At 70.8% G+C, this 55,982-nt stretch carries 54 protein-coding genes (2 of these 54 running past the window's edge); 32 read left to right on the top strand and 22 right to left on the bottom strand.

What is annotated here, in order from left to right:
* The 7 genes from cmr4 to D451_RS0116930 all read left to right on the top strand — a co-directional run.
* Window positions 1-112: the final stretch of a type III-B CRISPR module RAMP protein Cmr4 gene (gene cmr4 / locus D451_RS0116960; RefSeq protein ID WP_017535326.1), read on the top strand. It extends 806 nt beyond the left edge of the window; the window shows 112 of its 918 coding nt (coding positions 807-918); its start codon lies beyond the left edge, outside the window; it ends in the stop codon at window positions 110-112.
* Entirely contained in the window at window positions 105-563 is a 459-nt protein-coding gene (gene cmr5 / locus D451_RS0116955; RefSeq protein ID WP_017535325.1) for a type III-B CRISPR module-associated protein Cmr5, read from the top strand. Before cmr4 ends, cmr5 begins: the two co-directional genes overlap by 8 nt.
* Complete coding sequence (cmr6, locus tag D451_RS0116950; RefSeq protein WP_241463347.1) at window positions 547-1,653, top strand: type III-B CRISPR module RAMP protein Cmr6; 1,107 nt, start codon at window positions 547-549, stop codon at window positions 1,651-1,653. Before cmr5 ends, cmr6 begins: the two co-directional genes overlap by 17 nt.
* Window positions 1,650-2,639 carry a hypothetical protein gene (locus tag D451_RS0116945; RefSeq protein ID WP_017535323.1) on the top strand — a complete coding sequence of 330 codons (990 nt, stop codon included), beginning with the start codon at window positions 1,650-1,652 and terminating at the stop codon, window positions 2,637-2,639. Before cmr6 ends, D451_RS0116945 begins: the two co-directional genes overlap by 4 nt.
* Window positions 2,640-3,103: 464 nt before the next feature.
* Complete coding sequence (locus D451_RS0116940; protein WP_152472904.1) at window positions 3,104-4,324, top strand: hypothetical protein; 1,221 nt, start codon at window positions 3,104-3,106, stop codon at window positions 4,322-4,324.
* Window positions 4,325-4,329: 5 nt separating this feature from the next.
* A complete protein-coding gene (gene cmr1 / locus D451_RS0116935; RefSeq protein WP_017535321.1) occupies window positions 4,330-5,598 on the top strand; it encodes a type III-B CRISPR module RAMP protein Cmr1 in 1,269 nt (422 codons plus the stop codon).
* A gap of 124 nt (window positions 5,599-5,722) precedes the next feature.
* The gene (locus D451_RS0116930) at window positions 5,723-6,175 is read left to right on the top strand and encodes a GNAT family N-acetyltransferase (RefSeq protein ID WP_017535320.1); all 453 of its coding nucleotides are present in this window, start codon (window positions 5,723-5,725) and stop codon (window positions 6,173-6,175) included.
* A gap of 177 nt (window positions 6,176-6,352) precedes the next feature.
* Here D451_RS0116930 and D451_RS0116925 read toward each other — a convergent pair whose 3' ends face one another.
* The 3 genes from D451_RS0116925 to D451_RS0116915 all read right to left on the bottom strand — a co-directional run bounded on the left by D451_RS0116925 (window position 6,353) and on the right by D451_RS0116915 (window position 9,922).
* On the bottom strand, window positions 6,353-6,772 hold the full coding sequence (locus tag D451_RS0116925; RefSeq protein ID WP_017535319.1) for a CBS domain-containing protein: 420 nt from the start codon (window positions 6,770-6,772) through the stop codon (window positions 6,353-6,355).
* Window positions 6,773-6,923: 151 nt separating this feature from the next.
* Entirely contained in the window at window positions 6,924-8,633 is a 1,710-nt protein-coding gene (locus tag D451_RS0116920) for a M23 family metallopeptidase (protein ID WP_017535318.1), read from the bottom strand.
* A gap of 479 nt (window positions 8,634-9,112) precedes the next feature.
* Complete coding sequence (locus tag D451_RS0116915; protein ID WP_017535317.1) at window positions 9,113-9,922, bottom strand: alpha/beta fold hydrolase; 810 nt, start codon at window positions 9,920-9,922, stop codon at window positions 9,113-9,115.
* A 194-nt stretch (window positions 9,923-10,116) separates the two neighbouring features.
* Between D451_RS0116915 and D451_RS0116910 the strand changes: the two genes are divergently transcribed.
* Window positions 10,117-12,012: an alkyl/aryl-sulfatase gene (locus D451_RS0116910; RefSeq protein ID WP_017535316.1), complete on the top strand. Its 1,896-nt coding sequence runs from the start codon at window positions 10,117-10,119 to the stop codon at window positions 12,010-12,012.
* 51 nt (window positions 12,013-12,063) lie between these two features.
* Here the strand turns inward: D451_RS0116910 and D451_RS0116905 are convergent, their stop codons facing one another.
* Together D451_RS0116905 and D451_RS0116900 are read right to left on the bottom strand one after the other, a co-directional pair.
* Window positions 12,064-12,984: an NADP-dependent oxidoreductase gene (locus tag D451_RS0116905; protein ID WP_026125133.1), complete on the bottom strand. Its 921-nt coding sequence runs from the start codon at window positions 12,982-12,984 to the stop codon at window positions 12,064-12,066.
* Between the two features lie 118 nt (window positions 12,985-13,102).
* The gene (locus D451_RS0116900; protein WP_017535314.1) at window positions 13,103-13,744 is read right to left on the bottom strand and encodes an HAD family hydrolase; all 642 of its coding nucleotides are present in this window, start codon (window positions 13,742-13,744) and stop codon (window positions 13,103-13,105) included.
* A 186-nt stretch (window positions 13,745-13,930) separates the two neighbouring features.
* Here D451_RS0116900 and D451_RS0116895 point away from each other — a divergent pair, with 186 nt between their 5' ends.
* Window positions 13,931-15,079: an epoxide hydrolase family protein gene (locus tag D451_RS0116895; protein WP_017535313.1), complete on the top strand. Its 1,149-nt coding sequence runs from the start codon at window positions 13,931-13,933 to the stop codon at window positions 15,077-15,079.
* A gap of 59 nt (window positions 15,080-15,138) precedes the next feature.
* Window positions 15,139-15,666 (top strand): GNAT family N-acetyltransferase, encoded by a 528-nt coding sequence (locus tag D451_RS0116890; RefSeq protein WP_036568282.1) that lies wholly within the window; start codon window positions 15,139-15,141, stop codon window positions 15,664-15,666.
* An 18-nt stretch (window positions 15,667-15,684) separates the two neighbouring features.
* Here D451_RS0116890 and D451_RS0116885 read toward each other — a convergent pair whose 3' ends face one another.
* Window positions 15,685-16,434, bottom strand: a complete 750-nt coding sequence (locus D451_RS0116885; RefSeq protein WP_017535311.1) for a phosphotransferase family protein — start codon at window positions 16,432-16,434, stop codon at window positions 15,685-15,687.
* Window positions 16,435-16,606: 172 nt separating this feature from the next.
* On the opposite strand from D451_RS0116885, the gene D451_RS0116880 reads away from it, so the two are divergent.
* Window positions 16,607-17,179, top strand: coding sequence for a DUF4291 domain-containing protein (locus D451_RS0116880; RefSeq protein WP_017535310.1), 573 nt, complete (start codon window positions 16,607-16,609; stop codon window positions 17,177-17,179).
* A gap of 55 nt (window positions 17,180-17,234) precedes the next feature.
* On the opposite strand, the gene D451_RS0116875 is transcribed toward D451_RS0116880, so the two are convergent.
* From D451_RS0116875 to D451_RS0116850, 6 genes are all read right to left on the bottom strand, one after another.
* A complete protein-coding gene (locus D451_RS0116875; RefSeq protein WP_017535309.1) occupies window positions 17,235-18,056 on the bottom strand; it encodes a MerR family transcriptional regulator in 822 nt (273 codons plus the stop codon).
* 116 nt (window positions 18,057-18,172) lie between these two features.
* The gene (gene fahA, locus D451_RS0116870) at window positions 18,173-19,387 is read right to left on the bottom strand and encodes a fumarylacetoacetase (protein WP_017535308.1); all 1,215 of its coding nucleotides are present in this window, start codon (window positions 19,385-19,387) and stop codon (window positions 18,173-18,175) included.
* Between the two features lie 19 nt (window positions 19,388-19,406).
* Entirely contained in the window at window positions 19,407-20,243 is an 837-nt protein-coding gene (locus tag D451_RS0116865; RefSeq protein WP_017535307.1) for a hypothetical protein, read from the bottom strand.
* Window positions 20,240-21,445, bottom strand: a complete 1,206-nt coding sequence (locus D451_RS0116860; protein WP_017535306.1) for a homogentisate 1,2-dioxygenase — start codon at window positions 21,443-21,445, stop codon at window positions 20,240-20,242. The genes D451_RS0116865 and D451_RS0116860 overlap by 4 nt, the downstream gene beginning before the upstream one ends.
* A 135-nt stretch (window positions 21,446-21,580) precedes the next feature.
* Entirely contained in the window at window positions 21,581-23,248 is a 1,668-nt protein-coding gene (locus tag D451_RS0116855; RefSeq protein ID WP_017535305.1) for an FAD-dependent monooxygenase, read from the bottom strand.
* A gap of 105 nt (window positions 23,249-23,353) precedes the next feature.
* Window positions 23,354-24,316, bottom strand: a complete 963-nt coding sequence (locus D451_RS0116850; protein ID WP_014911234.1) for an MBL fold metallo-hydrolase — start codon at window positions 24,314-24,316, stop codon at window positions 23,354-23,356.
* A 290-nt stretch (window positions 24,317-24,606) separates the two neighbouring features.
* On the opposite strand from D451_RS0116850, the gene D451_RS0116845 reads away from it, so the two are divergent.
* The 3 genes from D451_RS0116845 to D451_RS0116835 are packed head-to-tail and all read left to right on the top strand — an operon-like array spanning window position 24,607 to window position 27,152.
* Entirely contained in the window at window positions 24,607-25,146 is a 540-nt protein-coding gene (locus D451_RS0116845; RefSeq protein ID WP_014908722.1) for a MarR family winged helix-turn-helix transcriptional regulator, read from the top strand.
* A gap of 49 nt (window positions 25,147-25,195) precedes the next feature.
* Window positions 25,196-26,044 carry a phosphotransferase gene (locus D451_RS0116840; RefSeq protein WP_017535302.1) on the top strand — a complete coding sequence of 283 codons (849 nt, stop codon included), beginning with the start codon at window positions 25,196-25,198 and terminating at the stop codon, window positions 26,042-26,044.
* A gap of 46 nt (window positions 26,045-26,090) precedes the next feature.
* Window positions 26,091-27,152 carry an aminotransferase class V-fold PLP-dependent enzyme gene (locus D451_RS0116835; protein WP_017535301.1) on the top strand — a complete coding sequence of 354 codons (1,062 nt, stop codon included), beginning with the start codon at window positions 26,091-26,093 and terminating at the stop codon, window positions 27,150-27,152.
* Between the two features lie 65 nt (window positions 27,153-27,217).
* On the opposite strand, the gene D451_RS0116830 is transcribed toward D451_RS0116835, so the two are convergent.
* The gene (locus tag D451_RS0116830; protein WP_017535300.1) at window positions 27,218-27,676 is read right to left on the bottom strand and encodes a nitroreductase family deazaflavin-dependent oxidoreductase; all 459 of its coding nucleotides are present in this window, start codon (window positions 27,674-27,676) and stop codon (window positions 27,218-27,220) included.
* 107 nt (window positions 27,677-27,783) lie between these two features.
* Window positions 27,784-29,079 (bottom strand): GNAT family N-acetyltransferase, encoded by a 1,296-nt coding sequence (locus tag D451_RS0116825; protein WP_017535299.1) that lies wholly within the window; start codon window positions 29,077-29,079, stop codon window positions 27,784-27,786.
* Between the two features lie 215 nt (window positions 29,080-29,294).
* On the opposite strand from D451_RS0116825, the gene D451_RS0116820 reads away from it, so the two are divergent.
* Entirely contained in the window at window positions 29,295-30,293 is a 999-nt protein-coding gene (locus tag D451_RS0116820) for an N-acetylglucosamine kinase (RefSeq protein WP_036568280.1), read from the top strand.
* A gap of 83 nt (window positions 30,294-30,376) precedes the next feature.
* The gene (locus D451_RS0116815) at window positions 30,377-31,237 is read left to right on the top strand and encodes a siderophore-interacting protein (RefSeq protein ID WP_017535297.1); all 861 of its coding nucleotides are present in this window, start codon (window positions 30,377-30,379) and stop codon (window positions 31,235-31,237) included.
* Here the strand turns inward: D451_RS0116815 and D451_RS0116810 are convergent.
* Window positions 31,234-32,592 carry a dihydrolipoyl dehydrogenase family protein gene (locus D451_RS0116810; protein ID WP_017535296.1) on the bottom strand — a complete coding sequence of 453 codons (1,359 nt, stop codon included), beginning with the start codon at window positions 32,590-32,592 and terminating at the stop codon, window positions 31,234-31,236. The two genes, D451_RS0116815 and D451_RS0116810, sit on opposite strands and share 4 nt — an antisense overlap.
* A 243-nt stretch (window positions 32,593-32,835) precedes the next feature.
* Here D451_RS0116810 and D451_RS0116805 point away from each other — a divergent pair, with 243 nt between their 5' ends.
* From D451_RS0116805 to D451_RS0116790, 4 genes are all read left to right on the top strand, one after another.
* Window positions 32,836-33,468, top strand: coding sequence for a trimeric intracellular cation channel family protein (locus D451_RS0116805; protein ID WP_014909283.1), 633 nt, complete (start codon window positions 32,836-32,838; stop codon window positions 33,466-33,468).
* 309 nt (window positions 33,469-33,777) lie between these two features.
* A complete protein-coding gene (locus tag D451_RS0116800; RefSeq protein ID WP_014911878.1) occupies window positions 33,778-34,500 on the top strand; it encodes a response regulator in 723 nt (240 codons plus the stop codon).
* Between the two features lie 52 nt (window positions 34,501-34,552).
* Window positions 34,553-35,836 (top strand): MFS transporter, encoded by a 1,284-nt coding sequence (locus tag D451_RS0116795; protein WP_017535295.1) that lies wholly within the window; start codon window positions 34,553-34,555, stop codon window positions 35,834-35,836.
* 56 nt (window positions 35,837-35,892) lie between these two features.
* Complete coding sequence (locus tag D451_RS0116790) at window positions 35,893-36,270, top strand: VOC family protein (RefSeq protein WP_036568278.1); 378 nt, start codon at window positions 35,893-35,895, stop codon at window positions 36,268-36,270.
* Here D451_RS0116790 and D451_RS0116785 read toward each other — a convergent pair.
* Window positions 36,267-37,172, bottom strand: coding sequence for a LysR family transcriptional regulator (locus D451_RS0116785; protein ID WP_014912988.1), 906 nt, complete (start codon window positions 37,170-37,172; stop codon window positions 36,267-36,269). The genes D451_RS0116790 and D451_RS0116785 overlap by 4 nt on opposite strands.
* A 114-nt stretch (window positions 37,173-37,286) precedes the next feature.
* On the opposite strand from D451_RS0116785, the gene D451_RS0116780 reads away from it, so the two are divergent.
* Both D451_RS0116780 and D451_RS0116775 read left to right on the top strand, forming a co-directional pair.
* Complete coding sequence (locus D451_RS0116780) at window positions 37,287-38,210, top strand: threonine/serine dehydratase (RefSeq protein WP_017535293.1); 924 nt, start codon at window positions 37,287-37,289, stop codon at window positions 38,208-38,210.
* Window positions 38,211-38,372: 162 nt separating this feature from the next.
* A complete protein-coding gene (locus D451_RS0116775) occupies window positions 38,373-39,044 on the top strand; it encodes a lysophospholipid acyltransferase family protein (RefSeq protein ID WP_026125131.1) in 672 nt (223 codons plus the stop codon).
* On the opposite strand, the gene D451_RS0116770 is transcribed toward D451_RS0116775, so the two are convergent.
* Window positions 39,017-41,230, bottom strand: coding sequence for an alpha-N-acetylglucosaminidase (locus tag D451_RS0116770; RefSeq protein WP_017535291.1), 2,214 nt, complete (start codon window positions 41,228-41,230; stop codon window positions 39,017-39,019). The two genes, D451_RS0116775 and D451_RS0116770, sit on opposite strands and share 28 nt — an antisense overlap.
* A 148-nt stretch (window positions 41,231-41,378) precedes the next feature.
* Here D451_RS0116770 and D451_RS0116765 point away from each other — a divergent pair, with 148 nt between their 5' ends.
* The 3 genes from D451_RS0116765 to D451_RS0116755 are packed head-to-tail and all read left to right on the top strand — an operon-like array spanning window position 41,379 to window position 44,474.
* A complete protein-coding gene (locus tag D451_RS0116765) occupies window positions 41,379-42,731 on the top strand; it encodes an ABC transporter substrate-binding protein (RefSeq protein WP_017535290.1) in 1,353 nt (450 codons plus the stop codon).
* The gene (locus D451_RS0116760; protein WP_017535289.1) at window positions 42,721-43,653 is read left to right on the top strand and encodes a carbohydrate ABC transporter permease; all 933 of its coding nucleotides are present in this window, start codon (window positions 42,721-42,723) and stop codon (window positions 43,651-43,653) included. The genes D451_RS0116765 and D451_RS0116760 overlap by 11 nt, the downstream gene beginning before the upstream one ends.
* Window positions 43,650-44,474 carry a carbohydrate ABC transporter permease gene (locus D451_RS0116755; protein ID WP_017535288.1) on the top strand — a complete coding sequence of 275 codons (825 nt, stop codon included), beginning with the start codon at window positions 43,650-43,652 and terminating at the stop codon, window positions 44,472-44,474. The genes D451_RS0116760 and D451_RS0116755 overlap by 4 nt, the downstream gene beginning before the upstream one ends.
* Window positions 44,475-44,522: 48 nt before the next feature.
* On the opposite strand, the gene D451_RS0116750 is transcribed toward D451_RS0116755, so the two are convergent.
* Window positions 44,523-45,419: an alpha/beta fold hydrolase gene (locus D451_RS0116750; RefSeq protein WP_017535287.1), complete on the bottom strand. Its 897-nt coding sequence runs from the start codon at window positions 45,417-45,419 to the stop codon at window positions 44,523-44,525.
* Between the two features lie 46 nt (window positions 45,420-45,465).
* Window positions 45,466-46,554 carry a tartrate dehydrogenase gene (locus D451_RS0116745; protein ID WP_017535286.1) on the bottom strand — a complete coding sequence of 363 codons (1,089 nt, stop codon included), beginning with the start codon at window positions 46,552-46,554 and terminating at the stop codon, window positions 45,466-45,468.
* A 131-nt stretch (window positions 46,555-46,685) separates the two neighbouring features.
* On the opposite strand from D451_RS0116745, the gene D451_RS0116740 reads away from it, so the two are divergent.
* The 6 genes from D451_RS0116740 to D451_RS0116715 all read left to right on the top strand — a co-directional run bounded on the left by D451_RS0116740 (window position 46,686) and on the right by D451_RS0116715 (window position 52,075).
* The gene (locus D451_RS0116740; protein ID WP_014911919.1) at window positions 46,686-47,609 is read left to right on the top strand and encodes a LysR family transcriptional regulator; all 924 of its coding nucleotides are present in this window, start codon (window positions 46,686-46,688) and stop codon (window positions 47,607-47,609) included.
* 138 nt (window positions 47,610-47,747) lie between these two features.
* Complete coding sequence (locus D451_RS0116735) at window positions 47,748-48,587, top strand: urea carboxylase-associated family protein (protein WP_017535285.1); 840 nt, start codon at window positions 47,748-47,750, stop codon at window positions 48,585-48,587.
* 192 nt (window positions 48,588-48,779) lie between these two features.
* Window positions 48,780-49,274 carry a DUF3995 domain-containing protein gene (locus tag D451_RS0116730; RefSeq protein ID WP_241463346.1) on the top strand — a complete coding sequence of 165 codons (495 nt, stop codon included), beginning with the start codon at window positions 48,780-48,782 and terminating at the stop codon, window positions 49,272-49,274.
* 364 nt (window positions 49,275-49,638) lie between these two features.
* Window positions 49,639-50,463 carry an ABC transporter substrate-binding protein gene (locus D451_RS0116725; RefSeq protein WP_017535283.1) on the top strand — a complete coding sequence of 275 codons (825 nt, stop codon included), beginning with the start codon at window positions 49,639-49,641 and terminating at the stop codon, window positions 50,461-50,463.
* Window positions 50,460-51,314, top strand: a complete 855-nt coding sequence (locus tag D451_RS0116720; RefSeq protein WP_017535282.1) for an ABC transporter permease — start codon at window positions 50,460-50,462, stop codon at window positions 51,312-51,314. The genes D451_RS0116725 and D451_RS0116720 overlap by 4 nt, the downstream gene beginning before the upstream one ends.
* Window positions 51,290-52,075, top strand: a complete 786-nt coding sequence (locus D451_RS0116715) for an ABC transporter ATP-binding protein (RefSeq protein ID WP_017535281.1) — start codon at window positions 51,290-51,292, stop codon at window positions 52,073-52,075. Before D451_RS0116720 ends, D451_RS0116715 begins: the two co-directional genes overlap by 25 nt.
* A 72-nt stretch (window positions 52,076-52,147) precedes the next feature.
* On the opposite strand, the gene D451_RS0116710 is transcribed toward D451_RS0116715, so the two are convergent.
* Window positions 52,148-53,335, bottom strand: coding sequence for an MFS transporter (locus D451_RS0116710; protein ID WP_241463345.1), 1,188 nt, complete (start codon window positions 53,333-53,335; stop codon window positions 52,148-52,150).
* 75 nt (window positions 53,336-53,410) lie between these two features.
* Here D451_RS0116710 and D451_RS0116705 point away from each other — a divergent pair, with 75 nt between their 5' ends.
* Window positions 53,411-54,382 (top strand): LysR family transcriptional regulator, encoded by a 972-nt coding sequence (locus tag D451_RS0116705; protein ID WP_020379960.1) that lies wholly within the window; start codon window positions 53,411-53,413, stop codon window positions 54,380-54,382.
* On the opposite strand, the gene D451_RS0116700 is transcribed toward D451_RS0116705, so the two are convergent.
* Together D451_RS0116700 and D451_RS0116695 are read right to left on the bottom strand one after the other, a co-directional pair.
* Entirely contained in the window at window positions 54,337-54,969 is a 633-nt protein-coding gene (locus D451_RS0116700) for a GNAT family N-acetyltransferase (RefSeq protein ID WP_234305944.1), read from the bottom strand. The genes D451_RS0116705 and D451_RS0116700 overlap by 46 nt on opposite strands.
* A gap of 115 nt (window positions 54,970-55,084) precedes the next feature.
* Window positions 55,085-55,982: the 3' portion of a TIGR03557 family F420-dependent LLM class oxidoreductase gene (locus D451_RS0116695; RefSeq protein ID WP_014908765.1), read on the bottom strand. 77 nt of this gene lie beyond the right edge of the window; 898 of the gene's 975 nt are visible here — the last part of the coding sequence; its start codon lies beyond the right edge, outside the window — the gene reads right to left on this strand; it ends in the stop codon at window positions 55,085-55,087.

Raw genomic sequence — 55,982 nt, 5'->3', positions numbered from 1 at the left:
TCGCCTGCTGAACGAGCTCTTCGACGGGGCCGTACTACAGATCGGCGGCGACGAGACCCTGGGCAAGGGGCTGGTGTGGTCCCGCCTGGTCTCGGGAGGCAACGATGAGTGAGTCCAAACACCCGGTGAGCCGGGTCGACCAGGCGGCCGCCGGGATCGCATTCCGCATTCTCGGGGAGCAGGTCAACCGAGAACTGCGCACCCGTATGCGGCAGCTCCCCATGCGGTTGCGGGGTAGCGGCCTGGCCGCCACCTACGCCTTCGTCCTTTCCAAGGCCGACCCGCGCGGCGACAGGTTGGCGCAGGCCTATCACCGCCTGGCCGCAGAAATCGCCAAGCAGATCTCCGAGCAGCAGTTGCTCTCTGGAACGAGCAAGCAGCAGATGACCCCGCACGAGTTTCTGCGGGCCTTGAGCGAAGCCGACGTCCATGACTACGCGCGGGTCTCGGTCGAGGTGGAGATCCTCGCGGTCTGGCTCAGCCGCCTCTCCGAGGCCCTCTGTGAGGAGACCGAGGAGAACGGTTCCACCAAGGAAGGGGGCAAGCGTGGCCGGAACTCCTAACCCCATGCAGGCCTTCGGTGGCCGGGGGCCGCGCGGTCCTCGTCCCGCCCCTCCGGCTGCCGGCAAGCCGGGCCCTCGGCCCGGCGGCAGTGGTTCCGGGAGAGGCGGAAAGCGACCGCAGGGAGCGGGCGGTTCCGGTGCGCGGGGTACGGCCTACCCCGCCAATGGTCCTCTCGGTCGGGTACTCCGGGTCGAACACAAAATCTCCGAGACCAAAACGACCACCCTTCTCAAGCACCAGATCGGGGAAGAGTGGCAGGACGTCAGCGCCCAGGCCAACGCGCTCATCGTCCTGCGTCGGCTGTCCTTCGAGCCTGTGGACGGCGGCACCAACCCCTGGAAGAACCATGTCCCGCTGCACGAGTGGGCCACCAGGACCGGGCTCGGTCAAGACGATGGCGACGGCCTGCTCCGGCGGACGCTGGAGCGGCGGAGGTCGTTCCTGCGACGGTGGACGAAGACCGGTGCAGAACGCCGACACGTGCGCAGACTGCGGTTGACCGTGGAATGGCGGATGGTCAGTGGACACGGGTTGCAGTTCGGAGTGCTGGACAACGGTCTGGCCCTGAACGGCACCTATGGTTGGCCGACCCTGCCCGGTTCCACCCTCAAGGGGTTGGCCGCCGCCGGGGCCCGTAGTGCGGGCGCCGAGACCGCGCAGGTGGTGCGAGCCTTGGGCGGGCCCCGTCCTCGCTTCGGTAAGGACCCTCGCCCTACACAAGAGGAGCACCGCAGTGGTTCGGTCCGGTTCCTCGACGCGCTGCCCGACGTGGACACGGTGAAGGTGCACAGCGACGTCATCACCCCGCACCAGCATCCCTACTACACCGGCACCGACCCTCAAGGCCCCGACGCGGCCCGAAGCGACACGAACGCCCCCTTCCCCGGCGAGCACCACAACCCGGTGCCGCTGCCGTTCCTGTCCATCAGCGGCGATCTGCGGGTGGATCTACTTGGTGACGACAAGGGAGATCTGGACCTGGTCGCCACATGGCTCGGTGAGGCCGGCGAGGAACTCGGCGCCGGAGGCCGGACCACCGCCGGCTACGGCTACTTCGAACACACGGATGTCGACGAGGAGGACCTGTGACCGAGCGCCCCATGACCGTGTACGTGCTCCCGGTAGGTGTCAGTCTGTTCGATGACCTTCTCTCCGGTTCGAGCAGCCGGATCGAAGACGCCGTGGGTGACCAAGATCTGGGCGAGGAGATCTTCGACAACCGTGACGCCATCAGCGGCAGCACAGGAAAACTGGGCGATCCGCAGGCGGAAGCCGATCGAATCTCGGAGCAACTGATCAAGGAGACCTCCGACCAGGGCACGGCGAGGGAAAGCCTGGAGAGCTTGATCAAGGAGATCAAGCCCGAGAAGTGGCCGGCGAGCCTCAGCGCCGAGCTCTCCTCGCTCGCTTCCGACCGAGGTCGCCGCCACAGGCTCGAGGTCGCTGGGAACGATGAGATGGTGCTTCTCATCGCCAGTGACACGGGCAAAGGCCTCCGTGCCGCCTTGTTCAACGCCCTGGCGATGACCGAGGGAGATCTGGGCCGGGTGGACTACCTGCCCGACGCGGAGACCCCTCTCCAGATCGCGCCCGGCCGGGTGGCCATCATCCGTCTGTCCGGGCTCGACGCGCAGGACCATGACCGCTTCCTGGCCGCGATGCGAGAGCTGAGCGGCTTCGGACCGCATTTCAAGAAACTGCTGGCTCACGAGAAATCCACCTGCCGTTTCCACCTGACCGGTGGTTTCCGGGTGGCCATGCCCTTCCTCATGGCGTTCGCCGAGGCACTGCGCAGTCTGTACCCCGGTCAGGTGAGCGCCCACGCGCGGTACGAGTTCTCCACCATCGAACGTTCGATCGAGCTGCCTTTGAGTTCACCCAGGTCGGACGACCTGGAGGGCAAGCTCGACGGTTTCCAAGAGGACGGTTACCTCGAGGGCGAGTTGCCCGAAGAAGGTGTCTGGGCAGGGTTCGCCTACGAGAAGGTTCCCGATACGGGCCGTGGCCGGTGGCGTCTTACCCCCTTCGGGATGGCGTTGCGTGAACTCATTCCCGGGATAAAGCAGGAGTCGTGAGCGACAGCGAACTTCGGCAAAAAGAGGTACTTCCTACCTGGCTCGATGCCCCCCAGGGAACGCTCTTGGACCGGCTGACCTCGGGGATCGGTACCACGGCTGGGACTGACAGGGCCGCATACGCGGCCGGAAACGATGAGATGGCTTGGGAGAACTCCAGGCTGCTCGCAGAGCTGCTCCGGGTGAGGGACGGACATGAGACCCCGGCGGCCCGCCCGGAGCTACCCGCAGCCCGCAAGGCCCTCGCCGAACTCTTCGCCGACCCGGGCTCCGAATACCTGGTCCGGGCGCTACTCCACCGCCCCGAACACCTCCTAGGTGTGGTGTTGCCCCGGCTTCTCGGTCCACAGGCGGCCGGGGGTGGGAAGGCCACAGTCGAAGAGCAGGAGCGTCGTGCCGGACAGGCGTCGGCTCTACACGTGTGGTCGGTGTTCACCGTCTGCGTGGAGGTGCTCTGGGAGCACGTGTCCGGCAAGGAGGGCACAGCCCATCGACATCTGGAACCCCTGGCCGCACGCACCCGCTTCCTGGCCCTCTCCGAGCCCTTCCGACACCGTGCGGGCGATGCGGAGTGGGAGGGGTGGTGGCGGAAGGAGATCCTCAAGCACCTGTTCGGCCGCAGTGACACCTGGGTACCTCTGGTCCGGAAGGTGCGTGAGGCCCGCGATATTTGGCGTGGGCATCTGAACCGCCACCAGTCCCTTCCTCTGTTCGACCACGCCTCCCCTCTCGCCATCGAGGAGGAAGTCCGATGGCTGGCCTTCCAGGACCCTGGGCCACCGAAGGGATTTTTTAAATCCCTTCCTTATCGTCCGAAATTCTCAAATGGCCCACTGACTCTCTGTGAACCAAAGGAGAAAGGAAAGGGGGCGAGACGAAAAGTGGCACCACCCGACCCGACCGCCGCCGATAAGGCGGTCCTGGTCGACGTGGTGGAGCGTCATCTGCTACCGCGCTTCGCGGTGGGGGCGACATGGTCGGCCGTGTGGGGGCTGTACCGGCCTCCCGTATATCACCGAGCTCTGGTCGCCTACGTAACAGCGGCCCTGGGGTTGGTACTGGTGATCGCCTTCTTCTCGGCGATTCTGATGCCGTTCATGGAAAGTGTGTCCATCACATTCACCCTGCTCGCTATCGGGGTCTGCTACCTCCTTATCGGCTTCGGCACCCTGATTCACGGGCGAGCTTGGGCGATGCCGTTGTTCCTGCGGATACCCGCGGCCGGAGCGGTCGGTCTGATCGTACTGGTGGCGTTCCACCCCGATTGGTGGGAGAACGTGACCTGGGGATGGGGGCTGATCTCGGCCCTCGTGGTCCTCGGCGGGGTGTCCTTCGGCTATCTGCTCATCGAGGCGCGTAACCATAACACCGGCATGATCTCCGACAGAGGGTGGACACCGTTCGTTCTGGCCGTTCGCGCTCTGTCAGTGACCATCACCGGGCTGGTGCACTCCCTGTTCGTGGCGGTGGTCGGAATGATCACTCTCACCACGGTCTTCGGCGAGAAAAACCATCAACTCCGTGAGGTGTGGGCGGGAACCTCGGACTTGAGCGTCTCCCCCTCCGCGATCCTGGCCGCGGCCACCTTCTGGTGTCTGGCGGCGGGGGTCTTCTCTCAGATCCTGTGGGACGACCAGCCCATCACCGCTCCGCTCTCCCACCGACGTTGGCGTGACGAAAGGTAGAAACGATGTCCTGGACGACTCTGCGTCTGCGTACGGTCACCCCGACCTTCAACTCCGACGGCGACCCGGAGCTGGCCGAGATCCGGGTCTCGTCCATCCGCGGGGAGATGCACACCTGGTTGCGCGCGATGGCGGGGATACTGGCGGGTGACGACCCTACGCTGTTGCGCGCGATGGAGAACCGGGTGCTCGGCTCCACGAAACGTGCCTCCCCGATCAGGCTGCGGGTGCCGAAACAGCCGGACAGCGTCCGTGCGAGGTTCCCGGACTTCCTTCAGGGCCGGGACCAGGGCAGGTGGATCGCTTATCTGCTCGGCCCCGGCCTGACCAATTGGTCGAGGGACGACAGCGCGATGGAGCTCAATCGTGCCTTCGTCCCCGCCGGGCAGGAGTTCGAACTCAAGGTGCGGCTGGACGGCACGGACCACGACGCTCATAAGTGCGCGCTCGCGGCCTTGTGGCTGAGTCTGACCTACGGCGGTATCGGGGCCCGGACCCGAAGGGGGTTCGGTGCCGTGCGCATCGTCGATGTCGAGGGCCCTCTTCCCGAGCAGGGGTGGCCGAAGTCCTCTTTGACGACGCCGACCTTGGAACACTACGAGAAGACCTCCTATCTGTGGCCCGGGAGCGGCCCGGCCGCGGACGCGATGCCCTCCCTCATGGCCATCGCCAAGGAGGCGGCCAAGGATCTGAGCAAGGACAAGGTGGGTCTGCACGCCTGGAAGGGCGCACCGCCCTATCCGGTGCTCTCCAGGGAGCACACCATCGCCGGGGTCACCGGCGGCGCCCCCTTCAGCCGTTGGGAGAGCGTGCTGACCCAGGCGGGGAAGGAGCTGCGCTACTTCCGCGCCTCCGAGGACACCCCGGGTGTTCAATACAAACCGGAGATCAAGACCCGGGAGTGGCTGGAGGTCGTGCACGACGAGGGCCGGAACGACCTCGCCCTCGGTGGCATGGGGCTTCCCATCGTGTTCAAGAAGGACATCGAGGTGCACGCCGACAGCGGCGTGGGCCAGGAAGCGGAGAAGCTCCGCCGAGCCTCGCCGTTGCGGTTCAAGCCGGTGGGCGAGGGCGATCGCTGGAAGCTGTTCTCCTACTCCTTCCTCACCGAGTTCCTCCCCCAGGACGCCTCGGTGCATCTGTGGGAGGGGAAGGGGAGCAGTAAGAAGCAGGGGCGTCGGCTCACGGTCACGACCGAGGACAGTCACACGCAGGTCCGCGATTGGGTCGAGGGCATGGCCGAAGCGGAGGATGCGGCCTTCGTCAGGGACTGATCCCGGGCCGCTCGGCGCTCCTCCGCCGACCTACGAAGAGGTGCTCCGGGCGACTCGGGGGAAGGTGAGAGGTTCGGGGCGTTCGTTCGGTATCGCTCCGATCACCCCGGGTAGGGCGAAGGGTATGACTCCCCGCTACTTCCCCAGGAACGTCCGCCCCACGGACGCCGATCGGCTCGTCCCCCTGTTCAGCGCTCTGTCCTACCCCGCGTCGACCGAACGGATACGCGCACGGCTGGAGCGCCTGGGCCAGGACCCCACCTATGAGGCCTGGGTGGTCGAGGATTCCCGCTGGGAGCTGGTGGGTTTCGCCGCCGGGCATCTGCTGTTCCCGATCGAGGACGACGTCCCGGCGGCCCAGCTCATCGCCCTGGTCACCGCCGAACACGCGAGGGGGCGGGGGGTCGGCGCGGCCCTGTGCTCCGCGTTCGAACGGTGGGCGACGGGCCGGGGCGCCGCGCGGGCGCAGCTGAACTCCGGGGAACGCCGGAGCGAGGCGCACGACTTCTACTCGGGGCGCGGTTACACGGCCTCGGGTGTCCGGTTCAGCAAGCGTCTGGCCGACGCCTCACGTTGAGGCGCCCGGCCGATCCACGCACGCGAGGGGCTCGGGGTGTCACCACCCCGAGCCCCTCGAAGTCTCTCCGGGGTACGAAGGCGCCCCGCCACGGAACCTCGGCAGGGGTGGAATCCGTACTCCCGGGCTCAGAACACAGGACGCCCCACCGCGCGAGGCCGGTGGGGCGTGCCCCCGTCACCGGTTGGGCGCGGCCCCGCTGACATCGGCGAGGGCGGAGTCCTCGTCGACGGCCAGGGCCAGGTCCCCTATGGTCACGATGCCGGTCACCTCCTCGCCGTCGACGACCGGCAGGCGGCGTACGTGCTCCACCCGCATCGCGTGCACGGCGTCTCCGACACTGCTCTGATGCGGCACCGTCACCGGTTCGGAGCTGCACACCTCGCCGACCGTCACGGTCTCCGGGTCTCCCCCTTCGGCCACGCATCGGACCACGATGTCCCGGTCGGTGAGGATGCCTCTCAGGTGATCGTCCTCCAGTACCACGACATCGCCCACGTCCTGGTCGCGCATGATCTCGGCGGCCTCGCGCAGGGTCGTGTCCGGGGTGACGGTGTGCACCACGGGGGTCATCACTTCGACGATGCTGTCCACCATGGCCGTTCTCCCTTCATCGCTACGGCCCTCATCGAAGCCCCTGACCGACCCCGCGCGCCCCGAAACGTCCCCGGCCGTCTTCTCCTCGGGGTGCGGCCCCTCGGGGAACCGGAGCCCACGGGCCCCGCCCCCGAGGGGCCGCGTCGCGGGGTCAGGCGCAGTTGTGCGCGGCGGAGGTGGCCGAACCGACGACCACGTCGATGCCGCCCGGAGCGGTCAGTCGGGCCCCGTTCACGGTGAGGGAGCCGTCCTCCTCGACGATCTGCTCGTTGACCACGAGGCGGGCCCCGGTGATCCCGAGGTCGACGTCGATCTCCAGGTCGGGGGTGTCCCCGATCTCGATCGGAACTCCGGCGACCTTCAGCGTCATGTCGACGGAGCCGACCTGTTCCTCACAGGTGCTGGTGGAGGCGACCTCCACCCCGGACAGTTCGATGAGCGAGAGACCGGCCAGGCCGATCCGCGCCTCGGAGACGTTGGCGCTCGCGGTGGCGGCGGTCGGGTCGGTGTCGCTCACCACCTGGGCGCACAGCACGTCGGCGGTGACCAGCGCCGATCCCAGCCGTTCCAGGCAGGAGGGTTCGGTCTCCTCGGCGTGCGCGGTCCGCACCTCGCCGCTCTCGGGGGCCGGTCCGATGGAGATCGGCAGGCCCAGGACGGGGATGTCGGCGGACAGGCCGAAGGCGCTGCCGGTCACGTACTCCAGGAGGATCTCGGCGGAGGCCTCCGAGGGCAGGTAGAAGCCGTCGCCGTCGAAGGTCAGGGAGACGGGGACGGTGGTCTCGTCGGTGAGGGGCTGGTCGACGGCCTCGACCGTGCACGTCACAGCTCCGTCGGCGGCGGTCGTGCCCTCACAGGCCTGTTCGGTGTCGCCGGCACCCAGGGTGAAGGCCACCGTCTGGTCGGCGACCGGGGCACCGGTCTCGTCGATCAGCGTGCCCGACAGTTCGGCGGCGGTGTCGTTGGCGATCGAGGCGGGGCCGGTGTACTCCAGCTCCGTTTCGAGGGTGATGCGCAATTCGGTCTCGTGGGAGGAGGCCTCGTACTCGTCGTCTCCGGCGAAGTCCAGCCGCAAGGGGACCATGCCGTCGTCGGTGAGGGGCTGGTCGACGGTGTCGATCACGCACGTGGCCCCGCCGTCGGAGCCGGTCGTGCCCTCACAGGCCTGTTCGGAGTCGCCGGTGCCCAGGGTGAAGGAGACCGTCCGGTCGGCGACCGGCTCGTCCCCCTCGTCGGTCAGGGTGCCGGACAGCTCGGCCGACTCTCCGTTGGAGACGATCTCGGGGCCGGTGTAGGCCAGCGAGGTCGCCTCCTTCTCCACCGGCGGCTGTTCGCCGTCGCAGCCATTGGTGCTGGTGAAGTACTTCTCGTGGTAGCTGAACGGGTAGGGCGCCAGCTCCTCGCCGTCCACGACGATCTCCTGGGCGGTGCCGTTCAGGCGCTGTTCGTAGTGCAGGTGGGGTCCGGAGCTGACACCGGTGTTGCCCATGGTGCCGACCTGCTGGCCCTGTTCGACCCGCTGCCCGTCCTCGACCGTGCGTGTGTCCAGGTGGTAGTGGCGGGTCTGCCAACCTCCCTCATGGTCGATGTTGACGACCAGACCGGCGCCGGGCCCCTCGGTCAGACGGGCGGTTCCGGGGGCGGAGGCGAGGATCGGGGTCCCGAGGTCCTGTCCACCGTCGGCGCGGATGATGTCGAGGGCGTTGTGGTCGTGGCCCTCATAGGTGGAGTAGGTCACCCGCAGTCCGCATTCGAAGGGCGCCTTGAAATCCGCGGGAAAGTCCAGGGCGGTCGCGTCGTCGGTGGCGGGTTCCGCGTGGGCGACGCCCAGGGAACCGACGAGAAGCGCGGCGGAGGCCACGAGGGCGGTCAGGAGACGACGGGGGTTCGTTTGCCGTGCGGGCCGTTTCGTGAAACGGGAAGGCGACGAAGAAATGGTTCTCTCCTCGGTCGGGCACCCGTGAAAGGCAGGGGTCACGGACGCCATGGCGATGGAAGACGGCGCTGTCCATTCTCAAGGGACATGGGGGATATCGGGCGGCACGATCACTCGGGGAGGGGAAAGGGAATCGGCTCGAAAACCCTTCGCCCGTGAAACGGAATCGTGGAACCCGGAACGGATGGCCGGCGCCGGAAAACTCGACGCGTCAACATCATTCATCAGGACCCGATGGCGCTCAAGCGATAGAGGTGTCCGTACTCGGCCAATCGGAGCACCGGGGGCGTTCTCCCTTCACGCCCGTTTTCTCCGGAACCATGCGTGGGATGGATCCCCGAAAAGGGACGGCGTCCCGAATACGTCTCCGTCTCCGACCGTTCTCCGCCCCTTGTGGAACGCCGTCAGAGAGGGGTGTCGAGGACCTCGCGCAGGAAGGTCCGCACCTGCTCGGCGTGGCCGCGCGGGTCGTCCAGATGCACCCAGTGGCCGCAACCGGCGAGTTCACGCAGACGGGTGCCGGGGCGGGCACGGACCATCTCCTCGGCGCGATCCCTGGACAAGAGCGGGCTGTTCCCACCTCGCAGGAGCAGGGTCGGGTGGGCGGAGGCCGCCCAGTCGGCCCGGAAGTCCCCGGCGTTGCCGTGTTGAACGGCCAGCATGTCCTCGTGGTCGAAGCGCAGCCGCCACCGGCCACCGCTCCCGTGGGCGCTGTCCATGAAGTAGCCGAGCGCGGGCACCCCCTGACCGACGAGGAAGTCGGCGAGGGCGTTCCGATCGGGGAAGGAGCGCGGCCATTCGGTGACGTCGAAGACCGGATGTTCGAGCTCGGAGGCGTCGGTGACCGACCCGACGTCCTCGATCACCAGGGCGCGGACGAGGTCGGGGCGGCGGGCCGCCAGCCGGTAGGCGACCACCCCGCCCATGGAGTGGCCGAGCAGGAGGGCCGGCCCCTGGTCGAGGTGTTCGAGGAGGGCGACGGCGTCGTCGACGAACGCGTCGCTCCCGAGGTCGCCACCGTGGTCGGAGAGCCCGTGGCCGCGCTGGTCGAGGGCGACGGTCCGGAACTCCGGGGCCAGGTACGAGGCCGTGGCGAAGAAGGTGGAGGCCCGACCGAACGTGCCGTGCAGGGCGATCAGTGGGACGCCGTCACCGCCGAAGTCGAGGAGGCCGAAGCGTCGGCCGCGCAGGTCGAGAAAGGAGGGGGTGGGCACGGTGATCTCCTCAAGGGCCGGTGACGAGGGGAGGCAGGAGCATCGCACACACCGTCGCGGGAGGCGAAACGGCCCGCTCATGAGGTTGTTGACCGTCGTTTGGTCGTAGCCCGAGCCACCTCCGGGTAGATGCGCTCGGACACCCTGTGCCCGTGGGCCTCGCCCGAGGCCGGGACGTACCGGAGGAGGTTCCGATGACCCGTGGCACCGGATCGACGCACACGACCGCGGGTGTCCCCCGACAGACGAGGTCGAGGGGCACCGGATCGAAGGGTCACGAACCGTCCATGGACGACACCACCGACTTCGACAGCGCCCTGCGCGGGCTCATCGCCCCCGCGCCCACCTTCGTCACCGACGATGAAGGCCGTCTGGTCTGGGATCTGCGCCGGTTCGACTTCCTCCAGGGCAAGACCGCGCCGGAGACCGTCCACCCCCATCTGTGGCGCCAGGGCCGGTTGACCGTCCTGAGCGGGCTCTTCGAGGTGACCGAGGGCGTCTACCAGGTCCGGGGCATGGATCTGTCCAACATGACCCTGATCGAGGGCGACGAGGGCGTCGTGGTCGTGGACCCGCTGGTCTCCGAGGAGGTGGCCGCCGAGGCGCTGCGGCTGTACCGCGAGTACCGGTCCGATCGTCCGGTCACCGCGGTCGTCTACACCCACCCGCACCTGGACCATTTCGGTGGTGTGCGCGGGGTCGTCGACGAGGACGACGTCGTCTCCGGTCGGGTGCCGATCGTGGCCCCGGAGCACTTCATGGAGCACGCCGCGTCGGAGAACGTGTACGCGGGCACCGCGATGATCCGGCGCGGCATGTACTTCGCCGCCTTCGACCTGGATCCCGGGCCCGAGGGGCGGGTCGGGATGGGGTTGGGCATCGGGACCTCCAACGGGAGCGTGGGGCTGATCCCGCCGACCCTGGAGATCACCCATACCGGCCAGGAGGAGGTCCTGGACGGGGTCCGGTTCGTGTTCCAGATGACCCCGGGCACCGAGGCCCCGGCGGAGATGAACTTCCACCTCCCCGAACGTCGGGCCCTGTGCACGGCGGAGAACGCCTGCCACACCCTGCACAACCTGCTCACCCTGCGGGGCGCCCAGGTCCGTGACGCGCGTATGTGGTCGCGCTACCTGAACGAGACGATCCGGCTGTTCGCCGACGACTCCGACGTCGTCTTCGCCTCCCACCACTGGCCCACCTGGGGCACCGACGCGCTGCGCGATCTCCTGGCCGAACAGCGCGATATCTACGCCTACCTGCACGACCAGACGCTCCGGCTGATGAACCAGGGCTTCACCGGGATCGAGATCGCCGAGGAGCTGACGCTGCCGCCCGCGCTGGAACGGGCGTGGAGCTCGCGCGGCTACTACGGATCGGTCTCCCATAACGTCAAGGCGATCTACCAGCGTTACATGGGCTGGTTCGACGGCAACCCGGCCCACCTGTGGCAGCATCCGCCCAAGGCTCAGGCAGAACGTTACGCCCGCGCCATGGGCGGGGTCGACGGTCTCCTCGCACAGGCCCGGGTCTTCGCCGACGAGGGTGATCTGCGGTTCGCCGCCGAGCTGGGTTCGCACGCGGTGTTCGCCGCCCCCGACCGCTCCGACGCCCGGGAGTTCCTGGCGCACGTGTTGACCCGGCTCGGACACGGGTCAGAATGCGCGACCTGGCGGAACTTCTTCCTGGTGGGGGCCTCCGAGCTCACCTCCGAGGTGCCGCCCACGGCCCTGCCCCTGGCCGACAGTCTGCTCTCGGCGCTGAACGTCACCCAGATCCTCGACTCCCTGGCGATCCGCGTCGACGGGCCCCGCGCCTGGCGGGAGGAGCTGTCCCTGGAGCTGCGGGTGACCGACGTCGGGGAGCGCCATCGGGCGCTGCTCTCCAACGGGGTCCTCGTCCACTATCCCGACCCCGAGGAGGACGAGGAGTCCGGGCTCACCCTCACCCTGACCAAGGAACGGCTGCTCCGGGTGACCGCGGGCGCCGAGCCGGAGGGTTCGGAGTACGAGGGCGATCTCGGGGTGCTGCGCCGTCTGATGGCGCTCCTGGACGCACCTCGACCCGACTTCCCCATCGTCACGCCCTGACACGAACGTGGCCCGACCGGAACCCCGGCCGGGCCACACCGTCACCGTCCCTCAGGGGACGATCACGAGCTTGCCGCGCACGTGCCCCTCCCGGCTGACCCGGAAGGCCTCCGGGACCTCGTCCAATCCGTAGGTGCCCGCCACCTCGACGGTGAGCTCCCCCCGGTCGGCGAGCGCGGCGAGCCGGGCCGTCTCGTTCCCGTCCGGACGCACCCAGATCACCCGACCACCGTGCGCGAGCACGTCGTTGTCGACGATCGACACGTGGACGCCGTCCGGGGTGAGGACGGACAGGGTCGTCTCCAGCTGGCCACCGACGAAGTCGGCGACCGCGTCGACGCCCTCGGGCGCCATCTCGGTCACCCGTTCGGCCAGCCCCTCGCCATAGCTCACCGGCTCCACGCCGAGGCCGCGCAGGAACTCGTGGTTGCGTTCGGAGGCCGTCCCGATCACCCGGGCCCCCTGGGCACGGGCGATCTGCGCGGCGAAGGAGCCCACGCCCCCGGCCGCCGCGTGGATCAGCACCGTCCGACCCGCGATCGGTCCCAGGGCGTCCACCGAACGCAGGGCGGTGCCGCCGGCCAGCGGCAGACCACCGGCCTGTTCCCAGGTGAGGGAGTCGGGCTTGCGGGTCGTGGCGGCGGCCGAGACCGCCACCCGTTCGGCGAACGTGCCCGGGCCCAGGACGTCCTTGCGGGCGTAGGCCATGACGGCGTCGCCGATCTGGAACTCGGGGGCGTCCAGACCGACGTCGACGACGACCCCGGCCACGTCCCAGCCCGGGATCACCGGGAAGGTGGCGTCGATCAGCGGATCGAGTCCACCGGTCATCGCCTTCCAGTCGACCGGGTTCACCCCGGCCGCGCGTACCTCGACCAGGACGGATCCGGGGAAGACCTTGGGTTCGGGCACGTCACGGACCTCGATGGTGTCGACGTCCGAGCTGTACTGACTGTAAGTGGCTGCGCGCACATGTCCTCCTTGATCGGAACGCACCGTATCCGTCCTGAGGAACAACGGTGGCGTGGAGCGCCGCTGTTCCCTCTCGGCGGACAGGACGGCTCGGGTCCGGGTGGCGCCCCCGCGCCGGTCAGGCCGCTTCGATCAGCCCTCTGGCCAGCGAATACGCCTCCGACAGACTCGACCCCGTGTAGTGGAGGGAGGCCATCCGCGCGATGTGCTCGTCGCCGTTGACCGACACGGTGTGGGTGAGGTGCTCGAAGAGCGGACCGTCCGACAGGGAGTCGCCGTAGGCCACGCAGGCGTCGACCTCCACTCCCCTGCGCGCACGCTCGCTCTCCACGATCCGCACCTTGTCCACGGGGGTGAGGATGTTCTCCGGTTCGATCGGGGCGTCGAAGGGCAGCGGCGGGAAACGTGAGGCGACCACCTCGTCGAACCCGAAGCGGAGCAGCAGCCGCGCGTAGAAGTCCGGGGACATGCTCACCACCATCGAGTACTCGCCCCGCGCGCGGATGTCCTCGCACACCTCGCGGACGTCGTCCAGGAAGGGGCTCGCCTCGAAGGCCGCCAGGACGTGCTCCTCGGTGAGCTCGGACCAGAGGGCGTGGACACTGCGCGCGAAGACCCGCGTGTCGATCGCCTGCCGGCGGAAGTCGGCCTCCAGCTCCAGCAGTCGGGTCTCGCACCGGAGCAGGCGGGCGATCTCCAGGCTCGCGGTGGTGCCCCGCAGCAGGGTTCCGTCCATGTCGAAGACGTGCAGGTGGGTCATGTGCTCCTCCGCCGTAGGGCGCGCGTTCTCGACGTGCCCCGCCCGGCTCGGGACGGGGTCGATGGTCGTGGCGGCTCCATGCTTTCAGAGGCGGAGCGGGGCGAAGCCGACGGCCCCACCTCCGGCTCCGGCGAGCGACGAAGGGCCGTGTACCCAAGGGACATGGCGGGAAAGGACAATGGCCCTATGCGACCCCACAGCATCGAAACGGACGCTCGGGACCTCGACGACCTGCGGCGTCGCCTGGAGATGACCCGCTTTCGCCCCGAACTCCCCGACGAAGGGTGGGGCTCGGGCACCCCGCAACCCTGGCTGCGCGACCTCGTGGAGCACTGGCTGCACCGCTACGACTGGCGGAGGACCGAGGCGGAGCTGAACCGGATGCCCCAGGTCGTCGGGGAACCCGCCGGGCTCCGCGTGCACGCCTTCCACCTGCGCTCACCCCATCCGGGGGCGACACCGCTCCTGCTGTGCCACGGGTGGCCGGGGTCGATCGTGGAGTTCCTCGACTGCCTGCCCGCGCTGGTCCACCCCACCGAGCATGGCGGACGCCCCGAGGAAGCCTTCCACGTGGTGCTGCCCTCCCTGCCCGGCTTCGGGTTGTCCGGTCCCCCCACCCGCCCCGGGGTCGACGTCCCCGCCATCGCGTCGGCGTTCGCCGACCTCATGACCGGGCTCGGATACCCGCGCTTCCTCGCCCAGGGCGGCGACTGGGGCGGCTTCGTCGTACGCGAGCTCGGGCTGGAACACCCGGACCGGTTGATCGGCGTCCACACCAACTTCCCCTGGGCGGTGCCACCACCCGATCTCGAAGACCCCTTCGCCGATGTCACCCCGGACGAACGCGCCGTTCTGGAGTACAACGAGCGCGTCTATGGGACCGACCAGGGGTACTACGTCCAGCAGGCCACCCGGCCGCACACCCTAGGCCCGGCCTTGGAGGACTCCCCCGCCGGTCTGGCGTCCTGGCTCCTGGAGAAGTTCCACACCTGGTCGGACACCCGCGACGGGACGCCCTTCACCCTCGACCGAATGTTGGACAACACCATGCTGTACTGGCTGAACGGCACCGCCACCTCCGCCGCCCGCCTGTACGCGGACTCCGAACGGTACGGTTCCGACCCCCATGTCTGGGGGCGCCGGGTGGAGGTGCCGACCGGTGTGGCGATCTATCCGTACGAGAAGACCCGCGCGCCCCGGAGCTGGGTCGAACGTCAGTGGAACCCGGTCCACTGGTCCGAGCAGCCTCGCGGGGGCCACTTCGCCGCCTTCGAGCAGCCCGGACTCTTCACCCGTGACCTGCGGGCCTTCTCCCGCCTCCTGTCGAAGGGGTGATATCGGGGGTCCGGGGAAAACCGGTGGCGGCGCGCGACACGACGATCGACCATGGTCCGATGACGGAAGCGAGCACATCCGACGGGGTCGTCACCCTGACGCCCCTGGGACCGAACGACGCGACGGCACACCTGGACGGTGAGGACGAACTCCTCGTCCGATGGCTCAACGGCGGCCCCGGTACCCGAGAGACCGTCGAGAGATACCTCCGGCACTGCCGTGAGCAATGGGAGGTCTCCGGGCCCCTCCGTGCCTTCGGTGTCCGCGTGGGGCCCGAGGGAACGCTCGCGGGAACGGTCGACCTGCGATTCGCGGAGGAGGGTCTGGCCCCGGGCCAGGTGAGCCTCGCCTATGGCCTCTACCCCCTGTGGCGGGGGCGCGGCCTGGCCACCCGGGCGGTTCTCCTGGCGTCGCGCTACGCGGCCGACCTGGGAGGCACCGAGGCGGTGATCGAGGTGGAACCGGAGAACCGGGCCTCCGTGGCGGTGGCGCGCCGGGCGGGTTTCGCCCTCTATGGCCGAGGGGAGCTCGGGGACGGCACCCCGGTCGACCGGTACGTCCTCGCCCTGAGGCGTCCTTCCGGTTGACGATCCGGAGTGGGACGGTCAGCGGCGGAGACCGCGCAGTAGGGCCTCACGGTGCTGGAGCGTCCACGCGTGCGCCTCTTCGATCTCGCGCACGACCCCCGTCTCCCGCAGGTGGATCATGGCCGGGTGCCCCCGCCGCGCCGCCTCCTCGATCCCCCGACGGCAGCGCTCCTGCCACCACAGGACGGTGTCGACCAGGTCGGCCGGGTCCTCGTAGGCTCCCGGACCGTAGGCGTCGGCGATCTCGCGGAGCGTCTCCCCCGCCGCCACGGCGTCGGTCCATCCGGGGCCGAGATCCAGATACTGCCAACAGACGTGCGCCAGGTCGTGGATCCGCTCCCCCGGCCCGGCCAGGTCCCAGTCGACGAAGGCCACCGGGAGCGGGCCGGCGCCGGAGTCCCGGTAGACGGTGTTCTTCGGTGCCAGGTCGTTGTGGCAGACCACCTCCGACGCCCCGGCGAGCGGGGTGCCGGCGGTCAGATCGTGGAGTTCGCGGACCAGCCGGGCCACCCCGCGCAGAGCATCGAGCGTGCGCACGGCGATCGCGTCCTCGGGCCGCCAGACGACGTCGCCGGGCAGGAAGGACAGGACCTCGCGCCCCTGCTCGTCCAGGCCCAGGAAGCGCAGGGCGCCGGGCCAGGACCGCTCGCGCAGGTGTTCCAGCAGCTCGTGCACGAACCCGGAACGCTCGGCGGGGACACGACGGACGGTGTCGCCGACCCGGACGACCCGGGTGACGAACCCTCCCTCCAACGGGATCTCCGACATGGACGACCTCAGACGTTCCGGGCGCGCACCACACGCGCGGCACCGGCCTCGATCGACGTCGCGACCACCCCCACCTCCTTCGTTCCCTGGACAGGATGCCGGCGCGAAAACCAGGCCAGAACACCGGAAAAGGGTTTGCCGCCCTCGCACGCCCGCTGCCAGGATCACGCCCATGACACCGCTGTACCAGGTCCGCGCCGACCACGACGCGCACACGATCGTGGTCTACCAGGCCTACTCGTCCGCCATCGCCGACCCGGCGCTGCGGGAGGGGCGTTTCGTCCCTCCGTTCTCGTTCCGGCGGATGACCTGGATCAAACCCTCGCTCCCCTGGTTGGCCCACCGCAGCAACTGGGCCCGTAAGACCGGGCAGGAACGGATCCTCGCGGTGCGGATCACCCGTCAGGGATGGGAGGAGGCTCTGGGACGGGCGGTGCTCACGACCTCGTCGCCCGAGGCCGTGGCCCGGGCCGACGTCCACCTCCAGTGGGACCCCGAACGGTCCCTGCGCGGGGCGGCGCTGAACCACTACAGCGTTCAGGTCGGGATCGGTCGCGGACTGATCCGGACCTTCGTCGACGACTGGATCGTCGGGCTCACCGACCTCACCCCTCGAGTGCGCAAGGCCGCCGACCTGGTCAGACGCGGAGACACCGCCGGCGCCCGGCGCCTGCTCCCCGCCGAACGGGTCTACCCCCTGCCTCCGGCACTGGAGGAACGTCTGTGCCCGAAGCGGCGCGGGTGACGGTGGACCTCGCCGGCCCTCCGCCACCCGCTCACTCGTTCACGGTCACCGGACGTCAGGCTTCATCGAGCGGCGCCTGGAGTTCGGTCACCCAGTCGTCGAGGTTCTCCGGGCATTCCAGGGTGACCTCCCGGGGGTAGCCGACCGACGTGTGACCACCGGCGTCGATCCAGCGGGCCAGGGTCTGGGCGGTGGGGAGCACGGTCGCCATCGCGCCCCGGTGCACGATGGTCGCCGCCCGCTCCACCGGCGGCAGGTCGACGACCTCGAAGTCGCCGCTCCCGAGCGGCGCCGAGACCTGGACGGCGGCGTGGACCGTGATCCGGCCGCCACCCTCGGGGGCGTCCTCGTAGTGGGAGACACCGGGGCCGGTCGGGGCGATGCCCGCCAGTTCCAGGCGCCGGAACAGCACCGTGTAGAGCGGACCGATGACCGGACCGATGTCCTCGGGGTCGAAGCTCGCCGCGGTGGCGGTCATTCGCGCCACCCGGACGGCGGGGACGGACTTGAGGACGACGTCGTTCGTGGGCATGTGCCCCTCGCTCTCGATCGCTCGGAGCCTCGCCTCGACCTGGGTCAGCCTGGCCCGCTCGGCGACCATGGCGGTCTCCAGTTCGGCCCGCCGCAGCCTGAGCATGCCGCGCAGCTCCTCGGCCTCGACCTTCTCGTCGACGATGTCGTGGACCTGCCTCAAAGTGAAGCCGAGGTCCTTGAGCGCGATGATCCGGTTGAGACGGGCGAGCTGGGCCGCGGTGTAGTGCCGGTAGCCGTTGGCGGGATCGACGTGGGCCGGACGCAGCAGCCCGGTCGCGTCGTAGTGACGCAGCATCCGGACCGAGACGCGACCGTGTCGGGCGAAGTCTCCGATGTTGAACATGATGCTCCGAGTGGATCGCCTGACACGGTGTGAGGGTCAAGAGGCTACGCGCCGACCGGGACACGGGTCGGCCCCGCGCGCCTGTCGTCGAAGCGCGCGGGGCCGGAACGCGATGGTCAGCGGGCGGGCAGGATCCGGCCGGTGACCTCACCGAAGTCCACCCGGGTGCCGTCCGGGCCGGGGGCGGTGGCCGTGATGGTCACCTCGTCACCGTCCTCCAGGAAGGTGCGCTCGGTGCCGTCGGGCAGCCGGAGCGGCTCCTTGCCGGACCAGGTGAGCTCCAGCAGACAGCCGCGCTGGGCGACCTCGGGGCCGCTGACGGTGCCCGAGGCGTACACGTCGCCGGTGCGCAGGGAGGCGCCGTTGACGGTCATGTGCGCCAGCTGCTGGGCGGCGGTCCAGTACATCAGGGAGAACGGCGGGCTCGACACCAGGTGTCCGTTGATCCGCACCTCCAGCCGCAGGTCCAGGCCCCAGGGCTGGGAGCCCCGCAGGTAGGGCAGCGGTTCGGGGTCCTGGGCGGGCTGTTCGACCCGGGCCGCCTCCAGGGCGGACAGCGGCACGATCCAGGGCGAGATCGAGGTGGCGAACGACTTGCCCAGGAACGGGCCCAGGGGGACGTACTCCCAGGCCTGGAGGTCGCGCGAGGACCAGTCGTTGAGCAGGAACACCCCGAAGACGTGGTCGGCGAAGTCGTCGACCCCCACCCGTTCGCCCATCGCCGTGGGCGTGCCCACGACGAAACCGACCTCGGCCTCGATGTCCAACCGGACCGAGGGGCCGAAGACCGGTGTGGACTCCGTGGGCGGTTTGCGCTGGCCGGTGGGGCGCACGATGTCGGTCCCCGAGGCCACGATCGTGCCGGAACGACCGTGGTAGCCGATCGGCAGGTGCTTCCAGTTGGGGGTGAGGGGCTCCTGGTCGGGGCGGAACATACGGCCGACGTTGGTGGCGTGGTGCTCGGAGGCGTAGAAGTCCACGTAGTCGGCGACGGTGAACGGCAGGTGCAGGGTCACCTCGGCGCGCTCCACCAGGTGGGGGCGGACCGCGTCGGCGTGGGCGGGGTCGGTCAGCCACGTGGTCAGGGCGGCGCGGACCTCGTCCCAGACGGGTTTCCCGGCGGCCAGGAGCGCGTCCAGGTTCGGTCCGTCGACGACGTCGGCGAACGGGGCGCCCTGGGCGCGGGCCGCGGACCCCAGGTCCAGGACGTGGTCGCCGTAGGCCACCCCGACCCGGGTGCGCGGGTCGCTCGCGGTGGAGTAGACCCCGTAGGGCAGGGTCGCCGGGCCGAACCGCGCGTCGGGGGCGATGTCGAGCGGGCTGTCGGACATGGATCTCGCTTTCCGAAGGTCAGAGGGTGAGCGCTCCGAGGACCACGAGGTCCTCCAGGGGTTCGGTGACGCTGCACGTGCCGAAGGAGCGGAACCGGGAACGCACGTCGGCGATCTCGGTCTCGGTGAGGGCCGCGGCGCGGGCGGCCAGAGCCCGGCCGTCCCGGTCGGCCAGGGTGGCGGCGGCCTCCTTGCAGCCTTCGCCGTCCAGGAGCAGGCGGGTGGCCAGCAGGACGTTGAGGAAGCCGTGCTGTTCGAACCCCTCTGGGGTCGTGTGGCGGACCGCGTGGTGCAGTCCGGCCGTGCACTTGAAGGGCAGCCCGGCGTTGACGGCGGTGGCCAGGAGCGCGGCGAGTTCGGCCTCGGAGGGGTGGGCCTCGGCTCGGACCCCACCGGTGCGGAACTTGGCGTGGGCGCCGGTACCGACCAGGGAGGCGATGTCGGAGGCGGCCCGTTCCCCCCGGGCGATCTCGACGTGGCCGCCGACGCCCCGGGGCAGGGTGGCGGCGAGCGCGACGGCGGTGTCGCCGGCCCGGTCCGGGGGCGCGGCCACCTCCACTCCGACCAGGCGCAGGGCCGGATCGGCGGTGATCGCCTCGATGGCGGCGGCCAGGTCGTCGGATCCGCCGGGCACGGTCACCACGACGTCGAGCGGGTCGTGGTCCCCCTCTTCCCGGGCCAGGACCGCGCGCAGTTCGGCGATCCGGCCGTCGGAGACCAGGAAGGGGCCCACGTACGGGGCGCGGGCGCCCGCCCTGTGCGCCCGGTGGGCGGGCAGGGCCTCGCCCATGGGCGCGTTACCGGGCGGGAACAGCGCGGCGTCGTCGAACAGTCCGCGGTACAGGGCCGAGGTCATGCCCGCCCCTGTCCCTTGGCCCAGGTCCAGGCGTAGGTGCCGTCGTCGACGGCGGTGCCGCCCTCGCCCAGGTCGAGCGGGCGGAAGGTGTCGACCATGACGGCGAGCTCGTCGAAGGCCTCCGCGCCGACGCTGCGCTCGTAGGCGCCGGGCTGGGGGCCGTGGGAGTGGCCGCCGGGGTGCAGGGAGATGGAGCCCTGGCCGATGCCGGAGCCCTTGCGCGCCTCGTAGTCGCCCCCGCAGTAGAACATGACCTCGTCGGAGTCCACGTTGGAGTGGTAGTAGGGCACCGGGATGGACTCGGGGTGGTAGTCCACCTTGCGGGGCACGAAGTTGCAGATGACGAAGTTGTGCCCCTCGAACACCTGGTGGACGGGCGGCGGCTGGTGGACGCGGCCGGTGATGGGCTGGAAGTCGTCGATGTTGAAGGCGTAGGGGTACAGGCAGCCGTCCCAGCCCACGACGTCGAAGGGGTGCGTGGGGTAGGTGTAGCGGGTGCCGGAGATACCGCCGGGTCCGTCGCCGCGGTGCTTGATGAGCACGTCGACGTTCTCGCCCTCGACGAGCAGCGGACCCTCGGGGCCGCGCAGGTCGCGTTCGCAGTAGGGGGCGTGCTCCAGGAACTGGCCGTAGCGGGACAGGTAGCGCTTGGGCGGGGCGATGTGGCTGTTGGCCTCGACCACGTAGGCGCGCAGGGGCTCCTCGCCGGTCGGCACCCAGCGGTGGGTGGTGGCGCGCGGCAGGATGACGTAGTCGCCGCGGCCCACCTCCAGGACGCCGAAGACCGTCTCGACGCGGGCGGTGCCCGATTCGACGTAGACGCATTCGTCGCCGATGCCGTTGCGGTACAGCTCGGAGGGGGCTCCGGCGACCACGTAGGAGATGCGCACGTCGTCGTTGCCCAGGACGAGGCGGCGGGACTCGACGACGTCGGCGGCCTTCCAGTCCTGGCCGGGGAACAGGTCGTGGAGTTTGAGGTGGCGGGGCACCATCGGGGCGTTGCGCCTGCGGGTCTGGTCGGGCACCTCCCACTCGGCGGCGTCGACGATGGCCGACGGGATGGCCCGGTGGTACAGGAGCGAGGAGTCGGAGGAGAAGCCCTCCTCCCCCATGAGCTCCTCGTAGTAGAGGCCGCCGTCGGGGTTGCGGTGCTGCGTGTGGCGGGTGCGGGGCACCTCGCCGACCTGGCGGTAGTGGGCCATGGTCGTCTCCTTGTTCGGCTCTCGGGTCCGGTGTCCTCGCCCCTTCGCGGGGCCGTGGAGCGGGTCGTCGTGTGCGTCGGGGTGGATCGTTCCCCGGGTTCGGGTGCGTGTCCCCCCGGCCGGGGGCCGGGTTCGTCAGGCTGTGGCGACGATGTCGGCGGCCGGGTGTCCCAGGGCGGTGCGGATCGCGGCTCGTACGGCGTCGTGGTCGTCGCAGGGAAGGACGGCCGCGATGTGGGCGTCGGGGCGCACCAGCCAGACCTGACCGGGTTCACATTCCAGGGCGCGACCCAGGGCTCCGGTGGGGTCGATGTCGTCCAGGTGGAGCGTGGTGATCGGGGCGGGCGTGGTGCCGGTGGCGACGGCGTGCAGCGCGGCGCGCGTCGTCTCGGGGTCGGTGCCCTCGGGGGTTCCGCTCAGGAGGAGTGTCAGCCCCTCGCGCAGGAGGGGGCGGAGCCGGGTCAGGTCGGGACGGCCGGGCAGCGCCAGCGGGACGTCGGGCATGATCACGCCCGGACAGGGTCTGGGTGCCGACCCGCGCGGGGGTCGTCCGCCGAAGGGGCGGTCGGGGCAGGGGGTGGTGAGCGCCGAGTCGGTGTACCAGAAGGGTTCGGCCAGTCGGCCGGAGTCGACCTTCGGGTGGACCTTCTCGTCGGTGACGGCGCGTTCGAGGACGCTCAGTCTCAGGTCGTGCTCGTCCTCGCCCTGGGGGACGAGGAAGCGCATGGTGGCGCCGGTGACCTCGGCGTTCTCCAGCGCGGCGGCGTGGCGTTCGGTGTGGTAGCTCTCCAGGAGCCACTCTCCGGCCCGACCGTCGCGGACGTAGGCCAGTTTCCAGGCGGCGTTCTCGGCGTCCTGGACCCCGGAGTTGAGGCCGCGCGCGCCGAAGGGGGCGACCAGGTGGGCGTTGTCGCCGGCGAGCAGGACCCGGCCCACGCGCATCCGGTCGGCGACGCGGGTGTGGAAGCGATAGACCGAGTGCCACACGATCTCGTAGGGGGTGTCGCCGATGATCTCGCGGATACGCGCGTCCAGCCGGCCACTGGACTCCTCCGTCTCCAGATCGAAGTCGGCGGGGACCTGCCAGTCGATCCGGAACACCGAGTCGGGGCAGGGGTGGATGAGCACCTGTCGGCCGGGGTTCCACTCGGGGTCGAAGTAGAAGCGGCGTTCGCGTTCCCAGTCGCCGAGATCGGCGCGGATGTCACAGATGAGGAAGCGGTCGTCGAAGCTGGTGCCGGCGAAGTCCACCCCCAGGGCCTTGCGGACGACGCCGCCGTGGGAGCCCAGGCAGGAGACGGCGTGGGTGCCGCGGAGCAGGACCCGCCCCTGTGGGGTGGCGCATTCGACGGTGACGCCGTCGTCGTCCTGGTCGATGCCGGTGACCTCGTGGTTCCAGCCGATGACCACCCCGGCGCGGGCGAGGAGGTCGTCGAGGATCTCCTCGGTGCGCGATTGGGAGATGTTGACGAAGGTGGGCAGGGGCGAGGAGCCGGGGTCGGGCAGGCGGACGTCGAACAGCTCGTCGTCCCGGTAGAAGGTGCGCGCGGTGTCCCAGGTCAGGCCCTCGGCGGCGATGGCGCCGCCGCCGAGCCAGTCCCACACGTCGAGGACGTCGCGTTGCTGGCAGATGGCCTTGGAGCCGACGGCGTCGCGTTCGGGTCGGGCGTCGACGATCCGTACGGGCACCCCGCGACGGGCCAGGAGCAGGGCCGTCGTCTGTCCCACCGGTCCCGCGCCGAGGACCAGCACGGGGTCGGTGGAGGTGTCGGCGGGAGGACGTGGCTGTGGGGGGCGGGGCATGCCGGGCTCCGTTCGTGGGGCGTCCCGTACGGACGTGAGGGGAGGTGGAGGTGTGGGGGCAGGGTTCTTCCGGTCGGGGCCGGTCGGGGAGGGCGGTGGGCCGGGTCAGCCCTGGAGGAGGTCCCAGACCTCGCGGTCGCGTTCGGCGGTCCAGATGACGGGCCGCTCGATGCCGGAGAACTCGTCCCACAGGCGGGAGACGTCGAAGGGAAGGCAGTGCTCGAAGATGGGCCAGTGACCGTAGCCGTCGACCAGGGCGGCGTGGGTGTTCTCGAAGGCCTCCTTGAGGGTGCCGCCGCGTTCGTGGACGGCGCCGACCTCGCGGATCATCACCTTGAGGAAGTCGCGGGTCTGCTCGATGGCGGCGTCGACCTCCTCGCGGCCCCGGCTGACGGCGCCGCGGCCGCCGACGAGCATCTCGGCCTGGAGGGCCTTGACCCGGTCGAGGGTGGCGCCGGCCCAGTCCTTGTGGAAGGCGTCGCCGGTGTAGAGGGCGGCCTGGGCCTCGACGAGGTCGCCGGCGAAGAGGATCCGCTGCTTGGGCAGCCAGGCGACGATGTCGCCCTCGGTGTGGCCGCGGCCGAAGTACTCCAGGACCAGTTCGCCGCGGTCGCCGCCCAGGTCGATGGTGGTGCGGTCGGCGAAGGTCTGGGTGGGCCAGGTCAGGCCGGGGACGGAGTCGGCGTCCTTGGCCAGCCGGGGCATACGGCCGAACTCGCTGGCCCAGTCCTGCTCGCCGCGTTCGCGGATGAGCTCGTGCGTCTTCTCGTGGGTGAGGATGACGGTGGCGTCGAAGGCGCTGGCACCCAGGACCCGGACCGCGTGGTAATGCGACAGGACCAGGTAGCGGACGGGCTTGTCGGTGTGCTCACGGAGCTTGGCGAGCCATTCCCTGGCGGCGGTGGGGGTGGCCAGGGCCTCGAAGGCCACGACGAAGTCCTCGCCCTCGATGGCGCCCACGTTGGGGTCGCCCTCGGCGGTGAGGGCGTAGACGCCGTCGGCCAGGACCTCCAGGGTCTGTTCCTTGGCGTCGGTGTCTGCGGACGAGGCGAACGGCTTGGCTGCCATGGTCGGAAGGCCCCTTCGGTCGTCACGGGCGGTGTCCGCCGCCCAAATGATCAAACGTTTGATGAAAATGACCATAACGTGCCCTACGCCACAGGGCCAAGAGGCCTGGAACCCTCGATATCGTGATGCAGCTCACATATCGAGCATGGGCGTGAAACCCGACGAAGCGACCATGACGCACCCGTTTCGGAGCGTCACCGCCATCGACCGGAAGGGAAAGTGCTGGTGGGGCCGGTGTGACAGAGGAAAACGCCCCGGGACGGCCCCGTCCGCGTACTAGGGTGGTCGGCGTGACTCACAACACCGCACCCCCGGACGATCTCACCTTCTGGTCCTTCGTGGACTACGCGGTGCAGAAGGCCGAACGGGAACTCCCCACGGTGAACGCCGAGGCCATGCGCATGGTGCTCACCCTCAACCGGGCCACGAGCATGGTCGTCTACGACCTGGAGTCCTCCGTCCACCGCCCCCGAGGCTGGACCTGGCCCGGCTTCCGCGTCCTCTTCGCCCTCTGGCTGGCCGGCCCCATGGAGGCCAAGACCACCGCCGAGATCTCCGGAATGAGCCGCGCGGCCCTGTCCGCCCTGCTCAACACCCTCGAACGCGACGGACTGCTCAGCCGCGAACGCGCCACCCACGACCGGCGCGCCCTCCAGCTCAGCCTGACCGACGCCGGCTACGGGGCGATCCTGGGCGTCTTCCGCGCGCACAACCGACGCGAGAGCGCCTGGGCCCAGGCCCTCGAACCCGAGGAGCGCCGTGAGCTGGTGCGCCTGCTCAACAAGCTGATGGCCGGCTCCACCGACGCCCAGGCCAAGTTCCGCAACTGAGAGACCGGCCCGGTGGTCGGTGCCCACCCCCACGAAGGGACCGACGATCATGAGAGAACCCCGGGCCCGGCGGGCGGTGGCCGCCGCCCTCGCCGTCGCCGCCTCCTTCGACCTCGACGCCGACGACGCGGTGGTCCTGCACGAGTCGAACCGGATCACCCTGTGGCTCACGCCCGGCGACGTGCTGGCCCGGGTGGCCCCTCCCGGCGAGGACGCGGCCGGGTTCGAGGTGGAGCTCGCCCGACGACTCACCCTGGCCGGAGCGCCCGTGGCCTCCCCTCACCCCCGCGTGCCGGCGGCCGTCCACGAACGCGACGGCTTCGCGATCACCCTGTGGACCCACCACCCGCCGGTGCCTCCCTTGGACGTCCCCGCGTCCGACTACGCCCACGCCCTCGCCCGACTGCACGAAGGTCTGCGCGAGATCGACCTCCCCGCACCGCGCTTCACGGACCGGGTGGCTCAGGCCCGCGCCCTCGTGGACGACCACCACCGCACCCCGGAACTGACCGCCCCCGACCGAGAGCTGCTCGCCGGCACCCTGCGCGAGATGGAGCGGGGCGTCCTCGAACACGGCGCCCCGGAGCGGCTCCTGCACGGCGAACCGCACCCCGGCAACCTGCTCCCCACCGCCGAAGGACCGCTCTTCGTCGACCTGGAGACCTGTTGCCGAGGGCCGGTCGAGTTCGACCTCGCGCACGCCCCCGACGAGGTCGCCGACCACTACCCGGACGTCGACAGGGAACTACTGCGCCGGTGCCGCACGCTCATGACGGCGATGATCGCCGCCTGGCGATGGGACCGGGACGACCGTTTCCCCGACGGACGACGGCAGGGCGTCGAGTGGATCGCCCGGCTCCGGGCCGCGACGGGCGCCGACGGCGCCGGTCTTCGTTGAAGGATCGGGTCTTGTCGTGGGGGCACTCCCCTGTGAACATCTCGCTATGGAACAGAGCAGCGCCCACGAGCGCCTGCGCGCCGCCCGATCGTGGTTCGGCGCCCGGAACGTCTACCTCGACACCGCCACCCATGGCCTGACACCCGGGCCGGCCCTCCGGGCACTGGAGGAGCACACCCACGAGGTGGCCGAAGGAGGCTTCTCCCCCGCCGAGGCCGACGCCGGGGTCGAACGCGCCCGCGCCTCCTACGCCCGGTTGACGGGGGTGACCCCCGACCGGGTCGCCCTCGGCACCCACACCGCCCAGTTCACCGGGACCGTCGCCGCGAGCCTGCCGGAGGGCGCGGAGGTGCTGGTGGCCGAACGCGAGTTCAGCTCCACCGTGCACCCCTTCTCCACCCGTGAGGGGCTGAGGGTGCGCGAGGTCCCCCTGGAACGGCTGCCCGAGGAGGTCGGCCCCTCGACCGCGCTCGTGGCGGTGTCGGCGGCGCAGTCCTCCGACGGCGCGCTCGCCCCTCTGGACGACCTGGTGGCGGCCTGTTCCGACCGCGATACCCGCCTGCTGGTCGACACCACCCAGTCCGCCGGCTGGCTTCCCTTGGACGACGACCGCTTCGACTACGTGGTGTGCAGCGCCTACAAGTGGCTGCTGGGGACCCGGGGCTCGGCCTTCCTGTCCGGGACCGCCGAGGCGCTGGCCGCGCTGCGGCCGCGGGCGGCGAACTGGTACGCGGGGGCCGAACCGTGGGGGTCGCTGTACGGGGCGGCCCTGGAACAGGGATCCGACGCCGGGCGGCTGGACCTGGCCCCGGTGTGGCCGGCCTGGGTGGCGTTGGAGCGTTCCCTGGAGCTGATCGAGGAGGTGGGGGTCGCCGCGATCCACGAGCACGACACCTCCCTGGCCGACCGCTTCCGCGCCGAGCTCGGGCTGGAGGGCACCGGGTCGGCGATCGTGTCCGTGCCGGTTCGGGAGGGCACGGCCGCGCGGTTGGCCGAGGCGGGGGTGAAGGCCTCGGTCCGGAACGGGCGGCTGCGCCTGTCGTTCCACCTGTACAACACCGAGGACGACGTGGACCGGCTCTTGGAGGCGCTCGCCGGTTCCCTCTGAGCCCGCGCACACGACCGGCCCCCGCCCATCACGCTCACGCGGGGCGAGGGCCGGACCGGTCGGGATCAGCCCTTGGGGCCGACGACGAACACCGGGATACGGCGGTCGGTCTTGCGCTGGTAGTCGGCGTAGGGCGGGTAGGCGGCCACGGCCCGCTCCCACCACAGCTCCCGCTCGTCGCCCTCGACCTCGCGCGCGGTGGCGGCGAAGGGCTCGGGCCCGTCCTGGAGCGCCACCTCGTCGGGGGCGGCGCGCAGGTTGTGCACCCAGGCCGGGTCCTCGGGGGCTCCGCCCTGGGAGCCGATCACCGCGTACAGGCCGCCGTGCTCGACCTTCATGACGGCGGACTTGCGGACCTTGCCGCTCTTGCGTCCGCGCGTGCTGAGGATGACGACCGGCATCCCCGTGTCCATGAGGGTGTCGCCCTCGCGACCGCCGGTGCGTTCGTACAGTTCCACCTGGTCGCGGACCCACTGTGAGGCGCTCGGCTCGTATTCTCCGGGCAGGATGTCGTGCGTGGCCATCTCTCTCCCTGGCTCAGGCGAGGTCGTCGGATCACCCCGATGGTGGCACGGGAGGCCCCGCCCGGGGCGCGCGACATGCGTACCGCGGCCCCGGCGGGATCGGCCGATCAGAAGATGACGCCGCAGAAGGGTGCGTCGTGGCGGTGCAGGGCGGTGTCGAGTCGGGCCGTGGCGCCCGGGGTGTGCTCGGTGATCAGACCCGCCCGCAGGTAGCCGGTGAGCGAGGTCCGGCCGAGGTGGGCCGAGCCCAGGTGGTGGACGTCCAGGGACAGATCGGGCGCGGCGTCGGTGGCCTCGACCCGGGCGCCGTCGGTGTCGGCCTTGATCCGCCACCGTCCGGCGTTCCAGGGCGCGTACCGATCGGCGACCTCCAGGACGCCCTCGAAGGGCGCGGCGTAGGGACGCTCGGACAGAGCACCCGGGACGTCGACCAGGCGCACCCACAGCGAGGGGAAGAGCTTGGCCGGGGCACGGCCCCGGTCGGGGAGCAGGTGGTGCAGCGGGCAGTCGGCCGGGAGGAAGGAGAACTCGACCCGGGAGACCAGGTCCCGGTTGAACAGGTGCTCGAACAGGGCGGTCCAGACGGCGGGGGCGGTGGCGACGATCTCCTGGACGTACACCTCGCCCTGGGCGCCGTCGTCGGCCCACCGGGCCTTGGTGCGGTACAGGGCGTAGCCCAGCGGCCCCTCCGCCCCGTACACCACGACCGCCATCATGGGGCTGCGCCCTTCGCGGCGGTCGGGGGTGTCGCGCAGGGTCCGGTCCCACCAGGGCTCGGTCCGGCGGAACTGTCCGACCCTGGTCGAGGCGAAGGCGTCGTGGACGCGCTCCAGGTCGGCGCGGACCGCCGCCGGCTCCCGCAGGACGACCTTCAGGTCCGGGTCGCGGGGAGCGTCGGCCCGCAGCACGTCGTGGGGGCTGGAGATCGAGATCTCGTCCATCTCGTGGCAGGCGACGCCGTAGCCGAAGCGCTCGTAGATGGAGCCCTCCGACGCCCACAGGGCGGCGTAGCGCACCCCCTGCTCATGGATGTCGGCGAGCTGACGGCGCATGATCGCGCTCAGGACGCCGCGCCGACGATAGGTGGGCCACACGCCCACACCGGTCACACCGGCCACGGGGACGGGCCCGCCGGGCATGGTCATCTCGAAGGGGAAGTGGTTGGCCGAGCCGATGATCTCCTCGGTTCCTTCGGTGTCGTCCACAGCGACGAGGAGGCGTTCGTAGCCCATCACGTCGTGCAGAAGGCGGGATCGTTCGAGCAGGGCCTCGAGTTCCTCGCCGAACAGGAGCGCCTGCCCGACCACGCGCATCGCCTCGGCGAAGTCGTCGCGGTCGCCGTGGCGCACCGTCCATTCTCTGCGGGTCGTGTTCACGGTCTTCTCCTCGGGTTCGCCGGCCATGATCGATGGTTATCAGGTCGGAGAAAGATCGAGCCACAGGTTTTTCACACGTCACACCCTCGATCGGCGCCGTCGAGAGCGGCGCGAGAACCGGGTTCCCGTTCGAACCCGGAGCCGCACCCGGGTGAGTAATCCGCCCCCTCTCAGGGCAGGCTCTGTTCGTGACGACACGACGATTCCCTCCCTCCTCCCCCGCTCCCTCCCTGGTCGTGGGGGTGGACGCCGGGGGCACGACCACCCGCGCCCTGGTGACCACCCTGGACGGCGTCCCCTTGGGCGAGGCCCGGGCCGGCGGGGCCAACCCCAACGCGCACGGCCCCGAACGGGCCGCCGAGCAACTGACCGAGGCGATCGGTTCCGCCCTGGACCGGGCCGGGCCGACGGCGCGCGGTTCGGTGGTCGCGGCCGTGGTCGGTCTGGCCGGGGTGTCTCTCCTGCGGGACGACACGATCCGCGAACACATGGGGGACGCGCTGGTCAAGGCCGGCCTGAACCCGGGCGGGGACGAGTTCGTCGGGGACGACGAGGTCGCCTTCGCCTCGGGCACCCCCGAGCCCCACGGCACCGTCCTCATCGCCGGGACCGGGGCGATCGCCACCCGGATCGAAGGGCGGCGCCGTGTCAGGACCGCCGACGGGATGGGCTGGCTGATCGGGGACGAGGGCTCGGCGTTCTGGATCGGGCACCAGGCCGCCCGGGAGACCGCTCGACAGATGAGTCTGGGCGGGGAGCTCAGTCCGCTGGCCCGTGCCGTGGCCAAACGGGTGGTCCCTGGGCGACGCCCCACCGGGGAGTACCGGCCCGAGGAGCACGCGCGCGACTTCGCCCGGACCCTGACCGCCGCCCCGCCGATCGGTCTGGCCGAGTTCGCCCCGCTGGTGACCGAGGCGCATCGACAGGGCGATCCGTCGGCCGAGGTGATCGTGAACGCCGCCGCCGGGCACCTGGCCCAGTCGGTGCACCAGGTCCGGGTGCCGGGCGAACGTCTGCCGGTGGTGCTGGCGGGCGGGGTGCTCATCCGGTCCGCGCCGATCCGGGAGGCGTTGACCCACAAGCTGACCCTGGGCACCGGGGCGCCCGTGCTGCGGGCCGGTCGCACGGAGGGGGCCGCAGCCTGGCTGGCGGCGGTGAACGCCGGTGTGGACGGCGACGACCCCGCGCTGCACGCCGCCTTCACCGGCGCGGATCCGGCCGCCCCCTCGGTCCCGGCCTGATCGGCGCCGGTTTGCTCCGTTCCGTCACGGTGCCCTACTGTGTATCGGGTTAGGCTTGCCTAACCTACAGGAGAGGGGACTCCGTGACGGAGCGGCGGACACGTCCGAAGAGAATCGTCCACACCGGCCGGGTCGAGCGCGTCGAACGCCCGACCCCGCACATGGTCCGGGTCGTGCTGGGCGGTGAGGGCCTGGCCGCGTTCGAGACCTCCGGGGTCACCGACTCCTACGTGAAGCTGCTGTTCCCGCCGCCCGCCCCCGGCGACCCCGAGCCCTACGACGTCGAGGCGATCAAGGCCGAACGGCCGCGCTCGGAGTGGCCGGTCACCCGCACCTACACGGTGCGCGCCTGGGACCCGCGGACCCGCGAGCTCACCATCGACTTCGTCTATCACGGCGACGTCGGCCTGGCCGCCGTCTGGGCCGCCCAGGCCCGCCCCGGCGACCTCCTGCGCTTCTTCGGCCCCGGCGGTACCTACGCCCCCGCCGCCGAATCCGACTGGCACCTGCTGGTCGGAGACGAGAGCGCGCTGCCCGCCATCGCCGCCTCCCTGGAACAGCTGCCCGAAGGCGCCACCGCGCACGTGTTCCTGGAGATCGAGGACGCGGCGGAGCGTCAGGAGCTGAGGACCCCGGAGGGCGTCCACGTGCGGTGGCTGCACCGCGAGGGCACCCGGGTGGGATCGCTCCTGGTGCCGGCCCTGAAGGAATGGACCTTCCCCGAGGGGGACCTCCAGGCCTTCGTCCACGGCGAGGCCGGGATGGTGCGCGAACTGCGTCGACTGTTGCGCGTGGACCTGGGGGTCCCCAAGGAGCGTCTGTCGATCTCCGGCTACTGGCGACTGGGCCGCAACGAGGACGGCTGGCAGGCCTCCAAGGCCGAGTGGAACCAGAGCGTGGAGGCCGAGGAGGCCGCCGCCCTGCGCGAGCGCGTCGACGTCTAGACGTCGAGCGCCTCCAAGGCCACGATGTAGCCCTCGTTGTAGGTGGGGAACTGGGGAACGGAGTCGCGCAGCGTCTCCACCGACAGCCCCGTCCGGATCGCCAACGCCACGGTGTGGATCCACTCCGAGGCCATCGGTCCGAAGGCCCAGGCCCCCACCAGCACGCCCCGCCCGCGATCGGCCACCAGACCCAGGCGCCCGATCGGATCGGTGGCGTAGGTCCAGGGCCGGGCCAGGACCTCGGTGAGGTCGACCTCTGAGGTGGTCACGTCCACCCCCTGGTCACGGGCCTGCTCCTCGGTGAGCCCCACGGCCGCGATCTCGGGGTGGGAGAACACCACGCGGGGCACGCCCGTGTAGTCGGCGACGCGCGAGCCCCCGAGGACGTTGTCGGCCACCACCCGCCCCTGGTACTTGGCCACGTGCGTGAACATGGAGCGCGCGGTCACGTCCCCCACCGCCCACAGTCCCGGGGCCACCCGACAGTGTTCGTCCACCGGCAGAGAGCCCCGGTCCGGCTCCACCCCGAGGTCGGCCAGGCCCAGTTCGTCGCCGCGAGGACGACGTCCGGTGGCCAGCACCACGACGTCGGCGTGGACACGGGAGCCGTCCGAGAGTTCGGCCACCACCCCGTCCCCCTCACGCGCCACCGAGGACACCTCGGCGCCGGTGCGCACGGTGACGCCCTCGGCCTCGAACCTCTCGGTGACGAGCCCGCACAGACGGGGGTCCTCACGGTCCAGCAGCCTGGGACCGCGCTGGACGATGGTGACCTCCGAACCCATGTCGGCGAGGAACCCGCCCAGTTCGATCCCGACCGCGCTGCCGCCGATCACCAGGGCCCGCGAGGGGATCTCGGTGAGGTTCGTGGCCTCCCGGTTGGTCCACACCAGATCCGGGCCCAACCGGTCCAGCCCCTCGACCGGCGGGCGGATCGGGGACGAACCGGTGGCGACCACGACGTGGTCGGCGGTCACCTCGGTGCCCGCCACCTCCACCCGCCAGGGGTCGCGCCCCACGATCCGGGCGGCCCCGCGCAGCACCAGGGCTCCGCGGTCCCGATAGTTCTCGGCCTGGGCGCTGTCGTCCAGGTGGCGGACCATGCCGTCCCGGTAGGAGCGCAGCTCGGACCACTTCCGGTCCGGGCGGGAGAGCCCGGCCACGTCGGCCGCCTCCTCCCGCGCCTCGGGAGAACGCAACAGGACCTTGGTGGGGATACAGGCGTAGTAGGCGCACTCCCCGCCGATCAGTTCCCGTTCGACCACCGCCACACGTCGTCCCTCGGTGAGCAGTCGGTCGGCGACCACCTCACCGCCGGGCCCCATTCCGATGACGATCGCGTCCACGTGTTCCATGTTCCCCGTCCTCGGTTCGCCGGATCTCCTCCCCGATGGTGTCGGCACGCGCGTCGGCGGGAGGGAACCGACACGCCTGTCGACTCCCCCGAAGGGGATCCTCTCAACCGCGATCGCGCCGCCAGATCCGCGAAGGGACCGGCACCTCGTGCGAAACGGCCGGACCGCACGCGCGGGGAACGGGGCGGGCGTGATGGAATCATCGGCATCGCCCCACCTCGCGCAAGGAACCCTCCACCGGCCATGTCCACTCAGAACGTCCTTCTCGTCCTCGACCTCCTCGGGATCTTCGCCTTCGCCCTGGACGGGGCCCTGACCGCGATCCGCACCGCGCGGGTCGACATCGTCGGGGTGATGGCGCTGGGGGTGGTGACCGCCATCGGCGGCGGCGTCATACGCGACGTCCTGCTCGGCGAGACCCCGGCCACCTTCCAGGACTGGCGCTACCTGACGACCGCGCTGGCCGGCGGCACACTGGCGTTCTTCCTCAGCCGTCGGCTCACCCACCTGGCCAAACCGATCCTGTTGTTCGACGCCGCCGGGCTGAGTCTGTTCGCGGTCATCGGGGCGACCAAGGCCCTGGCCTTCGGGTTCGGACCGCTCCAGGCGGTCCTGCTGGGCGTGCTCAGCGCGGTGGGCGGAGGCACCATCCGCGACGTCCTGCTCAACCGGGTGCCCACCGTGCTCAGCGCCAACTCGCACCTGTACGCGATCCCCGCGATGCTCGCCGCCGGGATCGTGGTCCTGGCCGACCTGGTCGGGTTCTCCGCCGGGTGGATCGCGGTGGTCGGCGCCCTGGTCTGCTTCACCCTCCGGACGCTGGCGTTGCGTTACCGCTGGAACGCGCCCAACCCTCCCGGCGCCCCGCCCCTGTGACCGACGCGAAGTCCACGGACGCCGGGTTTCGGTCGGTTCCGAGGAAAGAGCGAAGTGCCGAGAACGGCCCCTTTCCCGACCGCTCATGGGATAATCGCCCGGGAGGACGGAACGCGAGGTTCCCCCTCGCCCGCGCCGGTCGCCAGAGCCGGATCCACGGGTGTCGGGGCCGTGCGAACGGCCCCGGGGCCACGGCTCCCGAACGTCCCTCCCCCAAGGCGACGAGGGACCCGGGTTCCGGCCGAATCGGTCCCCTTTCCCACGAAAGGGAACCGGAAAACGGCCCGTACAGAAGAGGAGTCTTTTTCGGTGAGCCCCCACCCCCCCGGACCCGTTCCGCTCCCCCACCCCTCCGATGACGAGGAGGAGAGCGCACGCCCCATCAGGGTGCTCGTGGTGGACGACCACGCCCTGTTCCGACGCGGGCTGGTCTCGGTCCTGGACGACGAGGACGACATCGACGTCGTCAACGAGGCCGGGGACGGGGACGAGGCGGTCCGACTGGCCACCGAACTGCGCCCCGACGTGGTCCTCATGGACGTGATGATGCCCGGCTCCACCGGCATCGAGGCCTGCCCCCGCATCCGCGCGGCCGTCCCCGAGGTCAAGTTCGTGATGCTGACCATGAGCGAGGACGAGAGCGACCTGTTCGAGGCGTTGAAGGCCGGCGCCACCGGCTACCTGCTCAAGGAGATCGCGGTCACCGACATCTCCCGGGCCGTGCGCACCATCGCCCGGGGCCGATCGTTCATCGAACCCTCCATGGCCACCAAGCTGATCGCCGAGTTCGCCGAGTTGGCCAAACAGGACAGCTCCCCTCCGGCCAGGGCGGAGCTGCCCCAGCTCACCCCCCGCGAGACCGAGGTGCTGAAGCTGCTGGCGCGTTCGATGAACAACCGGGAGATCGGCGAACGGCTGTTCATCACCGAGAACACCGTGAAGAACCACGTGCGCAACATCCTGGAGAAGCTCCAGGTGCACTCGCGCACCGAGGCCGCCATCTACGCCGTGCGCGCCCAATACGTCGCCTGACCCGGACCACTGAGAGGGCCGTGTCCGCCGTCCCCGGAGGGAGCACGTTCAGGTGGGCCTTCGACCGGGGCGCTCCGCCTCACCGCCCCGAGAACCCCTCGGCCGCGACTACCGGAGGCTGCTGACCGCCGGCGCCCTGGGCAACCTCGAGGACGGCATCGCCCTGGTCGCCCTGCCCTGGTACGCGTCCACCCTCACCGACGACCCCCTGGCGATCTCCGCCGTCGCCATGGCCACCCGGCTGCCCTGGCTCCTGCTCGCCCTGGTGGCGGGTGTGGTCGGGGACCGCGTCGATCGACGGCGGTTGATGGTGATGGCCGCGAGCGGTAAGGCCGCCGTCCTGGTGGCGATGACCCTCCTGGTGGCCCTGGATGTGGCGAGCCTTCCGGTGGTGCTCCTGGTGGCCTTGGCCGTGGGGGTCTGCGAGGTCTTCTTCGACAACACCGCGCAGTCGATCCTGCCCTCCGTGGTGCCGCGAAGCCGCCTGGAGCGGGCCAACGGCACCCTGTGGAGTGTGGAGGAGGTCGCCGGCCGTTTCGTGGGAACCCCCGTCGCCGGTTTCCTCGTGGCCCTGTCCATGGTGTGGACCTTCGGTCTCCAGGCCCTGCTCGTGGCCTGCGCCGCCCTGGTCCTCCTGAGCATGCGGGGCGACTTCCGCCCGGCGCCGGTGGACGGGCAGGACCGGGGGTCGCCCCGCCACATGCTCCTCGACGGTGTGCGGTGGCTGTGGCGCCACCGCCTCCTGCGGACCCTGGCGGTCTTCCTGGGGGCGTCGAACCTGGCCGCTTCCATGAACGCCGCGGTCCTGGTGCTCTTCGCCCAGGACGTGCTCGGCCTCGACTCGCGTGGTTACGGACTCCTGCTCACCGCGGTCGCGGTCGGAATGGTGGTCGGCGCCCAGGTGGTGCCCTGGATGGTCCCGTACGTACCGCCCGGCGCCGCCCTGACCCTGGTCTTCGTCGTCCAGGGTGCGTCCTATGTCGCCGTCGCCGTCGTACCCGACGCTCTGCTGTTCGCCGGGCTCTGGACACTGATCGGGTTCGCCACCGTGTGGTGGAACGTGGTCACCCTCTCGCTGCGTCAACGCCTCATCCCCGGCCGCCTGCTCTCCCGGGTCCTGTCCGCCTATCGCACGATCGGTTGGGGGGTCGCGCCGATCGGGATGCTCATGGCGGGGTCGCTCGCCTCCCTGCTCGAACCGATCCTCGGGCGTCAGAACGCACTGTCGGTCCCCTTCCTGGCCTCGGGGGCGCTCAGCCTCGTCCTGGCCCTGGTGGCGGCACGAAAGCTGACCACGAAGCGGATCCGGGCGGCCGAGACGGCGGCCGGGGTCTGAGGAAGGGTGTGGAAAACGGGTGGTGTTCAGGTTTTCGGGATGTCAGGGTGGCGCGCATGATCTCGACAGTGCTGAACGTGGCCATCGACTGTGAGGACGCCTACGGGCTCGCGCGTTTCTGGAGTGCGGTGACCGGACGTCCCGTCCATCCGGAGAGCAGGCCGGGCGACGAGGAGACCCTGGTGGAGATGGCCGAGGGGCCGACCCTGTACTTCAACCAGGTACCCGAGGCCAAGACGGTCAAGAATCGGATCCACCTGTGTCTGCGCCCCGACACCTCGCGGGAGCGGGAGGTCGAGCGGCTGCTGGGGCTGGGCGCCACCTTCGTCGCCGACCATCGGCGCCCCGACGGTTCGGGCTGGGCGATCCTCGCCGACCCCGAGGGCAACGAGTTCTGCGTCCTGCGCGGCGAGGACGACGCGCCCGTCCACTAGCGGGCGAGGGTCCGTGCGGCGGCGCGGCGCAGGGTGGTGACCATGGCGGACACCGGTTCGGTCGGACGACGGCGGTGCACCGTGTAGATCTCCCGTGCCAGACGGGCCCCGCGCAGAGGACGGGCGACCCACCCGTCTCCGTGCGCGGCCCCCAGGATGCTCCGCGGGAGGAGGGCCACCCCCATGCCCGCCTCGATCAGGGCCAGCGCCACCTCGTAGTCGCGGGTCTCGTAGGCGACCCGCAAGCGTACCCCCGCCGCCTCGGCCGCCGCGTCCAGACTGACCCGGTTGTGGATGCCCGGGGCCCCGCAGATCCAGTCCTCGTCGGCCAGTTCGGCCAGGGAGAGCTCCCCGTCGGCGAGCGGGTGACCGGCCGGGGCCGCCACCATGAGCGGATCCACCAGGAGCCGCTCCCGGTGCAGGCCGCCCGTGCGGGGCGGAGGGACGCCCGGATAGCGGTGGGTGATGAGCAGGTCGAGGTCGCCGGAGGTGACCAGGTCGTGGCCTCCGGGCGGTTCGATGTCGGACAGCGACAGGCGCACGTGGGGATGTTCGTGGCCGAACACCGCCAGGGCCTCGGGCAGCAGCACCTTGCCCGCGCTGGCGAAGGCGCCCAGGGAGAGACGGTCCGCCCGCTCCCCCGAGACGGCGCGTACCGCGGCCTCGGCGTCGCGCAGTTCGCCCAGGACGCGTTCCCCGTGTTCGAGCAGGACACGGCCGGCCTCGGTGAGCGTGGCGCCGGTGCGTCCGCGTTCGACCAGCCGGCAGCCGAGTTCGGTCTCCAACTTGGTGAGCTGTTGCGACAGGGCCGAGGGGGTGAAGGAGAGCCGTTCGGCGGCGGCCGCGATCGATCCGGCGCGCGCGATCTCGACCAGGACCCGCACCCGATTGGCGTCCAGCATCCGGCCTCCCCTCGCGACATTCCGTACCGAATCAAAGTCTGACACAAAGTTTCGCTTAATCATCTTTAGCAGACACAACTTTAAGTTAATCGCCGGTAGCGGCAGAGTGGGACCATGAGCACCACGACCGCGCCCGCAGTGCCCACGGCCACCGACGTCCGTGCCGCCGCCGAACGCATCTCCCCCCACACCAGACGAACCCCGGTGATGCGCGCCGAGATCGACGGGCGGACCCTCACCCTGAAGCTGGAGCAGCTCCAGCGCACGGGCGCCTTCAAGCTGCGCGGCGCGCTCAACGCCCTCATGGGCGGCGAGCCCACCGACCGGGTCATCACCGCCTCCGGTGGCAACCACGGTCTGGGCGTGGCCACCGCCGCGAAGATCCTGGGCGTGCGGGCCACGGTCTACGTCCCCGAGACGGTCCCCGAGGCCAAGGCCGTCCCCTTGGCCGCGACCGGGGCCGAGATCGTCCGGGTGGGCGAGCACTACGCGGTGGCCGCCGAGGCCGCCCGTCACCAGGCGGAGACCGAGGGGATCCGCTACCTGCACGCCTTCGACGACGCCCTCGTGGTGGCCGGTCAGGGCACCGTGGGGCTGGAGGTGGCGGCCGACGCCCCCGAGTGCGACACGATCGTGGTGGCCGTGGGCGGCGGCGGTCTGGCGGCCGGGGTGCGGCTGGGAGCGGACGGCCGTCGTGTGGTCGCGGTCGAGCCCGAGGGCTGCCAGAGCATGCACGCGGCGATGGCGGCGGGACATCCGGTCACCACCCCGGTGGAGTCCGTGGCGTCCTCGGCGTTGGGCGCCGCCACCCTGGGCCGGGTGCCCTTCGAGGTGCTGCGCGCCCACCCGGTGACGCCCGCGCTGGTCAGCGACGCCGAGATCATCAGCGCCCAGACCCGTCTGTGGCAGGAGTTCCGGATCGCCACCGAGCCCGCCGCGGCCGTCCCCTTCGCCGCCTGGCTGGCCGGACGCGTGCCCGGCGAGAACCCGTGCCTGGTGGTGTGCGGGGCCAACGCGGACTGGCGTCCGGTCGACTGACCGGGGCCGGAACCCTTCCACGGGGGTGTGCGTTCGACCGTTCTCCCCCGTTTCCCTCCCTTTGGGTGACCTGGCGCACTCTATGTGTGCCACACCATTGTTACCGCCGGGTCACCCTTACATTGGGTGCGGCGTTCGTCCGACCATCCCAAGGGAGAACACGTGCTCTACGGTGCGTTGCGGCAGACCGCGGCGATCCTCGCCCGGACCTTGTGCCGCCCGACCATCGAGGGCCGTGAGAACGTCCCCGCCACCGGGTCGGTCATCCTGGCCAGCAACCATCTGTCCTTCGTCGACAGCGTCGTCATCCCGTTGTCGGTCCCCCAGCGCCGCGTCCGCTTCCTCGCCAAGTCCGACTACTTCGAGACCCCCGGGGTCAAGGGACGGCTCACCAAGACGATGTTCGGCGCCTTGGGCGCCATGCCGGTCCGACGCGGCAGCTCGCGCGACGCCATGGTGGCCCTGGAGACGATGTTGGACCGGCTCAACGAGGGCGAGGCCTGCGTGGTCTACCCCGAGGGCACCCGTTCCCGGGACGGACGCCTGTACCGGGGCCGCACCGGCGTCGCCCATCTGGCGCTGGAGTCCAAGTCCCTGGTCGTGCCGGTCGGGATCAGCGGCACCCAGAAGGTCCAGCCGGTGGGCGCCGGCGTTCCGCGCCCGCACCCCTTCACCGTGCGGTTCGGCGAACCCCTGAACTTCTCCACCGGCTTCGACCACCTGACACCGGCCAAGGCCCGCAGGGCCATCACCGACCGGGTCATGGACGCCATCCACGAGCTGACCGGCCAGGAGCGGGCCGACACCTACAACGACCACGGCTCCGCCGACTGATCCGGCCCGATGCCCTCCGCCTGTGGACGGCCCGACGGGGTGGCGTCGCCGCCGTAGCGGTCCAGGAGACGACGTGAGAGGGCGAGCGTGCCCTCGGTCGATCTCGGCGGGAGCGGCGCCCCTCGTCTGAGGAACCGGTCGGCGTGCTCGGTGAGCCGATCGTCGAGCCGCGCCTGGGCGCGGTCCGGTTCGTGCACGGCCAGTGAGGCCCCCTCGCCCCAGGACTCCCAACGCGGACGGTAGTAGCCGCCGACCAGCCCCGACCACAGACGTCCGGCGTAGTCGTCGAGCCGGGGGTCGTCCAGGGTGGTCCAGACGGTGAGGATGCGGCGGGCGTTGTCGGTCAGGACCCGGTGATCCTCGGTGCCGGTGGCCCAGGAGGTCGCCTTGGCCTCCCAGGTCCGGTAGCGGTACTCGGGGCGGGTCTCCAACAGGGCGTCCAGGTCGTCGAAGACCTCCAGGAACCGTTCCAGGCCTCCTTCGGGGAGCTCCGGGTGGTGGTCGAGGTGTTCGACCATCTCCAGGTAGCGGTGGTCGGCGACCCGGGACAGGACCGCCATGGCCACGTCGACCAGGTCGTGCCCCAACGGCCCCTCGACCGCGAGAGGGTCGGTCTCGGCCCCGGCCACCAGGCGTTCCCAGGCCGCGAGCAGGTCGGGCCAGGGGTACCAGACCAGGGCGGTGACCTCGGCCCGGAGCGCGGACGAGTCCTCCAGGTGCCGGTAGTGGGGCCGCAGGGTGAGGACCCCGTTGAACTGTTCGGGGAAGATCCGCACGCCCGAGGCGCCCAGGACGGTGCGCAGCAGCCCCCGCCACCCCTCCAGGAGCGCCGGGTCGTGACCCGGGCCGTAGCGCTGTGCGACGAAGTCGGGCAGCCATTCCTCCTCGACCCGTCCGGTCCGGGTCCAGGCCTGGTCGACGACCAGTTCGAAGAAGGCCGGGTTGTTGCGGGTGGCCTCCATGGACAGGCCGATCCCCTCGGGCGGGTGGGCGGAGTCCTTCGCCGCGCCGATCCGGTCCACGGCCCCTTGGAGGTCGGCCATCGGGTCGGTCCGGCCACCGAAGTTCAGCAGGGCGCACCAGGTCCAGGGCGTACCGCCGAAGGAGTGGAAGCGGCTCCACTGGGGGTCGTACTCGGCCCACAGGTCGAGCAGGTGCAGATGGTCGTCGGGGATGGCGTCGAGGAAGGCCTCGACGCGTTCGGGGCTCCAGAAGTCGCTCTGGTAGGAGAAGGGCCAGGTCTGGAGGAACCACACCGCGCGGGGGTCGGCCCGGGTGAGCCCCTCGATGGTGGCGCGGGCGACCAGCCCGGGGAAGCCGGGATCGGAGTCGACCGGGATCATCTCGATGAAGGGGTCGATCGCGTACTGGTGGTCGGTACCGAAGAGCTCCTTCTGGGTCTCGACGATCTCGGCGCAGAGCGTGGTGTAGAGGGGGTCGGTGGGAACGAGGACGTGGGTGACCAGGCCCTGCCAGGTGCGGCTCCCGGTCCGGCCGGGGGCCAGCGAGGGCGGGACGTGTCCGGTGAACCCGGGCAGGACCGGGGCCATGCCCAGCGCGCGCTGGCGCTCCAGCACCCGGCGCCCCAGTTCGCGGTGGCCCTCGATCCACGACCGGGGCATCGGCCCGGCGAAGTGGTCCAGGTTGCCCATGTACTGCCAGGGCAGGTAGCCGGGGCCGCCGATGAACTCCCGGACCCGTTCCTCGTCCATCCCGAGCCGGACGTAGGTGTCGTACAGGACGGCCTCGTGCCCGCTCAGGGTGAGCGGCGTGGTGACGCCGTGCAGCGCCATCCAGTCGATCTCGCGTTCCCAGTCGGCCCAGTTCCAGTAGGCGGCCGTGTAACCGGTGGTGCAGAAGTTGAGGTGATAGGTCCGGTCGACCTCGGCCGCGCCGCGCGTGGGCGGGGCGTCGGGCAGGGAGGAGACCGGTAGCGGGAGGACGGTGTCCCAGGACACCGAACGCCCGCACACCCGCCGCAGATAGGTGTGCAGCCCCACGGCGGCCGCGATCGGATCGGTCGCCGAGACCGTGAGCGTCCCGCCGTCGGCGCGGTACTCGAAGGAGCGCCGCTCGTCCTCGTGCTCGCGCAGGCGCAGCGGTCGATGCGCGGAGCCGAGGATCCGACGGGCCAGTGCGTCGATGGCGGCGCCCCATGCGGGCGTGTCCCGTGCGTCCTCGATCATCCGCGTGCCCATTCGGTCAGGATACGAATCGATTACGTACAGTACATAACCATATTCGGTATGGATAGAAGCGGAACGGGTAGGGCGTGTGCACGCGCCCTGTCCCCGCGGTCCCACCACCGGCCGATCCCGACCCACGGAGGGCGCGATGTCCCCTCGTTCAGAGACGACCGCCCCCGGGCCGCCCTCGGGGCGGGCCGGCCCCGTCGCGGCGGGCGCGGCCTCGGTCCTCCTGCTCACCTCGTGCGCCGTGCTGACCACCGGGGATCGGCTGGACAACGTCCCCCACGACGTCTCCACCGACATCACCGACGAACCGGTCGAGCTGGTCGTGGCCTACACCGACGATCCGCCCGTCACCGAGCTCGTCGAGGGGTTCACCGAACTCCACCCCAACGTCTCGATCGAGCTCCAGCAGACCCCGTTCAGCGACTACATCAAGACCGTCACGCTCGCGATGTCCTCGGAGGACCCGCCCGACCTGGCCCAGTACAACCCGGGCGCCATGCGATCGCTCATCCCGGGCGGCTACGTGCTCGACCTGGATCCCTACTCCGAGGCCTACGACTGGGAGGGGTCCTTCCCGGCCGCGAGCCTGGAGCCGCTGCGCGCCGACGAGGACGCCGCCCGCTTCGGCGAGGGGAGTCTGTACGCGGCGCCCGGCGCGCTCTCGGTCATCGGGGTGTTCTACAACCGGGAACTGTTGGCGAAGGCCGGAGTGGAGGAGCCGCCCACCACCCTCGAGGAGTTCGAGGAGGCCCTGGAACGGGTCGCGGCGGCCGGCATCGTCCCGTTCGACGTCGGCGGACTGGGGGTGGGCGGCATCCACCTGTGGAACGCGCTGCTCAACGCCCACGGGGACGGAGGGGCCTACCGCGACTGGGTGCACGGGGTCCCGGACTCCACCATCGAGACCCCCTCCGCGCTGGAGGCGACCCGGACCTTCACCCGCTGGGTGGAGGCCGGATACGTGCCCGCGAGCGCCAACGCCACCTCCGACGACGACGCCAGGGCCGACTTCGCCACGGGGAGCGGCGCCTTCCTGGTCACCGGCAACTGGGCCGCCTTCGAACTGGACGAGGCGATGGGAGAGAACGTCGGCTTCTTCCCGATGCCCGGCGTCGACGCCGACCAGGAGCCCCTGATCTCCGGCTCCAGCGTCTCCTTCGTCGTGTCCTCGCAGACCGAACACCCCGACGTGGCCGCCGCCTTCCTGGACCACCTGAGCTCGCCCGAGTCGGCGCGGATCCAGCTCGGGGCCGGGTTCATGCCGGTGGACACCGACGTGACCGCACAGGAGGGAGGCGTGTTGGAGGAGATCAACACGGCCTATACGCGGGTGGCCGAGGAGGAGGGCATCGTCCCCTTCCCCGACTTCGTCACCCCCGGCATGATCGACCGGCTCACCCCGGGCGCCCAGGGGCTGACGTCGGGGACCCTCGACGAGGAGGCCTTCCTCGCCGAGATCCAGACCGAATGGGACCGGGTCCATGGCCGGTAGCGCGCTCCTCCGACGCGGGAGGGAGGAGACCAGGCGGCGTCCGGGCGGCCGTGGAAGAGGGGGACGCTCCCGTTGGCGGGCCTGGCTCTACCTGCTGCCCGCGCTGGTCGTCTACCTGGGCTTCGCGGTCTACTCGGGGCTCAACACGCTGCTGTTCTCGTTCCTGCACTGGGACGGGTTCCAGACCCCGGCCTGGGCCGGACCGGACAATTACGCCCGGGTGCTCACCGACCCGCTGCTGTCCGGGGCGATCCTCAACGCCCTGGTGCTCATCGTCTTCTTCTCGCTGATCCCGATCGCCGTGGGGCTGCTGCTCACCGGGCTGCTCCTGGGGCGGGTGCGGCGCGGGATGACCTTCTACCGCACCGTGTTCTTCCTGCCCCAGGTGCTGCCGTTGGTGGCGGTGGGCACCACCTGGCGCTGGCTGTACGCCGACGACGGCATGATCAACCAGGCGTTGGAGGCGGTGGGGGCCGGCTTCCTGACCCGCGCCTGGCTGGGCGACCACGATCTGGCGCTGTTCGCGCTGGGGCTGATCGGCACCTGGTGCATGAGCGGCCTGTGCATGGTGCTGTTCCTGAGCGGGGCCCAGCGGATCGACCCGTCGCTGAACGAGGCGGCCGCCATCGACGGGGCCGGGCCAGTGCGCAGGTTCATGAACGTGACCCTGCCCGGGCTGCGCCGCGAGATCGGTATCGCCGCGGTCATCACCACCATCGCCGCGCTGGCCGGCTTCGATCTGGTGTTCGTCACCACCAACGGCGGTCCGGCCGGACAGACCAACGTGCCGGCGCTGCTGGTGTACCGGCTCGCCTTCAACGAGGGCTCCATCGGCGCCGCGAGCGCGCTCGCGGTGGTGCTGACCCTGCTGGTCATCGTGCTGGTCGGCGCGATCCGTCTGCTGACGCGGGAGGAACGTTGAAACCGGACGCGATCGCGACCGCCCTGCGCTATGGGCTGCTGAGCACTCTGGCGGCGCTGGTGCTGCTGCCGTTCCTGGGGATCGTCCTGGCCTCGCTGCATCCGGCCGGCGGCCAGGTGCCCGGGTTCTCCCTCCCCGAACGGTGGTCGTGGGAGAATTTCCGCCTGGCCTGGGAGACCGGCGGTTTCGACCGGCTGATGTGGTCGGGCACGGTCATCGCGGTGTTCGTGGTGCCCCTGACGGTCTGCTTCGCCACCCTGGCCGGGTACGCGCTGTCGATCCTGGGGGTGTGGGGCGGACGCGCTCTCTCGCTCGCCTTCGTCCTCGGTCTGACCCTGCCGGTGGAACTGCTGGTCATCGCGCTGTACTTCAACCTGCGCGAGGTGGGGATGACCAACACCTACACGGGGGTGATCCTCGCCGAGGTCGCCCTGTTCCTGCCGTTCGGCGTGTACTGGATGCAGTCGCACTTCGCCTCGATGCCCCGGGAGCTGGTGGAGGCCGCCCGGGTGGACGGGGCCCGGGACCTCACCGTGCTGGCCCGGGTGCTGCTGCCCGTCTCGTGGCCGGCCATCACGACCCTGGCGGTCCTGGTGTTCATGTGGTCGTGGAACCAGTTCCTCCTGGTCCTGGTGATGATCCAGGACCCGGCGTTGCGCACGGCCCCCACCGGGCTGGGGTTGTTCGTGGGCCAGTACGGGACCGACATCCCGCTGCTGTCGGCGGCGACCCTCCTGGTCATCGCCCCCATCGTGGTCGTCTACCTGGTCTTCCAGCGCAGCTTCGTCAACGGCCTCACCCAGGGCGCGGTGAAGGGTTGAGCCCCCTCGTCCCCGAACGTCGACGCGTTCGGGGACGAGGGGGTCGGCTCACGCCTGGAGGAAGGCGCGCAGCCGGGAGACCAGCTCGGCCGGGCGCTCCTCCTGGAGCAGGTGGCCGCAGTCCATCGCGGAGCCGGTCACCGGTCCGGAGCAGACCTCCCGCCAGGTGGCGGCGACGTCGTACAGGCGACCGACCGTGCCCCGCGCACCCCACAGGGCGAGCAGCGGCCGGGTCACCAGGTGTCCGCGTTCGGTGTCGTGACGGTCGTGCTCCAGGTCGATCCCGGCGGCCGCGCGGTAGTCCTCGCAGATCGCGCGCACCGTCTCCGGGTCCCGGTAGCAGCGCAGGTACTCCTGGACCAGATCCTCGTTCGGCACGCCCTCGCTGCGGCTCTGTCCGCGCAGATGCGCGCGCAGGTACGTCTCGGTCGCCCCCGCGATCATCGTCTCCGGCAGCGGGGACGGCTGGATCAGGAAGAACCACCAGAAGTACCGGGTGGCGAACTCGCGGTCGGTCCGGTCGTACATGGTCGCCGTGGGGGCGATGTCCATGACCGCGAGCCGGTCCACCGCCTCGGGGTGGTCCAGGGCCATCCGGTGCGCGACCCGTCCGCCCCGATCGTGGCCGACCACGGCGAAACGCTCGTGACCGAGCAGGCGCATCACCTCCACCTGGTCGGCGGCCATCGCCCGCTTGGAGTAGGAGGCGTGGTCGGGTTCGCTCTCCGGCGAGGTCGAGTCCCCATAACCCCGCAGGTCGGTGGCGACGACCGTGAAGTCGCGTGCCAGCTCGGGGGCGACCTCGCGCCAGGTGGCGTGGGTCTGCGGATGCCCGTGCAGGAGCAGCAGCGCGGGGCCTCGACCGCCGACCGCCGTACGGATCCGTTGCCCGTTCGCCAGGGTGAGGTCCGAGGCCTCGAAACCGGGGATCAGCGTGTGGACCATGACCGCTCCCCGTAGGCGCTCGGCCCGGCCTCGCGGTGGACGTGTGTCATGCCCGGGCCCCCTCGACCAGCTCGTCGGCGACGGCCTTGCCCAGGCCGACGGTCGTACCGTTCCCGCCCAGGTCCGGGGTGAACACGGAACGGTCGCCGGCGAGCACGCGCTCGATCGCGCCGAGGACGGCGGCGCCCGCCTTCTCCTGCCCCAGGTGTTCGAGCATCATGGAGGCGCTCCAGATCTGTCCGACCGGGTTGGCGATGCCCCGACCCGCGATGTCGGGGGCCGAACCGTGGACCGGCTCGAACAGGCTCGGGTAGCGGCCCTCGGGGTTGATGTTGGCGCTGGGGGCGATGCCGATCGTCCCCGTGCAGGCCGGGCCCAGGTCGGAGAGGATGTCGCCGAACAGGTTGCTGGCCACGACCACGTCGAACCGGTCCGGGTGCTGCACGAAGTGCGCGGTCAGGATGTCGATGTGGTACTGGTCCACGGTGATGTCGGGGAACTCGGCGCTCATCGCCGCCACACGCTCGTCCCAGTAGGGCATGGTCTCGGAGATGCCGTTGCTCTTGGTGGCCGAGGTCAGGTGCCGGCGGTCACGGGTGCGGGCCAGTTCGAAGGCGTAGCGCAGGATCCGGTCCACGCCGGTGCGGGTCATGACGGTCTCCTGGATCACCGTCTCCCGGTCGGTGCCCTCGAAGATCCTGCCGCCGATGGAGCTGTACTCGCCCTCGGTGTTCTCGCGGACCACGTAGAAGTCGACGTCGCCGGGGCCGCGACCGGCGAGCGGGCTGGTCACCCCGGGCATGAGCCGGACGGGGCGGACGTTCGCGTACTGGTCGAACCCGCGACGGAACTTCAGCAGGCTGCCCCAGAGGGAGACGTGGTCGGGGACGACCTCGGGCCAGCCTACGGCGCCCAGGAACAGGGCGTCGTAGCCGGACAGTTCCTCGAACCAGTCGTCGGGGAGCATCTTCCCGTGTTCGAGCCAGTAGTCGGCCGAGGCGAAGTCGTACTCGACCAGGTCGAGCCCGAACCCGAAGACCTCGGCGGCGGCGCGCAGGACCCGCACCCCCTCGGGGACGACCTCCTTACCGATTCCGTCCCCGGGGATCACGGCGATCCGGTAGCTCTCCGACATGCGCAAGGCCCTTCGTGTTCGTGGCGGTGGTTCACCGCACTCTCATGCCGGACCAAACTAGGAGGAAAGCCGACACGGAGGAACAGCCCTCCGGTCAACGCTCTCTTTCCTCCAACGCAAGAAGCGAGACGATGTCCACCCTTTCCGACCTGGACGACCTGGAGTTCTTCGCTACTCTGGCGCGCTCGCCCAACATGACGGCGGCCGCGCGGACGTGGAGCGTGTCCCTGTCCGCCGTGAGCAAGCGTCTGACCCGCTTGGAGTCCCGTCTGGGCACCCAGTTGATCCAGCGGAGCACCCGCCGGCTCACCCTGACCGAGAGCGGCGCGCTGTACGCCTCGGGCGCACGCGATCTGGTGCAGAACCGCGCCGACCTGGAGGAACGGGTGAGCCGCGCCTCGGGAGAACTGCGCGGTCGCCTGTCGGTGCACTCGACCCTGGGCCTGGGCCGCCGCCACATCGCACCGTTGTTGGAGGAGTTCACGACCGCGCATCCGGCCGTCGAGATGGACCTGACCCTGTCCGAGCACGCCTTCAGCATCGCCGGATCCGGCTACGATCTGGCGATCCGGGTGGGCTCGCCGCCCGACGCCCGATTGCGGATCCGACGGCTGCACGCCAACCGTCGGATCCTGTGCGCGGCCCCCTCGTACCTGGCCGAGCACGGCGCGCCCCGATCGCTGTCGGAGCTGGCCGACCACGACTGTCTGGTGATCAAGGAGAACGACGCCGACTTCGGGGTGTGGCGGTTCGGTACCGGCCCGGACGACGAGAGCGCGATCCGCGTGTCCGGCGACATGGCCTGCAACGACGGCGAGGTGATCCTGGACTGGTGTCTGGCCGGCCGGGGCATCATGTTCCGTTCGGCCTGGCAGGCGCGACCACTGGTGGAGCGGGGACTGCTGGTGTGCCTGTTGCCGGAGGTGCCCACACCGCCGGCGGACATCTTCGGGATCACCGACGCCACCGCCCATCTGCCGGGGCGCACGACGGCGCTGCTCGACCACCTGGCCTCGGGGCTGGAACGCCGCCTGGCGGACCCCGCCACCGGCTGAGGTCGGCCCCGCTCGGGCGCCCCGTCGTCCACAGGGGACGAGGGGCGGGGGTCCGCCTCGCGAAGGAGGGGTAGGGATCCCACCGGACACGGTCGAGGGACGCCCCTCTCGACCCCGACCGAGCAGACGAGGAGACCCATGGGTTCACCCGAGGCCGCCTACCGGGTCGGAGAGGGCGGCGTCCTCGACGTCGACACCGCCTTCTACGACCGTCTCGCCGCCCGTTCCGACGATCAGGAGGTGGTCGAACACCTCGTCCTGCCGATCCGCTCCGGCCTGGCCTGGGAGGTACCCGCCGGGCACCTGTTCCGGATCATCGCCCCCGAAGGCCCCCAGGTCGGCGACCTCAACCTCTGGAACCGGCACGATCCCCGGGAACGACTGTGGGCCTCCCGCACCCGACAGTTGCAGAGCGCCCACGTGTCCCGCCACGATCGACTGTGGTCGACGCTGCCCCGGCTGCGGCCGTTGGCCACGATCACCGCCGACTCCCTGGAGGGCTACGGGACCGACGCCGACGGCGGGCGCGTCCACGACCTGCTGGGCACACGGTGCGACCCCTACGTGAACCGGATCCTCACCGGTGAGGACTTCGACCTGCACTGCCACTCGAACCTGACCCGGGCGGTGCTGCCGTACGGACTGACCGAGTTCGACGTGCACGACGTGCTCAACGTCTTCCAGTGCACCGGCCTCAACGACGAGGACCGGTACTTCATGAAGGCCTCTCCCGCGCGGACCGGCGACTTCCTGGAGTTCTTCGCCGAACAGGACCTGCTGTGCGCCCTGTCGACCTGCCCCGGCGGCGACCTCTCGGTCCCGCTGTGGGGGCCGGACGCCCGCGACCCGATCGACGTGTGCCGCCCCCTCGCGGTGGAGATCCGGCGGCCCTCACCCGACCTGCTCCAAGGGTGGAGCCCACCGGAGCCGGCCGCCTATAAGGGGGCGCACGGTCTACGCGGGCCCGTCCAGGGGTGAGGCCCGGTATCGGCGGAGCCGCTCCGTGTCGAGCGAAGCCGTCGTCGTCCGTGGTGGTCACCGGCCCTATCGGAGCGGCGCGATCTCGCCCTGGAACGGATCGATCCGTCTCCGGCTCCCTGTGCCCGCCCGCGAGGTGCGGTGGTGGGCCCGACCTCCCTCGGGCCGCGCGGCGATGGCATGCTCTCGTCCATGAGCGAGGATCGACTGGGCGGGGCGAGACCGGGGCCGTGGGGGCGCATCGCGTGCGCCTGGGCGCTCGTCTTCGCGGCGGCGCACTTCTACTGGGCGCTCGGCGGCGACCTGGGACTGGCCGTCTCCGCGGGCCCCCTGGCCGAGGAACGCCCCGGGTGGTTCGTACTGGTGGGCCTGTGGGGCGTGGGTGCGCTGTGCCTGGTGGGCGCCGCGCTCGGATGGCTTCTGGGCGAATCGAGACCGGCCGGTGCGGCAGGGCGAGTGGTCACGGCGCTGGGGTGGTGCGCCTGCGCGGTCCTCCTGGCGCGCGGGCTCGCGGTCGAGGCGTTGCTGCTGTTCGACACGGCGGGCCGGTGGGTGGAGGTGAGCGCGGAGCAGCGGCTGTGGACGCTGCTGCTCTGGAACCCCTGGTTCGTGGTCGGCGGCCTGGCCTTCGGTCTGGCGGCGCGCGGGCCCGGGCGGACACGGAACCCGCGCGCCCCGACCGGCTGACGCTCCGGGTCATGGGTCCAGTGTCGCGTGGAGGCGGGCGGGGTGCCATTGCCATTAAACCTACTTAATAAGTAGGATATGTGGGAATTGAACAGGCCCCGAAACCCCACCCACCGAGGAGCCCGTCATCCACCCCCGACGCCACCACCCCCTGATCCCCGGCCTGTCCCTGGCCCTGACCTGCCTGCTCGCCGCCACCGCCTGCTCCGGGGACGAGGGCGGCGAGTACCTGCCCCTGAACGCCCCGCTGCCCGAACGGATCCCCGAGGGGACCACGCTCGTCGTCGGAGATCCCCGGACCCAGCGCGCCCTGGAACTGTCCGGCGAGATCGACGACCTGCCCTTCGAGGTCGAGTGGGCGAACATGTTCGGTGGACCACAGACCTCCGAGGCCTTCCGCGCCGAGGCCCTCGACGTGGGCGCCGTCGCCGACATCCCGCCCCTGCACGCCCGGTGGACCGGACTGGACGTGCGCGTGGTCGCCGCCGCCGAGCGCGAGGCGCCACTGGAACACCCCCTCTACGAGATCGGGATCGCGCCCGGCGCCGACATCGACGACCTCTCCGACATCGAGGGCGCGCGCGTGGCCTACAGCCCCGGCCAGGCCCAGGGCGCACTCGTCCTGCGCGTGCTGGAATCGGTCGGGCTGGAGCCGGAGGACGTGGAACTGGTCGAGATGACCAGTGTCGACGACACCTACGTCAACGCCCTGGCCTCCGACCAGGTCGACGTCGCGCCTCTGGGCGACGTGCTCATCCGCCGCTACCTGGACCGGTACGCCCGGGACGGGGCCACCGTGCTCCCCCACGGGCTGCGCGACGACCCCTGGCACCTGTACACGCCCGAAAGCGTCCTGGAGGACGCCGACAAGGCCGCCGCGATCCGGGAGCTGGTCCGGGCCTGGGGCCGGGCCCAGGTGTGGATCGGCGAACATCCCGAGGAGTGGGCCGAGGGCTTCTACGTCGACCACGAGGGGCTGAGCCCCGAGGACGCCGAACACCTCGTGGAGCGCGACGGGGTCAGCGTGATCCCCGAGGACTGGGACGAGACCATCGAACGCCACCAGGCCACCGCCGACCTGCTCTCCCGTATCCAGGAATGGCCTTCCGTGGACGTACGCGAGGAGGTCTACGACACGCGCTTCGAGACCGTCGCCTTCGAGGGCCTGACCGAGGGGGACGCCCGATGAGCGACCACACCCCCGCCCCCGGGGCCGGCCCGGAACGCTCCACGACGGTCCCCCTGCCCGAACGCCGCGCGCGTCGTCGGGGTCCGGGCCCCGGACCCCGCGTACCGGGGCTGCTCGCCCTGGGCCCGCTGCTGCTCCTGACGGTCTGGTTCGTCGGGTCGGCCACCGGCCTCATCGAGGAACGCACCCTGTCGGCGCCCTGGACGGTGGCGCGGACGGCCGCCGACCTCATCTCGGCGGGAACCTTGCAGGAACATCTGCTCGCCTCCGCCGGTCGGGCGCTGCTCGGGTTGGGCGTGGGCGTGACGACCGGCCTGGCCCTGGCCCTGGTGGCGGGGCTGAGCAGGATCGGCGAGGGGCTGGTCGACGGCCCCATGCAGATCAACCGGGCCGTTCCGAACCTGGCGTTGCTGCCGCTGCTGATCCTCTGGTTCGGCATCGGCGAGGAGATGAAGGTGATCACGATCGCCCTGGCGGTGGTCGTGCCGATCTACGTGCACACCCACAACGCGCTGAGCGCCATCGACCAGAGGTACGTGGAGCTGGCCGAGACCCTCGGCACGGGCCGCGCCACCTTCATCGGCCGGGTGGTCCTGCCCGGGGCACTGCCCGGTTTCCTGCTCGGGCTGCGCTTCGCCGTGACCGCCGCCTGGCTGTCCCTGGTCGTGGTGGAACAGGTCAACTCCACCAACGGCCTCGGCTACATGATGACCCTGGCCGGAAGCTACGGGCAGACCGACGTGATCGTCGTCGGTCTGGTCGTCTACGCCGTCCTCGGTCTACTGCTCGACGGACTCGTTCGACTCGTACAGAGGAGGGCGCTGACATGGCGTCGCACACTGGAAGGCTGACCCTGGCTCCCCCGACCGAGGGGGCGCCCCTGACCACCGAGGCCCCCGCGGTCCGGGTACGCGGTCTGACCCGCGGCTTCGACGGACGCGCGGTCCTGCGCGGGGTGGACCTGGACATCGCTCGCGGCGAGTTCGTCGCCCTGCTGGGACGCAGCGGTTCGGGAAAGAGCACGCTGCTCAGGGCGGTGGCCGGGCTCGACCACGGGGTGGCCGGGGCCGGGGACGTCGACACACCCGAGAGCGTCTCCATGGTCTTCCAGGACTCCCGGCTCCTGCCCTGGCAGCGGGTCCTGGCCAACGTCACCCTGGTGTTGCCGGGCCCCGGGGCCCGCGAGCGCGGTCGGGCGGCCCTGACCGAGGTCGGGTTGGAGGGCAGGGAGCGGGCCTGGCCCCACGAGCTCTCCGGCGGGGAGCTCCAGCGCGCCGCGCTGGCCCGTTCTCTGGTGCGCGAGCCGCGCCTGTTGTTGGCCGACGAGCCGTTCGGCGCGTTGGACGCCCTCACCCGGACGCGGATGCAGGACCTCCTCCTGCGACTGACCGAGCGGCACCGCCCCGCGGTCCTCCTGGTCACGCACAGCGTGGACGAGGCCATAGTCCTGGCCGATCGGGTGGTGGTCCTGTCCGAGGGGGTGGTCGCGGCCGATCTACGGGTCGACCTCGCCGCCCCGCGCGAGGTCGCCGCCCCCGGTTTCGCGGCGTTGCGCGCCCGGCTGCTCTCCCTGCTCGGCGTGGACCGCGAGGAGCGGGCGACCGGCGAGTGAGGGCCGAGAGACGACGGAAGGGGTCCTCGCGGGGGCGACCCGCGAGGACCCGGCGGTCATCGTGCGCTCCGGTCACCTTCGGGGGCCGAACACCCCCACGAACAGGGAGACCAGGGCCAGGGCAGCCGCGCTCCACAGCAGGAGGACGAGCCCCGCCGCCTCCACCACAACCCCGCCGAGCAGGGCGCCCAGGGCGATCGAGGCGGTGAACACCCCGACGTAGAGTCCGGCGATCTGTTCGACCCGGTGGGGTACCGCGCGGGTCATCCAGAGCCGGCCCGCCACCGAGACACCGCCGTAGGCCGCGCCCCACAGGGCGATCCAGACCCAGGCGACCCAGGACGTCTGCCCCGAGAGCGCCGACAGGGCGACGGCCAGGGCGATCCCGCCGGCCAGGGTCAGGATCGTGAGACGGGAGCGGCGGGCCGCCGTCGCCCCGGCGAGGAAGTTCCCGGCCAGCCCGAACAGGCCGTAGACCAGCAGGAGCGGGGCGATCGCCGTCGGGGCGAGTCCGGAGTGCTCCTCCAGGACGGGGCGCACGTAGGTGTAGGCGGCGAAGTGCGCGGTGACCAGGAGTGCCACCATCGCCAGGCCGATGGCCACGGCCGGGGGGAGCAAGGCTTGGGCCGGTCCGTCGTCGCCGGCCGAGGCCGCCGGTCGGGGCAGTCGTGGCAGCGCGATGGTCAGGGCCGCGGCCAGGACGAGCGCCGCGATCGCCAGGGCGGTGAAGGCCGCCCGCCATCCGAGGGCGTCGCCCACCATGGTGCCCAGGGGCACACCGGCCACGGAGGCGGCGGCGACCCCGCCGATGACGAAGGACACGGCCAGGGCCACGTCGCGGAGCGCCACCAGTCGAGTGGTGACCGCCGCCGCCATCCCCCACACCGTCCCCATGGCCAGTCCCAGGATCACGCGGGAGAGGACCATGAAGGCGAAACCGGAGGCGAGGGCGGTGAGCGCGTTGCCCAGCGCCAGGACCACCATGGCCACGGCCAGGACCGTCCGCCGGTCGAGTCCGCCGAGCAGCCGGGGGACGAGCGGGGCGGTCACCGCCGCCACCAGACCGGTGACGGTGAGGCTGGATCCGGTGGCGCCCGTCGATATGCCGAGCCCCTCGGCCATGGGGGTGAGCACGCCGATCGGCAGCATCTCGGAGGTGACGACCAGGAAGGTGCTCAGGGACAGCACCGCGACGGCGGCCCACCGTCGGGGCGTGGTGCGGGAATCGTCGACGGCCGTCGTCGACACGGTTGAACTCATGGGTCCAGCCAAGCGGCCGTCACCGGGGCGAACAACAGCGATCCGCTCAGCGATCGTTGAGCTAGGCTCAACGATATGACGGGCGGGAGCGGAACGTTGAACCAGGTGCACGTCCAACAGATCGAGTGTCTGCTCGTGTTGTCCGAGGAGCTGCACTTCGGGCGGACCGCCGCGCGTCTGGGCTACTCCCCCAGCCGGGCCAGCCAACTCCTCTCGGCCCTGGAGCGACGGGTGGGCGTGCGCTTGGTGGAGCGCACCAGCCGTCGAGTGTCGCTCACCCGATTCGGCGCCCAGTTCGTCGAGGAGGTGCGGCCCGCCTACGAGAACCTGAGCACCACCTTCCTCCGCGCCCGGGACCGGGCCATGCGCGGCGCCCTGCGCGAGCTGCGACTGGGTTTCCACGGCAGCGTCTACGAGCAGGTGACCGAGGCCTTCCGCCTCCTGCGCGCCGAACACGAGGTGACGGTGACGCTCAGCGAGATACCGTTGGGCTCCCCGTTCTCCGCGGTCCTGGAAGGGCGGCTGGACGCCGCGTTGGTGGAGCTGCCCGTCCACGACCCCGCCCTCACCGTGGGTTTCCGTTTCCCACCCCAGGAACAGCTCCTGGCGGTGGGCACGGCCCACCCCCTGGCCTCACGCGAGGGGGTGCGCGTGGAGGAACTGGCCGAGTTCGACCTGCTGCGGCCGGTCGGGGACGCCCCCGACTACTGGATGGCGGCCCGGGTCCCGCCGACCACGCCGTCGGGCCGGCCGATCCGCTCGGGTACGGGCATCAACACCGTCCAGGAGGGGTTGGCGCTGGTCGCCGCGGGGACGCACGCCATGCTGGTCTGCCGTCCGATGGCCCAGAGCATCTCCAGGACCGACGTGCGCTGCCTGCCGATCTCGGAATGGGAGGAGCCCTCCCAGCTGGGGCTGGTCCGACGGACCGCCGACACCGGTCCACAGCTCACCGCGCTGGCCGGTCTGCTCGCCGAGGTCTACGGGGGCGACTCCCCCTGCTACGCGGGGCTCTCCCCCGCGCCGGGCTCACGCGACATCGCGTAGAGCGTGGGGCCGTCGGGGACGGTGATCGCCGCAGTGGTCCGGAAACCGAACCTCTCGTAGAAGGGGAGGTTCTCGGCCTTGCTCGATTCCAGGTAGGCGGGGAGCCCGGAGCGGTCGGCCCGTTCCAGACCCGAGAGCAACAACGCCTTGCCCGCCCCGGAGCCGCGCACGTCGGGGTCGGTGCCCAGTTCCGCCAGGTACCAGTGCGGCCCGCGGGGGAAGTGCTCTTCGAGCCGCTTCAGCCCCTTGAGCACGGTGGGCAGCCGTCGCATCCCGAAGATCCCGGGCAGGTGCGGGGCCACACGCAGCGCGACCCACGTGTCCCGGGCGTCGGGGTCACCCCACAGGGCGGCGCCGACCACACGTCCATCGAGGTCGGCCACCTCGACCCTTCCGTGCGGCAGGTATTCGAACCCGGCCTCCAGGGCGTAGAGGCGTCGGGAGCGCGCGGGGCGCAGGGCGGGGTCGGGGAACATCCACTCGTTGAAGGGATCCCCCTCGAAGGCCCGGCTCAGGACGTGACCGATCGCCGCCACGTCCGTCGTCCCGGCGTCGCGTACCGAGGCCTTCACGCGCGGCTTCACCATGGTCTCCACAGACTCCCCTTCTCATACCGTCCGGACGGTACAGTAACGGGAACCGGGGCGTTCCGCCTATGACCTGCGCCACCCGGCGAGATCCCGGGGTGTCCCTGAAGACGCGTCAACCCAGCGGCATCTGCACCATGTCGCGGATCGGGCCGGACAGCTCCTCCTCGAAGAAGGTGAAGAAGCCCTCCGGGTCCGGACCGGCGTTGATCAGGACCAGATGGTCGTAGCCGGCCTTGACGAACTCGCGGACCACCGTCAGGTGCCGTTCGGGGTCGGGGCCGTATCCGAAGACGTCCCCCATCGCGTCCCTGCTGATCAGGGAGGTCGCCGCCTCGAAGTTGACGGGGTTGGGCAGCTCGGACTGGACCTTCCATCCGGTGAGACCGAACCGGAAGATCTCGCGCGCCGACTCCAGCGCCGAACCGTCGTCCGCGGCCCAGGCCAGGGGCACCTCGCCGTAGGCGGGCCCCGTTCCGCCCATCTCCCGGTAGTCGGTGACCAGCGTCCGATCCGGCTCGGTACCGAAAAGCCCGTCACCGAGTTCGGCGGCGAGCTCCGCCGCGCGTCTTCCTCCGGCCGCCACGGCGATGGGCGGGGGCTCCTCCGGCAGATCGAACACCCGGGCGTCCTCCAGGACCAGGTGCTCGCCCCTGTAGGAGTGGTAGCCACCGGACCACAGCATGCGGATGATGGTGACCGCCTCCCGCAGCATCTCGTGGCGGATGGTCGCGCTGGGCCAGCCGCGCCCCACCACGTGTTCGTTGAGCCTCTCACCCGAGCCCACGCCCAGGGTGAAACGGCCTTCGGAGAGCAGGGCCGTGGTGGCGGCCGCCTGGGCGACGATCGCCGGGTGGACCCGCAGGATCGGACAGGTGACCCCGGTCGCCAGGCCGATGTTCTCGGTCCGTTCGGCGATCGCGGCCAGCATCGACCACACGAACCCGGAGTGCCCATGACTGAACAGCCAGGGGTGGAAGTGGTCGCTGATCTCCACGAAGTCGAATCCGGCC

Origin of the sequence: Nocardiopsis alba DSM 43377 (assembly GCF_000341225.1) — a bacterium.
Classification (GTDB): Bacteria; Actinomycetota; Actinomycetes; order Streptosporangiales; family Streptosporangiaceae; genus Nocardiopsis; species Nocardiopsis alba.
This window is presented reverse-complemented; position numbering and strand designations above follow the sequence as displayed.

Coding starts and splice junctions, on each gene's coding strand:
- D451_RS0116865 (WP_017535307.1), bottom strand. CDS start 20,243: ATGACCTCGGCCCTGTACCGCGGACTGTTCGACGACGCCGCGCTGTTC.
- D451_RS0116885 (WP_017535311.1), bottom strand. CDS start 16,434: ATGTCGGAGATCCCGTTGGAGGGAGGGTTCGTCACCCGGGTCGTCCGG.
- D451_RS0116735 (WP_017535285.1), top strand. CDS start 47,748: ATGGGTTCACCCGAGGCCGCCTACCGGGTCGGAGAGGGCGGCGTCCTC.
- D451_RS0116790 (WP_036568278.1), top strand. CDS start 35,893: ATGATCTCGACAGTGCTGAACGTGGCCATCGACTGTGAGGACGCCTAC.
- D451_RS0116715 (WP_017535281.1), top strand. CDS start 51,290: ATGGCGTCGCACACTGGAAGGCTGACCCTGGCTCCCCCGACCGAGGGG.
- fahA (WP_017535308.1), bottom strand. CDS start 19,387: ATGTCCGACAGCCCGCTCGACATCGCCCCCGACGCGCGGTTCGGCCCG.
- D451_RS0116850 (WP_014911234.1), bottom strand. CDS start 24,316: ATGGCAGCCAAGCCGTTCGCCTCGTCCGCAGACACCGACGCCAAGGAA.
- D451_RS0116710 (WP_241463345.1), bottom strand. CDS start 53,335: ATGAGTTCAACCGTGTCGACGACGGCCGTCGACGATTCCCGCACCACG.
- D451_RS0116730 (WP_241463346.1), top strand. CDS start 48,780: ATGAGCGAGGATCGACTGGGCGGGGCGAGACCGGGGCCGTGGGGGCGC.
- cmr5 (WP_017535325.1), top strand. CDS start 105: ATGAGTGAGTCCAAACACCCGGTGAGCCGGGTCGACCAGGCGGCCGCC.
- D451_RS0116910 (WP_017535316.1), top strand. CDS start 10,117: ATGACCCGTGGCACCGGATCGACGCACACGACCGCGGGTGTCCCCCGA.
- D451_RS0116930 (WP_017535320.1), top strand. CDS start 5,723: ATGACTCCCCGCTACTTCCCCAGGAACGTCCGCCCCACGGACGCCGAT.
- D451_RS0116740 (WP_014911919.1), top strand. CDS start 46,686: ATGTCCACCCTTTCCGACCTGGACGACCTGGAGTTCTTCGCTACTCTG.
- D451_RS0116900 (WP_017535314.1), bottom strand. CDS start 13,744: ATGACCCACCTGCACGTCTTCGACATGGACGGAACCCTGCTGCGGGGC.
- cmr1 (WP_017535321.1), top strand. CDS start 4,330: ATGTCCTGGACGACTCTGCGTCTGCGTACGGTCACCCCGACCTTCAAC.
- D451_RS0116890 (WP_036568282.1), top strand. CDS start 15,139: ATGACGGAAGCGAGCACATCCGACGGGGTCGTCACCCTGACGCCCCTG.
- D451_RS0116895 (WP_017535313.1), top strand. CDS start 13,931: ATGCGACCCCACAGCATCGAAACGGACGCTCGGGACCTCGACGACCTG.
- D451_RS0116705 (WP_020379960.1), top strand. CDS start 53,411: ATGACGGGCGGGAGCGGAACGTTGAACCAGGTGCACGTCCAACAGATC.
- D451_RS0116750 (WP_017535287.1), bottom strand. CDS start 45,419: ATGGTCCACACGCTGATCCCCGGTTTCGAGGCCTCGGACCTCACCCTG.
- D451_RS0116760 (WP_017535289.1), top strand. CDS start 42,721: ATGGCCGGTAGCGCGCTCCTCCGACGCGGGAGGGAGGAGACCAGGCGG.
- D451_RS0116855 (WP_017535305.1), bottom strand. CDS start 23,248: ATGCCCCGCCCCCCACAGCCACGTCCTCCCGCCGACACCTCCACCGAC.
- D451_RS0116830 (WP_017535300.1), bottom strand. CDS start 27,676: ATGGCCACGCACGACATCCTGCCCGGAGAATACGAGCCGAGCGCCTCA.
- D451_RS0116700 (WP_234305944.1), bottom strand. CDS start 54,969: ATGGTGAAGCCGCGCGTGAAGGCCTCGGTACGCGACGCCGGGACGACG.
- D451_RS0116725 (WP_017535283.1), top strand. CDS start 49,639: ATGTTCGGTGGACCACAGACCTCCGAGGCCTTCCGCGCCGAGGCCCTC.
- D451_RS0116785 (WP_014912988.1), bottom strand. CDS start 37,172: ATGCTGGACGCCAATCGGGTGCGGGTCCTGGTCGAGATCGCGCGCGCC.
- D451_RS0116720 (WP_017535282.1), top strand. CDS start 50,460: ATGAGCGACCACACCCCCGCCCCCGGGGCCGGCCCGGAACGCTCCACG.
- D451_RS0116810 (WP_017535296.1), bottom strand. CDS start 32,592: ATGGAACACGTGGACGCGATCGTCATCGGAATGGGGCCCGGCGGTGAG.
- D451_RS0116880 (WP_017535310.1), top strand. CDS start 16,607: ATGACACCGCTGTACCAGGTCCGCGCCGACCACGACGCGCACACGATC.
- D451_RS0116805 (WP_014909283.1), top strand. CDS start 32,836: ATGTCCACTCAGAACGTCCTTCTCGTCCTCGACCTCCTCGGGATCTTC.
- D451_RS0116925 (WP_017535319.1), bottom strand. CDS start 6,772: ATGGTGGACAGCATCGTCGAAGTGATGACCCCCGTGGTGCACACCGTC.
- D451_RS0116745 (WP_017535286.1), bottom strand. CDS start 46,554: ATGTCGGAGAGCTACCGGATCGCCGTGATCCCCGGGGACGGAATCGGT.
- D451_RS0116825 (WP_017535299.1), bottom strand. CDS start 29,079: ATGGCCGGCGAACCCGAGGAGAAGACCGTGAACACGACCCGCAGAGAA.
- D451_RS0116765 (WP_017535290.1), top strand. CDS start 41,379: ATGTCCCCTCGTTCAGAGACGACCGCCCCCGGGCCGCCCTCGGGGCGG.
- D451_RS0116840 (WP_017535302.1), top strand. CDS start 25,196: ATGAGAGAACCCCGGGCCCGGCGGGCGGTGGCCGCCGCCCTCGCCGTC.
- D451_RS0116835 (WP_017535301.1), top strand. CDS start 26,091: ATGGAACAGAGCAGCGCCCACGAGCGCCTGCGCGCCGCCCGATCGTGG.
- D451_RS0116875 (WP_017535309.1), bottom strand. CDS start 18,056: ATGTTCAACATCGGAGACTTCGCCCGACACGGTCGCGTCTCGGTCCGG.
- D451_RS0116860 (WP_017535306.1), bottom strand. CDS start 21,445: ATGGCCCACTACCGCCAGGTCGGCGAGGTGCCCCGCACCCGCCACACG.
- D451_RS0116780 (WP_017535293.1), top strand. CDS start 37,287: ATGAGCACCACGACCGCGCCCGCAGTGCCCACGGCCACCGACGTCCGT.
- D451_RS0116770 (WP_017535291.1), bottom strand. CDS start 41,230: ATGATCGAGGACGCACGGGACACGCCCGCATGGGGCGCCGCCATCGAC.